Source organism: Brevibacillus soli, from assembly GCF_044759095.2.
Lineage (GTDB): Bacteria > Bacillota > Bacilli > Brevibacillales > Brevibacillaceae > JBIYSM02.
In genome coordinates this window covers 1-57,671 of sequence record NZ_JBIYSM020000010.1, presented here as the reverse complement: position 1 = coordinate 57,671, position 57,671 = coordinate 1, and the positions used below count along the sequence as shown (strand labels likewise).

Annotated in this window: 51 protein-coding genes and 1 pseudogene (1 of these 52 running past the window's edge); 14 read left to right on the top strand and 38 right to left on the bottom strand. The window is 51.8% G+C overall.

Features of this window, described 5'->3' with window-relative positions; translation table 11 throughout:
* The 3 genes from ACE99V_RS06190 to ACE99V_RS06180 form a co-directional block, all read right to left on the bottom strand.
* Positions 1–1,127, bottom strand: the 5' portion of a protein-coding gene (locus tag ACE99V_RS06190; protein WP_400490193.1) for a nucleotide sugar dehydrogenase. It extends 184 nt beyond the left edge of the window; 1,127 of the gene's 1,311 nt are visible here — the first part of the coding sequence; the start codon lies at positions 1,125–1,127; the stop codon falls past the left edge of the window.
* Positions 1,128–1,267: 140 nt separating this feature from the next.
* The gene (locus ACE99V_RS06185) at positions 1,268–2,188 is read right to left on the bottom strand and encodes a GT-D fold domain-containing glycosyltransferase (protein WP_400490192.1); all 921 of its coding nucleotides are present in this window, start codon (positions 2,186–2,188) and stop codon (positions 1,268–1,270) included.
* 19 nt (positions 2,189–2,207) lie between these two features.
* A complete protein-coding gene (locus ACE99V_RS06180) occupies positions 2,208–3,251 on the bottom strand; it encodes a glycosyltransferase family protein (RefSeq protein WP_400490191.1) in 1,044 nt (347 codons plus the stop codon).
* 589 nt (positions 3,252–3,840) lie between these two features.
* Here ACE99V_RS06180 and ACE99V_RS06175 point away from each other — a divergent pair.
* From ACE99V_RS06175 to ACE99V_RS06160, 4 genes are all read left to right on the top strand, one after another.
* Complete coding sequence (locus tag ACE99V_RS06175; protein WP_400490190.1) at positions 3,841–4,668, top strand: M55 family metallopeptidase; 828 nt, start codon at positions 3,841–3,843, stop codon at positions 4,666–4,668.
* Positions 4,669–4,809: 141 nt separating this feature from the next.
* Positions 4,810–6,045, top strand: a complete 1,236-nt coding sequence (locus ACE99V_RS06170) for a glycosyltransferase family 4 protein (protein WP_400490189.1) — start codon at positions 4,810–4,812, stop codon at positions 6,043–6,045.
* A gap of 189 nt (positions 6,046–6,234) precedes the next feature.
* Positions 6,235–7,233, top strand: a complete 999-nt coding sequence (locus tag ACE99V_RS06165; protein ID WP_400490188.1) for a glycosyltransferase family 2 protein — start codon at positions 6,235–6,237, stop codon at positions 7,231–7,233.
* 40 nt (positions 7,234–7,273) lie between these two features.
* Positions 7,274–8,179 (top strand): GT-D fold domain-containing glycosyltransferase, encoded by a 906-nt coding sequence (locus ACE99V_RS06160; RefSeq protein WP_400490187.1) that lies wholly within the window; start codon positions 7,274–7,276, stop codon positions 8,177–8,179.
* A 69-nt stretch (positions 8,180–8,248) separates the two neighbouring features.
* Here the strand turns inward: ACE99V_RS06160 and ACE99V_RS06155 are convergent, their stop codons facing one another.
* On the bottom strand, positions 8,249–9,307 hold the full coding sequence (locus ACE99V_RS06155) for a glycosyltransferase (protein WP_400490186.1): 1,059 nt from the start codon (positions 9,305–9,307) through the stop codon (positions 8,249–8,251).
* Between the two features lie 245 nt (positions 9,308–9,552).
* A complete protein-coding gene (locus tag ACE99V_RS06150; RefSeq protein ID WP_400490185.1) occupies positions 9,553–10,350 on the bottom strand; it encodes an FkbM family methyltransferase in 798 nt (265 codons plus the stop codon).
* 263 nt (positions 10,351–10,613) lie between these two features.
* Between ACE99V_RS06150 and ACE99V_RS06145 the strand changes: the two genes are divergently transcribed.
* Together ACE99V_RS06145 and ACE99V_RS06140 are read left to right on the top strand one after the other, a co-directional pair.
* Positions 10,614–11,819 (top strand): glycosyltransferase family 4 protein, encoded by a 1,206-nt coding sequence (locus ACE99V_RS06145; RefSeq protein ID WP_400490184.1) that lies wholly within the window; start codon positions 10,614–10,616, stop codon positions 11,817–11,819.
* Positions 11,820–11,988: 169 nt separating this feature from the next.
* On the top strand, positions 11,989–12,843 hold the full coding sequence (locus ACE99V_RS06140) for a hypothetical protein (RefSeq protein ID WP_400490183.1): 855 nt from the start codon (positions 11,989–11,991) through the stop codon (positions 12,841–12,843).
* A gap of 65 nt (positions 12,844–12,908) precedes the next feature.
* Here the strand turns inward: ACE99V_RS06140 and ACE99V_RS06135 are convergent, their stop codons facing one another.
* The 4 genes from ACE99V_RS06135 to ACE99V_RS06120 form a co-directional block, all read right to left on the bottom strand.
* Positions 12,909–14,207: a nucleotide sugar dehydrogenase gene (locus tag ACE99V_RS06135; RefSeq protein ID WP_400490182.1), complete on the bottom strand. Its 1,299-nt coding sequence runs from the start codon at positions 14,205–14,207 to the stop codon at positions 12,909–12,911.
* A 210-nt stretch (positions 14,208–14,417) separates the two neighbouring features.
* Entirely contained in the window at positions 14,418–14,723 is a 306-nt protein-coding gene (locus ACE99V_RS06130; RefSeq protein ID WP_400490181.1) for a 2Fe-2S iron-sulfur cluster-binding protein, read from the bottom strand.
* Between the two features lie 38 nt (positions 14,724–14,761).
* Positions 14,762–15,172, bottom strand: coding sequence for a DUF350 domain-containing protein (locus ACE99V_RS06125; protein ID WP_400490180.1), 411 nt, complete (start codon positions 15,170–15,172; stop codon positions 14,762–14,764).
* A gap of 34 nt (positions 15,173–15,206) precedes the next feature.
* On the bottom strand, positions 15,207–17,561 hold the full coding sequence (locus ACE99V_RS06120) for an endonuclease MutS2 (RefSeq protein ID WP_400490179.1): 2,355 nt from the start codon (positions 17,559–17,561) through the stop codon (positions 15,207–15,209).
* Positions 17,562–17,708: 147 nt separating this feature from the next.
* Between ACE99V_RS06120 and ACE99V_RS06115 the strand changes: the two genes are divergently transcribed.
* Positions 17,709–18,095, top strand: a complete 387-nt coding sequence (locus ACE99V_RS06115) for a phage holin family protein (RefSeq protein ID WP_400490178.1) — start codon at positions 17,709–17,711, stop codon at positions 18,093–18,095.
* A gap of 99 nt (positions 18,096–18,194) precedes the next feature.
* Here the strand turns inward: ACE99V_RS06115 and larB are convergent, their stop codons facing one another.
* From larB to pheS, 5 genes are all read right to left on the bottom strand, one after another.
* A complete protein-coding gene (gene larB / locus ACE99V_RS06110) occupies positions 18,195–18,944 on the bottom strand; it encodes a nickel pincer cofactor biosynthesis protein LarB (protein ID WP_400490177.1) in 750 nt (249 codons plus the stop codon).
* A complete protein-coding gene (gene larE / locus ACE99V_RS06105) occupies positions 18,937–19,806 on the bottom strand; it encodes an ATP-dependent sacrificial sulfur transferase LarE (RefSeq protein ID WP_400490176.1) in 870 nt (289 codons plus the stop codon). The genes larB and larE overlap by 8 nt, the downstream gene beginning before the upstream one ends.
* Positions 19,807–19,882: 76 nt before the next feature.
* Positions 19,883–20,152: a cell division protein ZapA gene (gene zapA, locus ACE99V_RS06100; protein WP_400490175.1), complete on the bottom strand. Its 270-nt coding sequence runs from the start codon at positions 20,150–20,152 to the stop codon at positions 19,883–19,885.
* Positions 20,153–20,259: 107 nt separating this feature from the next.
* On the bottom strand, positions 20,260–22,683 hold the full coding sequence (gene pheT / locus ACE99V_RS06095; RefSeq protein WP_400490174.1) for a phenylalanine--tRNA ligase subunit beta: 2,424 nt from the start codon (positions 22,681–22,683) through the stop codon (positions 20,260–20,262).
* Between the two features lie 15 nt (positions 22,684–22,698).
* Positions 22,699–23,733, bottom strand: a complete 1,035-nt coding sequence (gene pheS / locus ACE99V_RS06090; RefSeq protein WP_400490173.1) for a phenylalanine--tRNA ligase subunit alpha — start codon at positions 23,731–23,733, stop codon at positions 22,699–22,701.
* Between the two features lie 539 nt (positions 23,734–24,272).
* Here pheS and ACE99V_RS06085 point away from each other — a divergent pair.
* Positions 24,273–24,989 carry a DUF2225 domain-containing protein gene (locus ACE99V_RS06085; RefSeq protein ID WP_400490172.1) on the top strand — a complete coding sequence of 239 codons (717 nt, stop codon included), beginning with the start codon at positions 24,273–24,275 and terminating at the stop codon, positions 24,987–24,989.
* Positions 24,990–24,996: 7 nt separating this feature from the next.
* On the opposite strand, the gene ACE99V_RS06080 is transcribed toward ACE99V_RS06085, so the two are convergent.
* Entirely contained in the window at positions 24,997–25,806 is an 810-nt protein-coding gene (locus ACE99V_RS06080; RefSeq protein ID WP_400490171.1) for a TrmH family RNA methyltransferase, read from the bottom strand.
* A 2-nt stretch (positions 25,807–25,808) separates the two neighbouring features.
* Positions 25,809–26,462, bottom strand: coding sequence for a potassium channel family protein (locus ACE99V_RS06075; RefSeq protein WP_400490170.1), 654 nt, complete (start codon positions 26,460–26,462; stop codon positions 25,809–25,811).
* A gap of 144 nt (positions 26,463–26,606) precedes the next feature.
* Between ACE99V_RS06075 and sspI the strand changes: the two genes are divergently transcribed.
* Complete coding sequence (gene sspI / locus ACE99V_RS06070) at positions 26,607–26,843, top strand: small acid-soluble spore protein SspI (RefSeq protein ID WP_400490169.1); 237 nt, start codon at positions 26,607–26,609, stop codon at positions 26,841–26,843.
* Between the two features lie 266 nt (positions 26,844–27,109).
* Here the strand turns inward: sspI and ACE99V_RS06065 are convergent, their stop codons facing one another.
* The 4 genes from ACE99V_RS06065 to ACE99V_RS06050 form a co-directional block, all read right to left on the bottom strand.
* A complete protein-coding gene (locus tag ACE99V_RS06065) occupies positions 27,110–27,469 on the bottom strand; it encodes a DUF1294 domain-containing protein (protein ID WP_400490168.1) in 360 nt (119 codons plus the stop codon).
* A gap of 5 nt (positions 27,470–27,474) precedes the next feature.
* The gene (locus ACE99V_RS06060) at positions 27,475–28,092 is read right to left on the bottom strand and encodes a DedA family protein (RefSeq protein WP_400490167.1); all 618 of its coding nucleotides are present in this window, start codon (positions 28,090–28,092) and stop codon (positions 27,475–27,477) included.
* Between the two features lie 291 nt (positions 28,093–28,383).
* A complete protein-coding gene (locus ACE99V_RS06055) occupies positions 28,384–30,162 on the bottom strand; it encodes a B12-binding domain-containing radical SAM protein (RefSeq protein ID WP_400490166.1) in 1,779 nt (592 codons plus the stop codon).
* Positions 30,163–30,247: 85 nt separating this feature from the next.
* Entirely contained in the window at positions 30,248–30,754 is a 507-nt protein-coding gene (locus ACE99V_RS06050; RefSeq protein ID WP_400490165.1) for a MogA/MoaB family molybdenum cofactor biosynthesis protein, read from the bottom strand.
* 203 nt (positions 30,755–30,957) lie between these two features.
* Here ACE99V_RS06050 and ACE99V_RS06045 point away from each other — a divergent pair, with 203 nt between their 5' ends.
* Both ACE99V_RS06045 and ACE99V_RS06040 read left to right on the top strand, forming a co-directional pair.
* Positions 30,958–32,403, top strand: a complete 1,446-nt coding sequence (locus ACE99V_RS06045) for an aminotransferase-like domain-containing protein (RefSeq protein WP_400490164.1) — start codon at positions 30,958–30,960, stop codon at positions 32,401–32,403.
* Between the two features lie 154 nt (positions 32,404–32,557).
* Positions 32,558–33,904: a TrkH family potassium uptake protein gene (locus ACE99V_RS06040; protein ID WP_400490163.1), complete on the top strand. Its 1,347-nt coding sequence runs from the start codon at positions 32,558–32,560 to the stop codon at positions 33,902–33,904.
* 28 nt (positions 33,905–33,932) lie between these two features.
* Here the strand turns inward: ACE99V_RS06040 and ACE99V_RS06035 are convergent, their stop codons facing one another.
* From ACE99V_RS06035 to ACE99V_RS05985, 11 genes are all read right to left on the bottom strand, one after another.
* Entirely contained in the window at positions 33,933–35,324 is a 1,392-nt protein-coding gene (locus ACE99V_RS06035; RefSeq protein ID WP_400490162.1) for a sodium:solute symporter family protein, read from the bottom strand.
* Positions 35,325–35,393: 69 nt separating this feature from the next.
* On the bottom strand, positions 35,394–36,080 hold the full coding sequence (locus ACE99V_RS06030) for a YqjF family protein (protein WP_400490161.1): 687 nt from the start codon (positions 36,078–36,080) through the stop codon (positions 35,394–35,396).
* 46 nt (positions 36,081–36,126) lie between these two features.
* Positions 36,127–37,638: an FMN-binding glutamate synthase family protein gene (locus ACE99V_RS06025; RefSeq protein WP_400490159.1), complete on the bottom strand. Its 1,512-nt coding sequence runs from the start codon at positions 37,636–37,638 to the stop codon at positions 36,127–36,129.
* Positions 37,639–37,852: 214 nt separating this feature from the next.
* Positions 37,853–38,947 carry a 3-isopropylmalate dehydrogenase gene (gene leuB / locus ACE99V_RS06020; protein ID WP_400490224.1) on the bottom strand — a complete coding sequence of 365 codons (1,095 nt, stop codon included), beginning with the start codon at positions 38,945–38,947 and terminating at the stop codon, positions 37,853–37,855.
* An 82-nt stretch (positions 38,948–39,029) separates the two neighbouring features.
* Positions 39,030–40,565: a 2-isopropylmalate synthase gene (locus ACE99V_RS06015; RefSeq protein WP_400490158.1), complete on the bottom strand. Its 1,536-nt coding sequence runs from the start codon at positions 40,563–40,565 to the stop codon at positions 39,030–39,032.
* Positions 40,566–40,615: 50 nt separating this feature from the next.
* Positions 40,616–41,638 carry a ketol-acid reductoisomerase gene (gene ilvC / locus ACE99V_RS06010; protein WP_400490157.1) on the bottom strand — a complete coding sequence of 341 codons (1,023 nt, stop codon included), beginning with the start codon at positions 41,636–41,638 and terminating at the stop codon, positions 40,616–40,618.
* A 51-nt stretch (positions 41,639–41,689) separates the two neighbouring features.
* Positions 41,690–42,190: an acetolactate synthase small subunit gene (ilvN, locus tag ACE99V_RS06005; RefSeq protein WP_400490156.1), complete on the bottom strand. Its 501-nt coding sequence runs from the start codon at positions 42,188–42,190 to the stop codon at positions 41,690–41,692.
* Complete coding sequence (gene ilvB / locus ACE99V_RS06000; protein WP_400490155.1) at positions 42,191–43,927, bottom strand: biosynthetic-type acetolactate synthase large subunit; 1,737 nt, start codon at positions 43,925–43,927, stop codon at positions 42,191–42,193. It lies immediately after the preceding gene.
* Positions 43,928–44,540: 613 nt separating this feature from the next.
* A complete protein-coding gene (gene sat, locus ACE99V_RS05995) occupies positions 44,541–45,746 on the bottom strand; it encodes a sulfate adenylyltransferase (RefSeq protein ID WP_400490154.1) in 1,206 nt (401 codons plus the stop codon).
* A complete protein-coding gene (locus tag ACE99V_RS05990; protein ID WP_400490153.1) occupies positions 45,728–46,429 on the bottom strand; it encodes a phosphoadenylyl-sulfate reductase in 702 nt (233 codons plus the stop codon). Before ACE99V_RS05990 ends, sat begins: the two co-directional genes overlap by 19 nt.
* 368 nt (positions 46,430–46,797) lie before the next feature.
* A complete protein-coding gene (locus tag ACE99V_RS05985; protein WP_400490152.1) occupies positions 46,798–48,195 on the bottom strand; it encodes an MFS transporter in 1,398 nt (465 codons plus the stop codon).
* A 333-nt stretch (positions 48,196–48,528) separates the two neighbouring features.
* Here ACE99V_RS05985 and ACE99V_RS05980 point away from each other — a divergent pair.
* Positions 48,529–48,672: pseudogene (locus tag ACE99V_RS05980) on the top strand (ArsR/SmtB family transcription factor); the annotation flags it as partial.
* 99 nt (positions 48,673–48,771) lie between these two features.
* Here ACE99V_RS05980 and rplT read toward each other — a convergent pair.
* The 5 genes from rplT to ytxC all read right to left on the bottom strand — a co-directional run bounded on the left by rplT (position 48,772) and on the right by ytxC (position 53,662).
* A complete protein-coding gene (rplT, locus tag ACE99V_RS05975) occupies positions 48,772–49,131 on the bottom strand; it encodes a 50S ribosomal protein L20 (protein WP_400490151.1) in 360 nt (119 codons plus the stop codon).
* 94 nt (positions 49,132–49,225) lie between these two features.
* Entirely contained in the window at positions 49,226–49,423 is a 198-nt protein-coding gene (gene rpmI / locus ACE99V_RS05970; protein ID WP_400490150.1) for a 50S ribosomal protein L35, read from the bottom strand.
* 83 nt (positions 49,424–49,506) lie between these two features.
* Positions 49,507–50,010: a translation initiation factor IF-3 gene (infC, locus tag ACE99V_RS05965; RefSeq protein ID WP_400490149.1), complete on the bottom strand. Its 504-nt coding sequence runs from the start codon at positions 50,008–50,010 to the stop codon at positions 49,507–49,509.
* Between the two features lie 372 nt (positions 50,011–50,382).
* The gene (gene thrS / locus ACE99V_RS05960; protein WP_400490147.1) at positions 50,383–52,296 is read right to left on the bottom strand and encodes a threonine--tRNA ligase; all 1,914 of its coding nucleotides are present in this window, start codon (positions 52,294–52,296) and stop codon (positions 50,383–50,385) included.
* A gap of 442 nt (positions 52,297–52,738) precedes the next feature.
* Positions 52,739–53,662 (bottom strand): sporulation protein YtxC, encoded by a 924-nt coding sequence (ytxC, locus tag ACE99V_RS05955; protein WP_400490145.1) that lies wholly within the window; start codon positions 53,660–53,662, stop codon positions 52,739–52,741.
* Positions 53,663–53,790: 128 nt separating this feature from the next.
* Between ytxC and yunB the strand changes: the two genes are divergently transcribed.
* Positions 53,791–54,513 carry a sporulation protein YunB gene (yunB, locus tag ACE99V_RS05950; RefSeq protein ID WP_400490144.1) on the top strand — a complete coding sequence of 241 codons (723 nt, stop codon included), beginning with the start codon at positions 53,791–53,793 and terminating at the stop codon, positions 54,511–54,513.
* Between the two features lie 169 nt (positions 54,514–54,682).
* Here yunB and mqnC read toward each other — a convergent pair whose 3' ends face one another.
* Both mqnC and ACE99V_RS05940 read right to left on the bottom strand, forming a co-directional pair.
* On the bottom strand, positions 54,683–55,789 hold the full coding sequence (gene mqnC / locus ACE99V_RS05945) for a cyclic dehypoxanthinyl futalosine synthase (protein WP_400490143.1): 1,107 nt from the start codon (positions 55,787–55,789) through the stop codon (positions 54,683–54,685).
* Between the two features lie 87 nt (positions 55,790–55,876).
* Complete coding sequence (locus tag ACE99V_RS05940; protein WP_400490142.1) at positions 55,877–56,773, bottom strand: spore coat protein; 897 nt, start codon at positions 56,771–56,773, stop codon at positions 55,877–55,879.
* A gap of 194 nt (positions 56,774–56,967) precedes the next feature.
* Here ACE99V_RS05940 and ACE99V_RS05935 point away from each other — a divergent pair, with 194 nt between their 5' ends.
* On the top strand, positions 56,968–57,540 hold the full coding sequence (locus ACE99V_RS05935) for a YqaA family protein (RefSeq protein ID WP_400490141.1): 573 nt from the start codon (positions 56,968–56,970) through the stop codon (positions 57,538–57,540).
* Positions 57,541–57,671 lie beyond the last annotated feature (131 nt).

Below are 57,671 nucleotides of genomic sequence, written 5' to 3'. Positions count from 1 at the left end.
TTCAACGTGCGGCCGTCAACCTTGAATTCAGGCACAAACGGATCGTGATAGCAAACCTCCGCTCCTTTGTGCTGCAGCAAATGAATGATGCTCAGAGCGGCTGATTCCCTCGTGTCGTTGATGTTTTTCTTATAGGTGACACCGTATATCAATATCTTGCTTCCGAAGAGACTCCCATTCTCAGCCAAGTGTTCATTTATTTTATTCACAACGTAAATGGGCATCATTTGGTTCCGTTGATGACTCAATTGAATAAAATTGCTGCGATGTTGAAACTGTTTCGCCTTCCACTGCAAGTACAAAGGATCTACAGGTATGCAATGACCGCCGATGCCTGGTCCGGGATAAAACGGTTGAAAGCCATACGGTTTTGTTTTCGCTGCTTCAATCACTTCCCACAGGTCGATCTTCATGGTGTCACAGAGCAAAGCCAGTTCATTGATAAGTCCGATATTGACAAAACGATAAGTGTTCTCAAGCAGTTTTGAAAGTTCGGCAACCTCTGGGGAAGATACCTTCAAGACATTGTCAAACACTTGAGAATAAAGGTCATACACGCGTCTGAGGCACTCTTCTGTTACACCACCTACTACTTTTGTTATTTGTTCAATGGAAAAGTCCTTATTCCCGGGATCAATCCGTTCAGGAGAAAATGCCAGAAAAAAATCTTTCCCCACTGATAACCCGCTCTTTTCCAACAACGGCTGAAGAAGTTCTCTCGTTGTTCCCGGATACGTGGAACTCTCTACCACAACTAATTGATCCTTTCTCAGCGAAGTGATCAATGCATATGCAACAGTTTGCAGGTAGCTTAAATCAGGCGTATGGTATGGATTCAACGGCGTAGGAACGCATATGACAATGGCATCCAGGCTGGCAACTTCAGCGTGGTCTGTGGTTACATGAAACCGACCGGTGTCGTTCGCCTGTTTGATTTCTTCGTCACTTATGTCAGGTATATAACTGCTCGCTTCTCCACTTAGCCGCCTTACTTTGTCTTTATCTATCTCGATTCCCACAACTGAATAGCCTTTTTTCACAAACAGTAACGCTAAGGGCAACCCGACGTACCCTAGACCAATTACGCCGATTCTCGTCGATTCTTTCTCTTTACCGTCAGACGTCATGATTATGTCCCCTCTCGTTAGTTCTGTTTCCCATTTTATGAAAGGCTAATGCAACAGGTATGGACGAATATAGATGTGCAAAAGCGGAAAAGTTCCGCCATCCGTCCGCTGAAAAGAAAAAAGCGGAAATCGTCCGCTTTTTACATGCCCATCAGTTTATCCAGTCCGATTCTTTTTGTCATCCACTTGCATGCAAGCATTTCTCCTGTAGCCAGGCTGGATAAGCCGCCTCCCATATCGATGGCCACTTTCTGGTATGTTTGCGCAATAAAAGGGGCGAGAATCACGGCATTGATCCCTGCGGCAATTAAACAAAGATCAAAGTCATAATCCGCAACTTTCTCTTTCACCATGGGAATCTCCTCGAAGCTGTTTATACTGATCGAGCCTACAACATCAAATCCCAGTTTTGGTTTTAGGTTTTTATCCATGCTGTCCTTTACCTGGTCTGCGATCGAACTGATTAACAAGATTTTCCGACCACCGAGCATACTTTCAAATTTTTCTTTTTGTGAATACATCATCACTCTTCGCAGGAACGCTTCGAAAACGTATTTGGGTTTGATATTGTGAACCTCAAACACTTTTTCTGCCAGCGCTCCGGACGGGATGATTGTGTTATAACCGACGATGTCAGCCTGCCTAACAGCTTCGACCGCTTCAACTCTTGCCAGTTTGTTCGGTAATCGGATTCCGCGGTGCTGAAGTCCTGTAGTCACCCCTTCGTTTGCTTTTAACGTCTCAGGATCTCTCAATATTTCCCGATGGGAGTAGAGAGTGTATTGTGACATGATAAAAGACTCTGTCTGACCCACGGAAACAACCGAGAGTGGTTTCTTTTCTTCTAATGCTTCGATTATTTTATCCAATAGTTCGCTGCATGTTAGTTGTGCTGCATCCGGTCTATGGGTTTTTATTTTATCGCGTGTAAACTCATTGCTTTGAGGATACCTGTGTCTCGAAAAAAACCCTATTTTTTTTCGAAGTGTCCGTTTATTGAATTTCCTTGTTCTTCTTTTGACCATAGATTTTTTTCTTCGTAACGTTACCTTCGATTTCATGATGTTTACACCTCGACTCTCACCTTTTTTTTGGCTTCTTGTATTTCGACAGCTTCAGATTTCTGGTCAATCGAGCCCGCTTCATACTTGCTTTTCTTTTTTGGATAAGTTTTGGTGAATGTACGACTGTCGTTTTGTGGTTTTCCAGTATTTCCTTTATCATCTCCAGCAGTTGTCTGGCTCTTATGACCGAGGTGTGGTTCTCATGCACCAACCGATATCCTTGCTCTGTAATTTTGTTCCGCTCCCATTCATTTTTTAAAAAATATTCTGCTTTCTCTCGGAAGTCATGATCATTAATCGCCACAAAGTGCTGGCCTGGAACAAATCCCAAATCCAACAGTTCATTGACGGAAGGCGCCAACAGAAGTGATTTACAGGCAGGCACCTCATAGTATTTTGCCACCGGATAGTTGTATACCGAGTCACAGGTAAAAAACATCTTTGCCCGATTTATCTCTCTGGCATACTTTTCCCCGATAAAATACTTTTGTCTTTCGTGTGGTTTATAATTCCGATATCCCGGGTGCTTATGATAAACAAAGTTTGTTTGGTTACTCATCTCTTGTAAAATCCGATACCTTAGCGGATAAACGTTATCGACTGCACCCATTAACAGCCAATCGATCTCTTTTTCCAGTCCGTAATCCCTGTATACCTCGGAATTTACATGTAGGGGAAGCCACCTCATTTTATCCTTAAATTCCGGATACCACTGATAAAACGGATCCCGATATACAGAGAAGATATAGTTGACCTTGTTGCTGCGGAGTGCTTTCTTTCTGTCTTTGATCCGGTAATGCAGATCGTACATGTACACACCAAAGGGAATCGATAACGTAGACAGTCCTGTAATTGGCGGGGTTTTTGTCTCGCCGAATTCGTTAATAAAGATGAAGTCAGGTTTTTTGGAGATTTTTTTTATGATGTCATGGATATTTCCAGGCTGAGTCCACAGGGTTAATTCTGTCATTTTCGCCAGTTCCGTCATTAAATCGCAAACGTGTGCGCAGATAAAGTCTTTTATATCTCCTGTTATTAACAAAATTTTCAGTTTCTCCATCGCCACGTCTCCCCACCCTCTTTTAACCACTCTTGCTTAATTTTATGAAGCATTTTTTTTGGCGGTTTGTACTCCTATCACATGAGAAGGATGAAAAAGTCTTGTCGTTCGCCTGATTTTTTGGATCAATCCTATTTGTCCATACCAGCTCAGCAAAGATTCATATATATAATGAATGGACTAGAAATGGCAAGGAGGAAATACAGTTGAGGGTGAGGATACAGAAGCCTAGAGGCAGAAAAAGGCTGGTAACGAAAAGAAAAAAAAGGCGGCGCGTTATATCTTCCCGAATGGTCTCAAGTTCACGATACAATTCGCTGTTTTTTTATCGCGTCAAGGCCGGGAATGTATTGGTGAACCGAAAGATTTTGGATACCATACGAAAGCGGTTGCCGAGGCACTATTCCATTCCTGATTCAGTGTTCCGAAAATACCTTCAGTTACTGCGCCCCAGGCCAAAGGGAAAGAGGCGAAGATGACAAAAGCACTTATCCTATTGAAAGAGCAGATCGTCTCATGGAAGACAACTGCTTTTCGTTTTTTTATAGTACAATAACCATTAGAATTGATTTTGAAAGGAAGAATGCATATGAAACTTTTTCTCTCAGTGGATATGGAAGGGATTACCGGAATCGTCGATACGACCTATATCAACCCGGACAACGGGTTGAATTACGAGCGAGGAAGGCGACTGATGACCCAGGATACCAATGCAGTCATCGAAGCAGCGCTGGAGTGGGGAGCAAAGGAGATTCTTGTCTCCGACAGTCACAACACGATGAACAACATATTAATCGAGGCGTTACATCCCAACGCAAAGCTGCTCTCTGGCTCCCCCCGGGACTACTCGATGATGCAGGGATTGGACTCCAGCTTTGACGCCGCTTTTTTTATCGGTTACCACACACGTCAGGGTGCACCGGGAGTACTTAGCCACACGATGTCGAACGTTGTGCGTAACATGTACATTAACGGGCTGCTTGTCGGTGAATTTGGATTCAATGCGATCTATGCCGGTCTCTCTGGCGTTCCGGTCTGCTTCGTTTCTGGCGACGATCTGGTAGCGAAAGAAGCCAAGCAGCTGGTTCCTGAGATTTGTACCGCAATCGTCAAACGTACAGTCTCTCGAACCGCCGCAATCTGCCTCTCCAGAGATGAAGCTACCGCTGAGCTGAAGCAGCAAACCAAGCTCGCATTGGACAACCTGAAGCAGATACAACCTGTGCAAACGCAAACGCCGCTGGAGCTAAAAATCGAATTTTCTTTTGCCGGACAAGCCGAGATGGCTGCCATCGTGCCAGGCACCCTGTACCAAACGGGCAGTTCAACGGTAACCTACTGGGCGAAAGATCAATACGATCTGTACAAAACGATGCGAGCCATGATTAATCTGGCAGATACGGTTCCATTTTTTTGATGTGGGAATCGGCCGGAAAGTTGCCGTATGATATTTGCCTGTTTTTTTAAGTGAAATCAGAACTGTCCATACCATCTGAAAAAAGACGCATACATATGTGGAAAGGCATTCGTTCTATACCGATCAGAAAGGAAGGGCTATATGCGCATCTTACTAGCGGGATATATATCGATTCCAAACATCGGGGTAGGCGGTATCTCCACATATGTTTTCACGCTTCAAAGAGAATTGCAGCGCTTAGGGCACGAAGTGGACATCCTATTTCAAAATCCTCCAAGAAAGCAATATTACATGCTAAATAACGGACGTTATGTGTCGAAAGAAACAATAAGAAAGCTGATAAGAGCGAAGTTAAGGGCCATGTACACAAAAAGGAGATGGAAGATTCCTCCTGCAATCAGATTTTGGGAAGTAGAGAGGTATTCTTACGAAATGGCCGCTGCATACTTTGGATTGGACAAATACGACCTCATCCATGCTCAGGATGTAATCAGCGCACAAGCAATTTGGAGGGTAAAACCCAAGCATATTCCATTGGTATTGACCGTTCACGGTGACTTCCTCCCAGTTAAAGGAAAGTATTTTTCCATGTTGGAATCACGCGGTGCGGTTTCAAGCAACCTGACAATCGCCCCTTCCCAGTGGATGAAGAACAGACTAGTGAATATGTACCACGTGCCGGCAAATCATATCACGGTAATCCCCTATGGATTGGATATCACCAACTTCTTGGCTCGCACAGGCAAACCGGTAACAAAATCGGCCGGAGATAAAAAAATTATCCTTTGCGTAGCACGCTTGGCCCCCGTAAAAGGACATCGTTATCTGTTGGACGCTCTGGCAAAATTGAAGAGAGTCCGGAGAGATTGGGAATGTTGGATGGCTGGAGATGGAACATTGCGCAGAACGTTAGTAAGAAAGAGCAAACGTCTTCATTTACAACATCATGTTCGTTTTTTGGGAAAGCGGCGTGACGTTCCACAGTTGTTGAATCGTGCTGACATCTTTGCATTTTCCAGTGTTCAAGAGTGTCGACCTTTTGCAATTATTGAGGCGCAAATTGCCGGAAAACCGATCGTTTCCACCAATGCTGGCGGCATTCCCGAAATCGTGCAGCACGGCGCTTCAGGGTTGCTTTCGCCGATACGTAACAGTGAAGCGATGTATCGAAACTTGAAGCGTGCCTTGGAGGACGAAGCTCTTCGGGCATCAATGGCTGAGAATGGGCAAAAACGGGCTTTGGAGAATTGGTCAGTTGAAAACATGCTAAATCAAACCTTGGCCGTGTATGAACGAGTAATGAAACGCCGAATCATAAACTTGCCTGTGTATACGGAGACTTGTGAAAATCAGCTAATATGGACGCGTCCAACCTAAAAAATCCCTAAGGTTATAGGGATTTTCTCATTTTTTAACTTTCACACTCCTGGTTCTACCGATCCCAAACCGAAATTGTACTCCTCCAACCCAATCAAACGCACACCCGCCCCTTCATTTCTGTGAATAAGATACAAGGATAACTTTTATGTACAGAGAGATAATTTATTATCTGAAGGAGGCTGACAAGTGAGGATCGAAGAATCACCAGCGGTTTCGATCATCATCCCTTGTTACAACTATGGGAAATACCTGGAAGAAGCCATTGACTCATGTATACAATCTACTTTCACAGATTTTGAAATCATCGTCGTGAACGATGGCTCTACCGATCCAGAAACCATACAAGTACTGGAGCAGTTAAACAAGCCAAAAACACGGATTATTCATCAAGACAACAAAGGTTTATCCGCCGCTAGAAATGCAGGGATCAAACTTTCCAGAGGCAAATATATTTTGCCATTGGATGCCGACGATACCATCCATCCCACCTTGCTGCAAAAGGAAGTAGCCATACTGGAAGCAAGACCGGAAGTAGGATTTGTCAGCAGCTGGCTCCAGTGTTTTGGTGACACGAAAGCTCGATGGAAATTCCCTGCCTATAATTTTTACAAGCTGCTCTTCAACAATATCATGGTCGTAACTTCCCTTTTCAGAAAAGACGCCTGGGAACAGGTTGGCGGCTACAATGAAGAAATGACGGGCTATGCCGATTGGGATTTTTGGATTTCCTTGGGCGAAAAGGGATTCCTAGGACATATCATTCCTGAGGTCTTATTTCATTATCGAAGACATGGACACACCATGAGTATGAGATCAAAGGAGAGAAAGAAACAACTCATCAATCAAATCCGAAACAATCACCCTGCTTTATATACAAAGGAAAAACTGGCTGAGCTAAAACAGATCTGGGAACCTACACGTTCCGGCACGAAACAGAAGAAGAAATTCCCCTCACGACAGAATACGAACCCTAAAAAGCGTGTTCCTTCCACTTCGAAGAAGAAGCCCCAAAAAAATGGCACTTCTCCCCCAAAGACGAAACCCAAGAAGATTGTGACGAAACCTCTGAAAAGACCGACCAGGAAGTTAACTGCTTCGGTAAACAGGTTACGACTGCAAAACAAAATGAAGACACCACTCCCTTACTTGTCGAAGAAAGTGAGAATCTATCCCAAAATCCTCTGATCGACTTTAAGCATTAATATTGAAGAAAGGGGTTTTCCTATTGAAAATAAAGACGCCGAAGAAAAAGAAAACATCCATGAGAAGAAAGAAAACCCTCAAAAAAAGAAGGCCAAGTTTACATCTTTCTACAAAGAGACCTCAAACAGGTAAAATGTCACGGTCTAAATGGATCGCGATAAAACCTAGTGCTATCCGGTTATCAAGCGGAGAATTGATGAACAAAATCATAACGGCACTTGAAGAAAAAAAGCCATTGTCTGTTGTGAGTGTGGGTCATACAGAATCATTTGTCATGGCCCAATACAAGATCTTCCCTAAAAAGTATTTTATGAATCACGGGGAAGCGAAAGTCGCCAATAAGGGAATCACAACTACAGGTTTCGAACACCGAGGTATTCGGTTCCCAAATGTAAAGGCTCGGGATGAAGCAGTAGAGGCTGTACGAAAAGCTGATATTGTGGGGTACATTACCGTGTTACCTGATGGTGTTTTGGCAGAAAAAGTATTTGAGGTTTATGACATAAAGCTGAAATATACTTACGAGGCTTACTTGAGAAGAGTCATCATGTATTCTCAAAAAGAAAAATTTGAAGAAATGCTGCGCGGGCGGAAAATCTTATTAATCAGTTCGATTGCCGATGAAGTAAAGAATGCCCTGGATCTGAATTTAAAAAACAGACTGGGATTTGAAGTTGTTGGAACCATTAGCATCTATGGATATGATGAGATTCCTCGCGTGAAGCAGGAAATTGCTCATTATGAATTCGATCTTTGTTTGCTTGCGGCAGGGATTAATGCGGTGATTCTCGCTCCCTATATAGCTGAGACTTACGGAAAAGTCGCCTTTGATTTGGGGTTGGGCTTATGGAGCTTGTCTACCGGAAAGGTTAGCGAGAGTCCTTGGTTAACGAATCGTATCGGAATCAATACATTGATGAAAATGTAAAATCAACTTGTCAGGAAAAAATGGGTATCAGTTTGCGGCTGATACCCATTTTGGGTTTGTGGTGAACCCCTATTTGTATCTTCGTTTCCTAGAATTTACAGTTGCTCTCTTTGCGCGTAGATTCTTTCTCTTCCTTCCTACAGCGTGTATGTTTTCGCTATTTGCTCTCCGTCTATTTACATTCGATGATTGCGCTTCGGTAGGTTTATGATTTACCAGTAAATCCTGAATCATCTCTACCAACTGCCGGGCGCGTATTGCCGTTGTATGCTTTTCATGTACCATCCGGTAACCCTGCTCCGCGATGTTTCGTCGCTCTTCTTCGTGTCTCAGATAGTACTCTGCCTTTTGCTCAAAATCATGTTCATTGATGGCCACAAAGTGTACCCCGGGGATAAACCCCAAATCCTTTAGCTCTTGTGATGCAGGTGCCAACAAAAGGGTATTGCTTGCAAGTACTTCGTAATATTTTTTTACCGGATACTTATAGGACAAGTCACAGGTAAAAAACATCTTTGCTCGATTGATTTCTCTTGCATACTTTTCTCCAATAAAATAACGGTTCTTTTCATGCTCTTCATAGTCTCGATAACCGGGGTGAGGGTGATATACAAAGGTAGGCTTCTTTTTCATGGTCTTGAGGATTTTGCATCTCAACGGATACATCTGCTGATTAACAGCACCCATTAACAGGAAATCTATTTCCTTCTTTAATCCATAATCCCTGTATAGCTTGGGGTTTACATGGTGGGGTAGCCATTTCATCTTCTGTTTGAATGCTGGGTACCATCTGTAAAATGGATCCCTGTATATTGAAAATATATACTGAACCTTGTCTTTAACCATCTCTATTCTTCTTTGCTTGATGTTGTAATGCACGTCATGCACATATACGCCGTACGGTATCGTGAGGGTGGAAAGTCCTGTTATCTTCGGACAGTTTTTTTCCCCATGTTCATTGATGAGAATAAAATCAGGATTCTCAGGAATTTTTTTCAGGATGTCGTGGATATTTCCGGGTTCATACCACAATGTCAGGTCCGTAATGTGAGCCAATTCATCAAATAAATAGTGAATGTGAGGGTTTAACCGTTTGGACTTATCTCCGGTTATGATCAAGAGCTTCAACTTAATCGCTTGCCTCCTCCCTTTTTCCCCATTTTATGAAATGTTTCCTTTGCCTGTCTGTACGCAAAACCAGACAAACATATTATTTAACAGGTCAGGCGCGGCACGAGACATCACCCTCACCGTCTTTGACAAAACGAACACGAGCATAGGTTCAGACTCCGTCACGAACCTGCCAAATAACGGGTTCGCCAGCCTGACTGTTGCGCATGAGAAGAACAGCGAATGGGGTTTCCATTTTCAATTTAGGAAACGCGTATAAAATGAAACAAGTTGTGATTGATATTGTGCAATTGAAATCCCAGCTGCATGACTTGTTCGGCTAACGCATCTCTCGTGCAAAGGGCATATCGATGGTATTCGATAAATAACTCATCAATATGTTCCCAACAGCAGCTCGGGGTATTGAAAACGATTTGACATTCACTGCCCTCTGCATCAATTTTGACGATGACTCGTTTTTTTTCCTGTCGATTCAAAGAAATGATTTCATTTATGACGTTTTCCATGGATGTCATCTGCACCTTTATTTTTGAAACAAGTGTTTTGTCCTGTCTCTTCAATATAGAGTGGGACCACGATTGATCGTAAACATAGAAAGATTGTTTCTTCTCCTGGTCAATGACGCCTTTATTGAATATTTTCCAGATTCGTGTCTCGTTCTGTAAAAAATGCTGATTGACCTGCGATAAAACTTTGTAATTTTCATTCTCAGGTTCATATGAAACAACAGACGATGCGCCATTGAGAAAAGCATACATTCCGAAATAACCTTTGTGAGCACCAATGTCAACGACGCATGCATCAACAAAATTCGTAAGGTAATCGTTGCTTTGAAAAATGTCTAACGCAACTTTCAAATCGGTGATTAAGTCCATGGATGAAAGAATGATGGGACCAAGCTTGCTGTAAATAGTCACAACTTCTCCCTTCCTAGCAGAATTAACCAAATTTTTTTCATGATTTTCCGAGAAATGTTGCACCTTCACCAACATCCTCAGCATTGACTCACATTTCTTCCAATCCTCGCTGCTCTTGTTCATAAAATCACCCTTTTCTTAGATGCTTCCATTTAGGGTATGTACGAGTACTTCCTAATGCTTCACATCAAATGCCTTTTTTGGTCCAACCCATATCTGTTACTACCAAATTCGGTAAATTTTTTCATGAACTGTAAGAAGCGATATTCTTTACAAGCCTATTTTTTCAATTTATTCGTACAACTGTCCATACGCTTACATGGCTGAAACATAGATATAAAGTAATGCTTACAGACTTTGTTCATTTAGAAGGGAATGGACAAGAGATGAGAATCTTGCTGGCCGGATATACCAGTATGCCGTACATTGGAGGCGTGGCGACGTATATGAAAATTCTTTACCAGGAATTGAAGCGGCTGGGACATGAGGTAGACATCCTCGTCCACAAACCCGGATGGCGTCAGTATTACATGCCGACGAACGGACGGTACCTGATCAAGGCAAAGGTTCGAAACCCAATCAGGCGCAAATTGATGTCACTGTATGCGAAAAAAAGGTTGAAGGTTCATCGCATAATCAGGAAGTACGAACTGGAAAGATATTCGTACGAGATGGCGGCAGCTTACTTTGGATTGGAAAAATACGACGTGATTCACGCTCAGGACAATATTAGCGGAAGAGCACTCTGGAGAGTAAAACCCGCCCATGTTCCGTTGGTCGTAACGTTACACAGTTATTGGAGTGAGCGGATTCCGTATATCAATCTGCTTAAATCATGCGGTGCCAAATCCAGCAACCTCACAATCGCACCTTCGCAGTGGTTAAAGAACAAGCTTGTCAGTAACCATCGTGTTCCGGCCGATCATATCACAGTGATCCCTAACGGAATCGATGTATCCCGGTTCAGATTGGATACCACGGCACCCGTAACAAAATCCCCGGGAGAAAAAAAAATACTCATCTGCACAGCAAGGCTGTCCAGTGAAAAAGGACACAAGTATTTGCTGGACGCACTCGCGAAATTAAAGCGCGTACGATCCGATTGGGAATGCTGGTTGGTGGGCGATGGACCATTACGATACAAGTTGAAGCAACAATGCAAAAAGCTTCGCTTGTATCATCATGTCCGTTTTTTGGGATCACGGAAGGACGTCCCGCAATTGCTGCAGCGTGCAGATATATTTGTTCTGGCCAGTGTAAAAGACATTTTCCCCTATGCCGTAATCGAAGCTCAGGTGGCGGGTAAGCCGGTAGTTGTATCCTCTGCAGGTGGAATTCCCGAAATGGTGAAGCACGGCATTACTGGTCTTCTTTCACCTGTCGCACAGAGCAATGCAATGTATGAGAATCTAAAACAACTTTTGCAAAATACATCCCTACGCGCTTCTTTGGCTGAAAACGGCCAGAAAACGGCGATCGAACAATGGTCTGTGGAAAATATGGTGAAACGCCTGGAAGATGTCTATCACAACGTTACAAACGAAAGGGGGAATTCCTATTACCGCCCGAAACCACAAGGTACAGACGAGTAGAGTAAACCGGAAAAAAAGAGCACTTTTGCAAACCTTTACTCTCCCCGTTAATCCGAATATTTGGAACACCATCCGCAAACAATTGCCTCCCCACTACTCCATACCTGATCATGAATTTCAAACATTCATCGAAAAAAGACATCATTAAGCACAGAAGGGGAGTAATCCAATGATTTGCTTTGCGATTCTCGCCCACCAGAATGAAAAGATTCTCGCCAATCAAATCGCAAATATTAAGAAATGTAACCCCAACTGTATAGTTGTGCTATATAACGGTGGAAGAAACAAACATTTTGGCAAAACATTAGGGATTCCAATTTGTCCGTACAGCCGTCCGTTGCGATATGGACGGTTGGGGCGTTTCTTTTATGATATCATGCGTTGGTTGGAAGCCAGAGGAATCCATTATGATTATTTGGTAAATCTCGATTCCGATCTAATGTTTGTCAAGCCCGGATATGAGCAGTTTCTCGATCAGGTAATGAACGGATACGACTGTATGGGATTTCGCCTGAAAGCGTATCGCACACCTCTAGCATCCCGACACTGGCTTCCTGGCCGAAGCATGTGGAAAGAGTGGAAATCCTGGAAACCTTTTTTCCGCTCGAGCTATTTTTACGGTACACTGAACGCCATGCAGGTGTACCGCCAGGGTATTGTTCGAAAAATGCTGCGCAATCTGAACCGGATTAGATTGGAGCGACTGTTGAAATCAACGAAGGTATTTGCCCTGGAAGAAATCCTTTATGTGACACTGGCTGCTCGAAGAAAAGGCAGAATGCGCACCTATCCGCATCGCAGCAGAAGATACGTCCGTTTGAGCAGACCATTGACCCTACCAGAAGCCAGACGTGCAAAGAAGGATCCGTATGTTTATTTCGCTCATCCCATAAGACGGACGTTACACGATCCTGCCCGCCGTTTGATTACTCAGAGTTCATTCCCACGCCAGGATGTTTCAGCTTCTGTCCGGTCAACTCGGGATTCATCTGCCAGTCTTTTGAATACCTCGATCGCAGAATAAAATGCTTCAACAGCAGTGGCTTCCCGACAACAAAAGGCACCCTACAGGTGCCTTTTGTCGTTTGGTTATACGCGTATCACTTTCACTTTCGCATCCACATCGCGCGGAATGCGGTTTTTTGTATCGAACAGGATCGGCGATTTGCCCATCAGAGCGGCAACTTCCAGCCAATCCGTATCGGCAAATTCCTGCTGCACGGCGGTGAGGAAGAGCGCATCGGCTCCGCGAACCGCTTCTTCCAGCGTATCTGCCTTATGGTCGTACTCGCTCGGCACAGCCGGGTCGTACGAACGCACCTCCACGCCTTTCGAATGAAGAAGCTTAATCAGGTCGTGTACAGGGCTGACGCGGTCATCGTTGGAGAAGTCCTTCATCGCCAGTCCGAGAACAGCGACGCGGCTGCCTGCCAGGCTTTTGCCGTTCTCTTTGAGGGCCGCTTCCAGCATGCTGATGAGCACAGCCGGGACGTTGTCATTAATCCGGCGGGCCATCTGCAGCAGTTGAAGCGAGACACCCAGTTCGTTTGCTTTCGGCTGCAGGTAGTACAGGGCGTTCGGCAGGCAGAAGCCGCCGACACCCGGCCCCGGCGTAAGCAGGTTCACCCGCGTATGGGTATTGGCCACTTTGATCAGTTCAAACGTGTCGATTCCAAACGCCTCGGCGAAGCGGGCGAACTCCTGGACCATCGCGATGTTCACGTCGCGCTGGATGTTTTCAATCACTTTCGCCGTTTCGATCACACGGATGTCCGAGACGGTGATCTCGGTCTCGCTGATAAAGGATAGCAGTTCTTTCCCTTTGGCTGCGCTCTCGGGATTGATTCCGCCCAACACCAGCGGCATGTGAATGAACTCTTCAAAAGCGCGGCCTTCGGCAATGCGCTCGGAGCAGTAGGTCAGATAGAAGTCCTGACCTGCGACCAGACCGCTTGTTTCTTCCAGAATGGGCTGGATCACTTCCTGAGTGGTCCCCGGAACAACCGTACTGCGGATCATGACGGTGTCCCCTTTTTTCAGCACGCGCCCCAGGGTCTGCGCGCAGTTTTTCAGCGGCCGCAGATCCGGATCGCCGTTATGGACGGGCAATCCGACGGTTACGATCCAGTTGTCGACCACATTCGCGGCCTCCTCATAGGAGGTCGTTGCATGGAAACGGCCGGCTGCGATTTGCTCCCGCAAAATCTCGGGGAGCGTTTTTCCTTTATAAGACTCCAGGTGGTGGGAGTGTCCCGCGTTAATCTCTTCCACGACGCGAGGCAATGCGTCCACTCCGACTACCTTGGCTCCTTTCATGGCGTACGTCAGCGCCAACGGCAATCCCACAAACCCCAATCCCACAACAGCTACGCGTATAGGCTGAGTCATATTATCTCCTCTTTCACTTTCTCTTTAATACGTCAGGTAGATGATCCCTGCTGCGATAAACAATACGCAGAAAACGATGAGGACCTTGTACAGTGTCTCCAAGGAACTGCCTCCTCAGGTAAAATCGGCAACGGTCTGCCAAAGCCTAATTATACTCCCCAATCCCCAAAGCTTCAACGATGGATTCACTTGCCATACATCTCTTTGGCATCAACTTTCCGGCAAATAAACCGTGAGTGGTCCGGTCACGTACACCTGACAGCTTAACCTGAAGCCATCACCGATTGCCGTTTCTCCCAACCGGTAGCGCTCCGTCTCGCTCGCGGGTGCGGCTGAACCATCGGGTATCGTCATCTGCAAGCGGCAGGTCGCACATTTCCCTGTGGTGCAAAAAAACTCGATCGGCAGCCCTGCCTGCACCAAGGCCATCAGCAAGTTTTCACCGTGGCGCAAGGTCACCTGCTCCCGCTTCCCACCGCGAACCACGGTCACTTCAATGCCTACCGACTGTTCCATCCGATGTTCCTCCCATCCTGTGTGCCTGCTGCCGTCTGTCAGCGGGACAAACTGGCTCCGATCACGTAGGAAAAACCGACGGAAATCACCATTGCGGTAAAGCCGATGGCACGGTTGTCGCGGGCGATCTCCTCGTCGACCTTGTAACTCGGGGTCATAAACTCGAAGATGAAGTAGCTGACGAGCAGCAGAAGAAAGCCAAATGTTCCCCAGATCAGCGCCTGGCCGATTGAGTCATTCTGGCTGATGGAAAAGCGAAAGATGTTGGCAATGCCGAATATTTTTCCCCCGGTCGCCATTGCGACAGCGAGGTTTCCCCGCTTCAGCTCATGCCAGACGCGATAGCGCGTCACCAGTTCAAACAGGCTGAGGAACACGATCATGGCCAGACCCGTCACGGTAAAATAGGCAGCTGTTGAAAAGTACGGATTGCCAAGCAAGGTTTTCATTGGGCACGATCCCCCCGGTCTAGTACCGCCTTTTTTATTTCAATTCAACGATGGTGGCGCCGACACCGCCCTCTCCCTGGCCTCCCAGGCGAAAGGACTTTACATTGCGGTGATGGCGCAGGTACTCGTGAACGCCTTTGCGCAGCACGCCGGTACCGTGGCCGTGAATGATGGAGACGGAGTGGAGGCCGGCCAGCAGCGCTTCATCAAGGAACTGGTCAATCTCCCGAATCCCGTCTTCCACGTTGTACCCCCGCAGGTCGAGCTCCATTTTCACGGTATTCCGGCTTCGATTGACCGAAGTGTAGCTCACCTCAGGCTGTTTGTTCGCCTGTTTCAACACGTTCATGTCGTCCCGTTTTACTTTCATCTTCAGAATGCCGATTTGCACCAGGAACTCGTTGTCCGAAACCTTTTCCAGCACCGTTCCCTTTTGCCCGAAGCTGGTCACCAGCACTTCGTCGCCCACTTTTACCTGCGTGGCGCGGACTGCCTTGGCCGGCTTTTTCACCTTTTCCTTCTCCAGCTCCAGCACGGCGCTGTTGAGCCGCTTCTTCGCGTCGATCAGGCGGTGTTCCTTCATTTCCACACCCTCTGCCATCATCTCGCGCAGCTCGCGGATAATCGCATCAGCCTCTTCCTTGGCCAGCTGCACGGCGATACGCGCCTCTTCCTCCGCCTTTTCCAGCAGTCGGTTCTTTTCTTCCGCGAAACGGGCGCGTTCTTCCTCCAGCTGGCGGCGCAGTTCTTCCGCTTCTTTTCGCAGCGCTTCCGCTGTCTGCCGTTCCAGCTCCGCCGTCTTGCGATTTCTCTCCAGCGAGGCAATCATGCTCTCCACCTGATTGTCCTCCTCGCTGATGGAGCCGCGGGCAGTTTCAATGATAGCCGCCGGCAGTCCCAGACGCTTCGCGATGGCAAAGGCATTGGAACGCCCCGGTACGCCAATCAGCAGGCGATAGGTAGGCCGCAGCGTCTCCACGTCGAATTCGACGCTGGCGTTGATCACTTCCGGACGGTCGTACGCGTAGGCTTTCAATTCGCTGTAGTGAGTGGTGGCCACCAGTCGGGCCCCCCGCTGAACCACATGATCGATGATCGACATCGCCAGCGCCGCCCCTTCCGTAGGGTCGGTTCCCGCCCCCAGCTCGTCGAACAGCACGAGACTGCGCTCGTCCATTTCCTCCAAAATGTGAATGATGTTGGTCAGATGACTGGAAAAAGTTGACAAACTCTGCTCGATGGACTGCTCGTCGCCAATGTCGGCGAAAACGGAGGAGAACACGGTCATCTCGCTGTCCTCTTCCGCCGGAATCTGCAGCCCGGACATCGCCATCAGGGAAAGCAATCCAATCGTTTTCAACGAGACGGTCTTCCCGCCGGTGTTGGGACCGGTAACCACGATCGCCCGGTAGCTTCCGCCGAGTTCCACGTCTATCGGAACCACCACCTCATGTGCAATCAGCGGATGACGGGCTTTTTTCAGGCGAATGTACCCGCGATCATTCAGTTTGGGCGCAACTGCCTTCATGCTGTAGGCAAGCTGTGCCTTTGCAAATAGAAAGTCCAGCTCCGCCAGCGCGTCGATGTTTTCCTTCAGCTCGTCGACGTGAACCGAAACCTTCTCGGTCAAATCGTAGAGGATGCGTTCCACTTCCCTCTCCTCGCGCAGACGAAGCTCTCGAAGCTTGTTGTTCAGGGAGACGATTACTTCTGGCTCAATGAACAGCGTCGCCCCCGAGGCAGACTGGTCGTGTACGATTCCGCCAAACACGTGACGGTACTCTTGCTTCACGGGAATCACAAAGCGATCACCGCGGATCGTGACGATATTTTCCATCAGCATCTTTTGATACGAGGAAGAGCGAGTCATTTGATCCAGCTTTTCGCGAATGCGGGCTTCCAGCTGACGGATCTCCTGGCGAACCTGACGCAGCTCCATGCTGGCCCCGTCCAGTATGTCTCCGTTTTCGTCCACGCAGCGTTTGATTTCCGTCTCCAGATCGCGCAGTCCTTCGATCCGCTCCGCCTGAAAGCGAAGCAGCGGAAGTTCCTGATCTTCACACACGTCCAACAAAAACGTGCGCAGGCGACGACCGGCAAATACGGTACTGGCAATGTCCAACAGTTCCATGGGTGACAGCATCGATCCCAATCGGGCCCGCTGAATCGGACCGCGGATGTCGCGAATGCCGCCAAGCGGAACACTGCCTTTCAACCGCAGCACCGTCGCTCCTTCAAACGTCGCCTGCTGGGCAATGCGTACCTCGTCTATGTTTGTAAAGGGAAAAAGGTTCCCTGCCTTTTCTTTTCCGAATGTCGACGCGGCCTTCTCCACCAAAAGGGAGACGATTTTGTCATACTCCAAGGTCTTCAGCACCCGTTGTTCCACAATACCCTCCAGAATAAAACGTCATTCCTGTTATTATAACATGCCGCAACCGGTGAAGAATAATTTTACATGTCATCAATCAGCATACTTCCCGTGCGGATAAGACACACTGAAAATGAACACATTGATACCAAAAGGAGGATTTCCATGACAATATTACGCCATGTGATTCGATTTGTCGTCGCTGCCTTAGTCCTGATGTTTGTCGGCTTTTTGGTACCGGGCTTCAGTGTGAACGGCTTCTGGCCTGCCATTCTTGCAGCCGTGGTCATTGCCTTGCTGGGTTGGGTGATCGAATTGATGTTTGGTGATCGAATCTCTCCCTACAACCGCGGCATCGTCGGCTTTCTGGTCAGTGCTGTGGTCATTTGGCTCACGCAGTTCCTCGTTGCTGGCTTCCGAGCAACCATTCTGGGCGCGCTGCTCGCCGCGTTGGTAATCGGGATTATCGACCTGTTTATTCCCATCAAGGGTACGATGGCTTTTGGCGGCGGCGATGGCGGCAACAATCGCGGCAATGCCGACAACAAATAACGACTTAAGAAAACCCACCCGGCATTAGCTAACGCTTCGCCGGGCGGGGCCCCATAATTCTTATTGAGCCAACCCGATCCCAATGGTTGGCTCTTTTCATTATTCTCCGGCGATCTGCCGGTGGATCATGCCCGCCATATACCCTGCCCCGAAGCCGTTGTCGATATTCACCACGGCTACTCCGTTCGCACACGAGTTCAACATGGTCAATAGCGCCGAGACCCCGCCGAAGTTGGCGCCGTACCCGACACTGGTGGGAACCGCAATCACCGGCTTGTCAACCAGTCCTGCCACGACGCTGGCGAGCGCTCCCTCCATGCCTGCTATGCAGATGATGACCGCAGCCCCGCGTATTTCCTCAAGGCGGTGAAACAGCCGGTGAATGCCGGCTACCCCTACGTCTGCGATGACACGCGCTTCGCTTCCGAAACAGCGAACCGTCCAGGCGGCCTCCTGCGCCACCGCCCAGTCAGACGTGCCAGCAGCGACGACGGCGACGTACCCGTCACGCACGGGCACAAGCGGCCTTGCACTCCAGTACAGCAGATTGGCATCGGCAACGTAGCTGACACCTGGAAGGGTTTTCGTCACATGCTGAGCCTGCTCAGCGGATACTCGCGTCGCCAATACGATGTCCTGATGGGCCATCAATCTGGAAAAGATACCGGTCAGTTGTTCAGCAGTCTTTCCTGCCGCGTATACCACTTCGGGAAAACCGGTACGCAGCCTGCGGTCAAGGTCCAGCGTTGCGTACTCCAGCCGGCTGACCGACTGCAGCAGTTCTTCCGCTTCCTCCATGCTGATGGTTCCTTCCTGAACCATTCGCAGAACTTCCTTCACGTCAGCCATGGTTCGCCTTCACTTCCGCTCCGAGCACGGCGTTCATGCTGCCTGTCTGGTACCCGAACAGGTCAAGCGTTACGTACTTGAATCCGATCTCCTGCAGCGCAGCGTTGATCTCGGCATGATGCGCCACGACCCGGGCAAAATCTTCCGGGCTTACTTCAATGCGGGCGATGGTATCGTGGTGTCGCACGCGCACCTGGTGAAAGCCGAGATGCAAGAGGTAGCCCTCAGCGCGGTCGATTTGATCGATCTTTTGCAGGGTAATTTCCGACCCGTACGGGATTCTTGACGACAGGCAGGCAAACGACGGCTTGTTCCACGTGGACAATCCCATCTCTTTAGACAGCTGGCGGATCTCCTCTTTGTAGAAGCCGGCTTCCTGCAGGGGGCTGCGCACTCCGCGTTCTGCGGCAGCGATTCGGCCCGGTCGATAATCGCCCAAATCGTCCATATTGGCTCCGTCACAAATCACGGCATTCCATTCGTTTGCTTTCGCCAGCTGACCGAGGTGTTCATACAGTCCGTCTTTGCAGTAAAAGCAGCGGTTGACCGGATTGGCGACAAAATTGGGGTTTTCCATCTCGCGAATTTCCGTTGTGACAAACCGGGCCTTGAGCTGATTGGCCAGGTGTTTGGCCGCTTCAAACTCCCTCGTCGGAAACGTTTCAGAAGCAGCCGTAACGGCAATCGCTTGATCCCCCAGCTCCTGGACGGCCCGAGCAAGCAAAAAGGTGCTGTCCACCCCTCCTGAGAAGGCGATCAGTGCTGTTCCCATTTCACGCAAAATGCGGCCCAGCTTTTCGTTTTTTTCCTGTACGGACAGTCGACTCGCGTTTTCTGCAAGCTGCTCTTTGGTGAACGTCATCGTCGTGCTCCCCCTTTCCAAGTCACTCGTCAATGGGAAAAGAGAGGCGTAGAGCCCCTCTTTTTTTCACTGCGGTTTATTTTTTCTCCATTGCGTCGTCCTGGAGAATCTTCAGCAACTCTTCGTATTCCTGTCGCAGGCGGAAGTATTCGTCAGCGATGTTGACAGCGGTTAATACGGCGATTTTGGCGGTGTCCAACCGATGGTTGCCCTTTCCGATCTCACTCATCTTGTCGTCGACGTAACCGGCAACCATGCGCATGTGGTTAATGCTGGCCTTGCCGCTCAGCCGGTATTGTTGACCATAAATATCTACTGTCAGGCGATTTTTTCCGTCCCCTTGCACGAAGGCTTCCTCCTTCTGCGACTACCCTGCTTCAGATCGGTGTGTAAACATCCTATACTGTATCTTTTTTAGGTTACTGAAAATGTCAGATTCCGTCAAGATTCTCCCTACATTCGCAGTTCGGCGCCGGTCTGTTCCTTCAGCGCCTGGATCACCGCCTGGGTGACCTGCTGGATTTCTTCGTCCTGCAGCGTTCGCTCTGGATGGCGGTAGACGAGCGAGAAGGCCATGCTTTTCTTGTCGGCGGCGATGCGCTCGCCCGTATACACATCAAACAGCGTAAGGGATTCGAGCAGTTCACCTGCCGTCTGGCGAATCACGCTTTCCAAAGCTGCAGCCGGCACTGCGCGATCGACGACGAGCGCGAGGTCACGGGTAACAGCCGGGAACTTCGGCAGCGGATTGTAGAGGCCTCGTTCAGTTGCCTCCTCCACCAGTTCAGCCACGTCAAACTGGAAGACGTAGGTTTCGCTCAGGTCATACGCTTTTTCTGTCGCCGGGTGAATCTGTCCGAGGTAACCGAGACGCCGTCCGCCGGCCCAAACTTCTGCCGTACGGCCTGGATGCATGCCCGCCAAATCCGAAGCTGCCTTGTACTCGGTGCCCTCGATGCCCAGACGGTTCAACAGTGATTCGACCAATCCCTTCACGAGATAGAAATCAACCGGCTGGCGAGACCCCATCCAGTTCTGCGGCAGCCACTGGCCGGTGACCGCTCCGGCGACGTACAGCCGCTCTTCCGGCAGTTTCGTCAGTTTTTTCTCTCCGCTCAGGAAGACGTGACCCAGTTCGAAGATGGCGACGTCGTGGTTTTGACGGTTTTTATTGTAAGCCACTGTTTCCAGGAGACTCGGAATCAGGCTGGTTCTAAGGACGCTGTGCTCTTCACTCATCGGCATGGCCAGCGGGATTGGATGAGTCTCTTGCTGATGCAGACCGGCCACGTCATCCACGCGTTCCGGATGGACGAGTGCGTAGGAAATGGCTTCACAAAGGCCTGCTCCGATCAGGTGGTGACGAATGCTGCGGCGCAGCTGCTGCTCCCGGGTCAGCTTGCCTTGCGTGGTCGAACCGCTTGGCAGGGTGGTCGGGATGTTGTCGTAACCGTAGAGTCTGGCTACCTCTTCCACCAGATCCTCCGGCAGCGTTATGTCTCCGCGGCGAGTGGGCACGGTAACGGTCCAGGTCTCACCCTTCAATTCGTAGGGGAACTGCAGCCTGTCAAAAATCGCAGAGACGTCTGCAACGGTCAGGGAAGTCCCCAGATGATGATTGATTTTTTCCAGAGGGATCGTTACGACAGCAGGCTTCGCCTGTTGGACGATCGCGTTGGCGATCCCGCGGGAGACGGACGCGCCAGAGAGCTGTTGAATCAGTGCAGCGGCCCGTTCGGCGGCCAGCTTGACGCGGGATTGATCGACGCCTTTTTCCCAGCGGACGCAGCCTTCCGTTCTCATCCCGAGGGCGCGGGAGGAACGGCGAATGGATTGCGGTGTAAAATAGGCCGATTCCAGGATGATCTCGGTTGTATCCGAAGTGATTTCCGAATTGGCCCCGCCCATGATGCCGGCAATGGCCAGTCCTTTTTCACGGTCGGCGATCAGCATGGTCTGGTCATCCAGTTTGCGTTCCTGGTCGTCAAGCGTGACGATCGTCTCCCCGGGTTCAGCCAGACGGACGACGATGGAGCGGTCTTTCACCTGCGTGGCATCAAATGCGTGCAGCGGCTGTCCGTATTCCAGCAGAACGTAGTTGGTTACATCCACCACGTTGTTGATCGGACGAATCCCGGCTGCCATCAGGCGGTTTTTCATCCATTGCGGCGAGCTTCCAATCCGGGCGTTGGTGAAGTGCCGACCGACATACTGGTAGCAGTGATCACGCGCTTCAATTTCTACGGTCACGGGGTTGTCTCCGCCGTTTTCCACCACCTGCGCTTCCGGCAAAATCACTTCGCGGCCGAGGATAGCCGCTACTTCATAGGCTACACCCAGCATGCTGAGGCAGTCAGAACGGTTTGGGGTCAAGCCAAGCTCCAACACATAGTCGTCCAATCCCAGATACGAAACGGCATCCATCCCCACTTCCGCTTCTTCTGGCAGAACCATGATGCCTTCCTGCTGGTCCTTGGCCAGCAGCTTGTCGTTTAAGCCAAGTTCTTTTGCCGAGCAGATCATGCCCTGTGATTCTACTCCGCGCAATTTGGAGCGCTTGATGTGAAGATCACCGGGCAGCTTCGCTCCGATCAGCGCCACCGGAACCTTTTGCCCCGCAGCGACGTTGGGAGCGCCGCAGACGATCTGCAGGTCCTCACCCTGGCCGGCGTCCACGATGCACACGCTCAGACGATCCGCGTCCGGGTGCTTGCTGCGTTCTTTGACGTAGCCGACAACCACATTGGAAACTCCGTTGTTGCGCGGTTCCACCGCTTCTACTTCAATCCCGCTACGAGTGAGCCTTTCCGCCAGCTCCTGCGGGGTTATATCGGACAAATCAACGTATTCGGATAGCCATTGATACGATACTTTCATAAGTTTCTCTCCTCTCTAGCCTCGGTTGAACTGGCGCAGGAAGCGCACGTCGTTGGTATAGAAATGGCGAATGTCCTCCACGCCGTACTTGAGCATGGCGATACGCTCCACACCCATCCCGAAGGCGAACCCGCTCACTTCCTGCGGGTCGTAGCCGGCCATTTCCAGCACGCGCGGATGAACCATACCCGAGCCGAGAATTTCAATCCAGCCGGTGTGTTTGCAGACGCGGCAGCCGGAGCCGCCACAGTTGAAGCACTGGAGGTCCACCTCTGCGCTCGGCTCGGTGAACGGGAAAAAGCTCGGGCGCAGACGAATCTGCTGGTTTTCCCCGAACATCTGACGTGCGAACGACAACAAAGTGCCTTTCAAATCGCTCATGCCAATCCCTTTGTCCACCACCAGCCCTTCAATCTGAGTAAACTGATGGGAGTGTGTGGCATCGTCATCGTCGCGGCGGTATACTTTCCCCGGACAGATGATCTTAACCGGCGTTTTGCCTCCCTTTTTCAGCATCGTGCGAGCCTGAACCGGCGAGGTGTGGGTCCGCATCAGAATTTCGTCCGTGATGTAGAAGGAGTCCTGCATGTCGCGGGCCGGGTGGTCCTTCGGAAGGTTGAGCATCTCGAAGTTGAAGTGGTCCAGCTCCACCTCAGGTCCTTCTGCGATCTCAAAGCCGAGACCGATAAAAATGTCTTCCAATTCTTCGATAATACGGGAGAGCGGATGCATCGTTCCCGTCGGTATCGGACGTCCTGGCAGCGTCACGTCAATGCTTTGGGAAGCCAGTTTGGCCGACAGCAGGGCTTGCTCCAGCTCGTCTTGTTTCGCGGCAAAAGCCGCTTCCAGCGCTCCACGCACTTCGTTGACCAGCTGCCCGACAACCGGACGCTCCTCCGCGGACAGACTGCCCATGCCGCGCAGCAGTTCCGTCAGCTCCCCCTTTTTCCCCAGGTACTTGACCCGCAGGTCCTGCAGCTGCTGAGCGTCAGCGGCCTGCCTGATCTGCTCGATGGCTGTCTCTTTCATTTCCTGTAATCGAGTTTGCACGTCAATCGCTCCTTTATTAAAAAAAATAAAAAACTCGCCCCACAAAGGGACGAGTTGTTTCTCGCGGTACCACCCTACTTAGACATTCGGCCAAACATGACCGGCGCATCTTGTCGTCGAGTCGTCACTCCGTTGCTCACGTAGGTTACTACGTTCCGCTACTCGTGACTTCCTCTCCTAAAGCTGCTTGGTCCTGTTTGCCCTCGCAGAACAAGCCTGTAAAACAGACCAGTTCCTTAGCCTCACTTGATGATCGATAACGGGATGACCCGGTTTCCCCTACTGAGCCCCTTGGCGGGACAGGTTCAGAGAACTGCTCCAGAGTGAATTCGGCAGGTCTAGCGATAGAGATGCTTCCAGTCCATGACATCTCCTCCCTGAATGCTATGGGTCCTACTTACTAGTCTCTGTCATCGCAATGCTTTATAATAAAACTTGTAGGAAAATTATAGCGTAATCACTTTCGACTTGCAATTCCACAATCGCTGTATATTGCTGGGCATTGCCTCGACGAACACCCATGTCTGGGGGGACAAGCCATGATGGAAAGACTTTCAGCACTTTACGACAAAACATGTACCTGCCGCCACTGCCATCACTCCTTTACAACCAAGAGGGTGCGCGGAGGATCTCAGGCGATAATCCAGCGGGATGCCGACTTCTGCACGTATTACAAGGAGCAATCGCTCAATCCCATTCTGTACACGGTAAACGTGTGTCCGGCTTGCGGCTTTGCCTTTACCGACCAGTTTACCCAACAGCTTCTGCCGCCGGTGAAACGGCTGGTTCAGGAACAGATTTCTTCCAAGTGGACGCCGAAGGAATTCGGTTACGTCCGAAGTATATCTGAAGCCGTTGTCTGCTACAAACTGGCAATATACGCAGCCGAGCTGACAGGAGAAGCCCACAGCGTCAAAGCGGGTCTTTCTCTGCGGCTGGCCTGGCTGTTCCGCTTCCAGAACGACAAACAGCAGGAGAAGCGGTTCCTGCACATGGCCGTACACGAATACGAGCAGTCCTATGTCTTTTCCGACTATGATAAAGGCGACAAGGAAATGTCAGAAGTCCGCATCCTTTATCTGATTGGAGAATTGATGCGGCGCGTTGAGCGGTACGACGAGGCTGTCAACTACTTTTCCAAGGCGCTTGAACTCGGCAGACAGTCCATCGAAACCGGCATTCTGAGCATGGCCCGGGACCAATGGTCTCTGGCACGTGAGGAGTACAAGCAAAAGAACCAGGAGAAAATTGGATAACAAGGGATTATTTCCGCTTGCGTTTGGCCTCGTACACGAGGACGCCTGCCGCTACTGCGGCATTCAGGGACTCCGCTCTGCCGTAAAGGGGGATGTGTACGAGGCTGTCCGCTTTCGTTATCATTTCGGAAGAGACCCCGCGGCCCTCGTTTCCGATTACAATGGCTACTTTCCCCGAATAATCAGCCTCGTCGTATGCGAGGCTTCCTTCGTTTACGGAGGATACCAGTATGCGTGCACCCAGACGCTTCAATGTTTCAGCCGCTTCCACAAGCTGCTGCGAGAAGACAGGGAGGCGGAAGAGAGCGCCCATGGTGGCCCGCACAACCTTTCCGTTGAACAAGTCCACACTTCCCTTGCCCATGATCACGGCATCAACACCGGCTGCTTCGGCTGTGCGCAGAATGGTTCCCAGATTTCCGGGGTCCTGAATCTCATCCAGCATCAGCAAAAGAAACGCTCCTTCTCCTGCAGACGACAACCAGTCCTGCCAGTTTGGCCGGGGCTTCTTCACTTCCGCTACAATGCCCTGCGGCGACTTGGTTTCTGACAGCTTGGCCAGCACAGCCGGAGCAGCGGCGATTACCTGAACGGAAGAATCCCGGCGGTGCAAAGCCTGTTCACATACGGGATCCAGCCCCCGCTCGCTGTCGTAGACAACCGTGACGACTTCTGCGTCAGAGCGAAGCGCTTCCTCCACCAGGTGTACACCTTCAACGAGAAAGCTGCCCTGTTCTTCCCGGCCTTTTCGGTCCAGCAGCTGGTGCAGCCGCTTCACCAGAGGATTATGTACGGAGGTTATCACATCAAGCCGCATGGTTACGCCTCTTCTTCAAATTCTTTCAAATCCTTGTTGTTGCCGATGACAACCAAAACGTCGTTGGGCTGAATCGTTTCATCCGGACGTGGAGCGATGTTGAACTTCTCGCCGCTCTTGATCGCAATCACGTTGACGCCGTACTGGGCTCGCACGTCGAGCTGACGCAGGGTTTTTCCCACCATTTTGGACGAAACAACGACCTCTGCTACACTGTAGTCTTCCGCCAGCTCAATAAAGTCAAGCACGTTGGCGGAAATCAGGTTGTGGGCCACGCGAACCCCCATGTCCCGTTCAGGGAAGACGACGCGATCGGCTCCCACCTTGTACAGCACCTGACCGTGCCGCTCGTTTTGGGCTTTGGCCACGATCTTTTTCACACCCAGTTCCTTGAGGATCAGCACGGTCAAAATGCTTGCCTGAATGTCAGCACCGATCGCAACAACGACCACGTCAAAGTTGCGAATCCCGATCTCTTTCAGCGCCCGCTCGTCCGTAGAGTCCGCGGCTACGGCGTGAGTCACGAACTGAATGTTTTCGTTAATTCTCTCTTCGTCTTCGTCAATCCCCATCACTTCATAATCCATCTCATACAGGGTTCGGGCCACACTGGACCCAAACCGTCCCATGCCGATGATCGCAAACTGCTTCGACATTATGTTTCACTCCTTTAGACTGCTTCGATTGGCATTATATCACAACGATTCGGGCGACCACAAAACGAGTATGTTGACGCCCGAACGAACGAATACTAAGGAAGGAAGCAGCTCATTACCTAGCTGAGGGGAGTAGTGGCAAGCATGAACATCAATGCGCTCAATCTGCGCCAAGCAATCATGTACAAAATGCAAGGTTCAGATGCAAACGCCGTGGCAGAGACGATTACGGACGCCATTGCCTCCGGTCAAGAAAAGACCCTGCCGGGATTAGGGGTACTGTTTGAAGTCCTCTGGCAGCACAGTGATCAGGCCAGCCGCCAGCAGATGGTGTCAACCATCGCGGAACATCTGCCGAAACAAATGACCTCACCCGTGTAATGAAGTCGGCAGAGTGCGCCTGACGCGCAGTATGGGAGGAGAGACACACTGTCTCTCCTCAGTTTGTTGAGAAACCAATGGATTGTAGAGGGACCGATTCCTCCAGCTACCCGCGAGCTGTGACGACCTGCTAGCGTAGGGACGTGGGCGCGGGGATCAAGCAGCGCACCCCTGAGAAAACTTCGCAGTGACGCGGCTTTGGCGATGCCCCCGCGAATCGTCCCGGAGCGGACAGTGACACATCCCTGTGGGGAGGAGACGTTGTGTCAATATGTATGGAGAAGCCAGGCAGCCAGCACAACCTGCAAGAAACCCAACAGCGGCACTCCCAGGAGAAAGGCAGCATGCCTGGTCTTGTGACGAAACGAAAGCATGCCTGCCAATACTCCGAGGGCCCCTCCCCACGCTGCCAGTCCCAGCAGGCTCGATTCCGGAATGCGCATCGCTCCCCTTTTGGCAGCCTGTTTGTCCCAGGCCGTCAGATAGGCAGCATATCCGTTGACGACCAAAAGCCCGCTTCCAACAACATAAGGCATCTGTATAAACCATCCGTTGACAACCATTCCCCAGCTCAGCAGCAGAATTGAATTTCGTAAGCGTTTATGACGCTCCAACGCTTTTTTCATTGCCGTTACTCCCCTTTCGCGCGGGTAGCCCGGTTTGTCATGACCAGCCAGCGAATAATCCCCCCGGCACCAACCACCCCCAGCAGGATGAACAGGGCTTGAAAACCGTAGGAGCGGATGACCGGGATAATCGTTTCCACGTTGCGGCCAAAGACGTACCCAATGAGGTAGAATGCAGTCGTCCAAACCAACCCGATGGGATAGGAGAGGGCTGCATAGCGGCGGAACGTCATTCCTCCCATCGCCACAATGTACGGAACCAGGTGGCGAACTACCGGAAACAGGTAACTAAAGCACAGGGCAAATGTGCCGTACTTTTGCACAAGCGCCGTTGATCGCACGATGGAACGGTGCATTTTTTCCTTTTTGGACAACCACTGCAGAATGGGTTTTCCAAACCACTTGCCAAGCAGAAAGCCAATGGTAAGCCCCGAAGCCACACCCAAATATGCGACCACAAACGAATAAACCGGGTTCAAAAGAGCAATGGAAGCGAGAAAGCCCCCGGTCGCAACGACCAGCTCATCCGGAATGGGCAACCCCACAATCCCCAACCAGAGCAAAAAGAATATGGCTACATATCCGTATTGCTCAATGATTGCCATCAGCATGTTGATATCCATGTACGAAAATCCCCTATCTTCGCCATACAGCAGCGGTTTTCAGTGGGCACTTACCGGCCGCTCACTCGCAATCCAAATCCTATACCGATACGTACGTGATGTGAAAAAGTTACTTGTACTATTGTGCAATATGGACAAAGCTTTTATCAAGCTTGGAAATAAAAACGGGGATTTGCGGCGGCTGCGTGAATGAGTTGAGGGACCGATTTCCGGCTGGATCTGACGGACAATATCGCAAAGGAGACCACTTGTCAGCAGCCTGGCAGGAGGTCTCCTTTTGGTTTCGTACGATCAACCCACAACAGCATCCGCGCGTTTCACAACCACAAAGCTGTTGTCTCGATCGTATTGGTACGGATAATACATGACTAGAGCAAAGTTGCCCTCTGTCACTTCACCCGTGAGAAGCCATGTTTCCACGTCAAAAGAAACATGGGTTACGACAGTATGTTTGAAGTACTCCTTTTCGGAGGCAGTGTGCAGCGCAAAATCCTCGCGCAGATTTTCCTGCAGACGCTGCACTTCCTGGAAGATTTCCTGCATGTCCGGCTTGTCCAGCACATCTTTCCACCACAGCTTGCGCGGTCTGTGCTTCTGATTGTAGAGGAAGTCAAATTTCATCAGGCTGACCGCATGCTCCAGCTTGGGTACGTTTCTATTTCCGAGGAAATCATGCAACCGGGTAAACAGATCTTCCAGCTGATGACCGAATCTGCCCCATCCCTGCTCGTCCCAGTAATCGCCAAAGGTCTGGAAAAAGTCAAACGGGGTTTCAAAATACCGGGTAATGACCCACTCCAGTGTATGGTCCATCCGATGGGCGTTCCAGTATTTCTCCAGAATGTCTTCTGCGCGTTTGATTTTTTGCATGTCCTCGAACGACAGTACGTTGTTGCCGAGGATCTCATACGGCGCCTCGTCCATGTACACATAGCCGTGGTTGGCTGCCCGTGCTCGCACGCCGGTGCCTCGCAGCATTTTCAGAAAGCCAAGCTGCAGCTCTTCCGGACGGAGAGCGAACACGTCGTTGAACGTCTTTCGGAACGATTGGTAGTCTTCTTCCGGCAGTCCGGCGATCAAATCCAGGTGCTGCGCAATTTTGCCCGACTGCTTGATCGTGGTTACCGTATGCGCCAGCTTGTCAAATCGCTGAATGCGCTGAACCAGGCGGTTCGTTTCGTCATTGGTCGATTGCACGCCGATCTCGAAGCGGAAGATTCCCGGAGGCGCGTTTTCTGCCAAGAACTCCACCACGTCCGGTCTCAGGATGTCGGCCGTAATTTCAAACTGAAAGATCGTGCCGTTGTGGTTATCAATAAGGAACTGAAAAATTTCCATCGCATACTTCTTATGGATATTAAAGGTCCGGTCGACAAACTTGATGGTCTTCACGCCGTGGTCGATCAGCCGCTTCAAGTCCGCCTTCACCCGATCCAGCGGAAAATAGCGGACGCCGTCTTCAATGGACGACAGACAGTATTGGCACTTGAACGGACAGCCCCGTGACGCCTCAAAGTAGACGACACGGTTATCAAGCTCGTGAAGGTCATCCTCATAGGGAGAAGGAATCGTGTTCAAATCTTCAATTTGTGCGCGCGGCAGGGAAAAACGTACATACTCCCCTTCCCGATAGGCGATCCCCTCTACTTCCTTCAACCGGGGTGCCTCACCTGATTGCCTTGCCCGATCATAGGCTTTGCACAGCTCGAGAAACGTCTGCTCCCCTTCTCCGATAACAATCACGTCGAGATACGGATGCTTTTTCATCCATTCATCCGTATCGTACGACACCTCCGGACCGCCCAGCCAGACGGGCACATCCGGGCAGACCTTTTTCAGATTGCGAATGACGTCCAGGGTCTCGCGAATGTTCCAGATATAACAGGAAAACGCGACGACATCAGGCTTCCGCTTGTAGATGTCCGCTACGATGTTCAAGGTCAGGTCGTTAATCGTATATTCAACCAGCTCGATGTCCGGAAAGACAGGTTTGGCATAACTGCGCAAATACCGCAACGCCAGCGAGGAGTGAATGTACTTGGCGTTCAGCGTCGTCAGCAAAATCTTCATGTGCCCCGTTCCCTCCTTTTTCATTAGCATTCTATTATAGCATGGCAGAGAGGACTGGGGGCAAATGAAGAATATGGGCTGATCATCACTTGTTCAGCTCCCGGACGACGTGTCCCAGCTCGGGAATGATCAGTTTCGACATGGCAAGCCGAACGGCGCCTGTCGATCCCGGTGTGGAAAAGACCGCTTTCCCCCGATAGGTTCCGGCAATTGCGCGGCTCAGCATCGCTGCAGCGCCGATGTCTTCGGTGTAGCTGAGCATGCGAAACAGCTCGCCAAAACCTGGCATTTCCTTTTCCAGCAGTCCCTGGACCGCCTCGTAGGTCGTGTCCCGCCTGGAGATACCCGTCCCTCCATTCAGCAATATCACCTGCACATCGGGATGCGTTACTCCCGATTCGATGGCGGCGATGATCTCCCTCGGCTCGTCCTTGACGATCCGGTACAGGATAACTGACTGATTCGCCTCCGCCAGCAACTCTCTCATCAGTTGGCCGCTTTTGTCCGTCTCTTCGCTTCGCGTGTCTGATACTGTGATCACCATGCAGCCGACACTGCGCGGCGCTTCTTTCTTGTGTTCCGCTGTACTCATCGTCTCTCCTCCTGTTTTCTCGACTCATAAATGATGGGGGCAGTTGCCGGAATCAACTGTACAAATGATAACATTCTCCCGGGAAATCCATCCAGTTGCCTATCCCTCTCAAATTGACAGGGAGTTATACCAGATATCCCATCTTTCCCCTATAATCATGGGTAACAACCCGTTCGTGACGGGATCGTAACGGAGGCTTTTTTATGACACGTCCTTTTTTTGCCTTTCACTTTCACAAACAGAAGGAGAAGCCTCTCGCTGTTCAACTGGCCGAACAACTGCAGGTAGCCATCAGCAGGGGCGCATTCGTGCAAGCAGGCAATCAACTGGTCTCCCTTCGAGAGATGAAAGAGATCAGCGGGTGCTCACTGGAAACAGTAAAAAAAGCGTACGATCAGCTGGTAGCCGCAGGCTGGCTGGAGGCTGCGCACGGGAAAGGTTACTTCCTCACTGCCCACAGCAAGCAGGCACGCGACCGGATGTACCTGCAATCGCTGGAACTCCCCATGTCCTCGCTGGCAGATTCTACTCCTGCGCCGACCGAGGAGCTCCTTCGCCGATTACGGCAGGTACTGACTCACAGTCTGGACAGCCTGGGAGAACATCTGGAAGAGAAAAAAGCGAGGCGCTTGCAAGGCTCCATCGTCTTCCTCGAGCATCTGGCGAGCCGCGGCATTCCTCTACAGCCAGATCAACTGCTGATCTTTAACCGCAGCTCCAGCGGATTTCACTTTCTGGTGCAAAACGTCATGCAGCCAAACGACGTCGTATTCGTAGAGGAATACAGCTATCCATTTTTTCTGCGAATTCTAAGGCATCACGGCATGACCATTCGCCCTGTCCGTTTGGATGAAGAGGGCCTGTCCATCGCTTCACTGGAAGAAGAGCACCGGTTGTATCAGGGAAAATGGCTGCTGATCAACCCGCATTTTCATTTTCCCACAGGCATTTCGTACTCACACAAACGCAAACGGGCGCTGCTGGAATGGGCGGCCCGTTATGGTGTACCGATCGTGGAGAACGACCACCACGCAGATTTGTGGTTCCGTCAACCCAGCCGTACCCTCTTTCAGTTGGCTGCGGAGATGGACGAGGCAACACCGGTCTACTATTTGACCTCTCTCTCGAAAACCTTGACAAAAGAATTTCAGGTGGGGCTTTTGGTTCTTCCCGGAGATTTGCAGGAGCAGCTGCGGGAGGGGATAAAGGAAGCCTTCTCCCTCATCACGCAGGAGCCGTCCCTTCTCCTATTGGACGCAGCGGCCCGCCTGTTGCAAGACCCCTGGTTCCGCGACGTATACCTGCTCGAGCGACGAGCCCACTTTGCTTCCCGCTGGCAGCTGGTCCAGCAAGAGGTGCGACAAGCCCTGCCTGTTCACGCCAGCATTTTCCCCATCAAAGGAGGACTGAACACCTGGATTCAATGGGGAACTCCTTCTTTTCACGCCACCAGCCAGGAAAAACGAGTCGTTGCCACGCTTCGCGAGGAAGGGCTGGTGCTGACTCCCGGTTACGCTTTTCGCCTGCCCGAAGAACAGGAGGATGGAGTCGTCGTCCGACAGCCTGCTGTCCGTTTCCCCCTCTCTCCTCTTGACGAGCGGGAGCTTCGGCACTGGCTGCACCGTTTGGGAGCGGCACTGATACGCTAAAACCACATGATAATTAACCTGTTTTCTTTTCCAAAATGGTCTATTATACTTACTTGAGTTGGCATCCAAAGTACGATTGGTAATGTTCCTGTTTCAGGAAATACTAAGACAAACTCGGTGACTAGTAACAGAAGAAAACGAGGTACATTCGAACATGCTGAGAAAAATTCTGGATACGTTTCATTTGGATCCTCCCAAGACGCTGGTCCTCGGTTTTGCCATGATCATTCTGGCCGGAACCATCCTGCTTACGCTGCCTGCCGCCACCGTGGACGGTCAAGGGCTGCCCTGGCTCGACGCGATGTTTACAGCCACTTCGGCTACTTGCGTTACCGGGTTGGTCGTGGTGGACACAGGAACCACCTTTACCCTGTACGGCCAACTGGTCATCCTCTCCATGATTCAGGTGGGGGGGTTGGGCTTCATGACATTCGCTACGTTTTTCGCCCTGATCATGCGGAAAAAGATTTCTCTTCGGGAGCGACTGTTGCTTCAGGAATCGCTTAATCAGGTCTCCATCGAGGGGGTCGTTCGCCTGGCCAAGATGGTTCTCATCTTTTCGGCGATCACCGAGCTGCTCGGAGGGTTGCTGCTTGCGATTCGTTTCTCGTTCGACATGCCGCTGGGAAAGGCGATCTATTTCGGATTGTTCCACGCCATTTCGAACTTCAACAACGCCGGGTTTGACCTGATGGGCGAATTCTCCAGCCTGACGAAATATGTCGAAGACCCGACTGTCAATCTGGTCGTCTGCCTGATGATCACTCTCGGCGGGATCGGCTTTATGGTCGTAAACGAGTTGTACGAATATCGCCACACCCGGCGCCTATCCCTGCACACCAAGGTGGTCCTTGTGACCAGTGCCATTCTGGTAGCGGCGGGAGCACTGCTAATATTCTTGCTGGAGTATACCAATCCGAAAACACTGCAGCCTCTTTCGCCAATGGGTAAAGTTCTCGCTTCCCTGTTCCAGTCCATCACGCCGCGGACGGCAGGATCCAATACATTGAACGTCCCTGATTTGCAACAGTCCACGCTGTTTTTGATCATTATCCTGATGTTCATTGGGGCATCTCCGGGATCTACCGGGGGCGGAATCAAGACCACGACGTTTGCCACGCTGGTCGGAGCGGTGCTTGCACAGGTGAAAGGGAAAGAAGACGTGATCTTCTTCCGTCAGCGAATCTTGCCTCACATGATTTACAAATCCCTGACGGTTACCATGAGCGGCTTGTTCCTGGTGATGCTTGTCACGATGATCCTCTCCATTACCGAAGTGGGAGCAGACTTCCTGATGATCCTGTTTGAGGCCACATCGGCATTCGGTACCGTCGGCCTCTCCATGGGGTTGACGCCGTCGCTTTCCCCAATCGGCAAGACGATCATTGCCTTTACGATGTTTGCCGGCAGGGTGGGACCGCTGACGATTGCCTTTGCCCTGGCCCAGCGCAAACAAAAAGAATACTACCGATACCCAAAAGGAAAGATCATGATTGGGTAAATTACCCACCCGGCAAAAAACCCCGTCATCAGCCCAACGGCCGAAGAGACGGGGTTTTTTTCGTCCATTTTCCCAAACACAGGGCGAAGAGACTCCAGATGCCGCTGACGTACAGCGGATCGATCCCGGTATGGGGCATACCCAGCCACGTCCAAGCCAGTGCAGCCATCGGGGCGCCCCAGACAGCCCACACTGCCCAGCGAGGGTCAATGGGCCCGAAGCGAAGCAAGTAAAACAATAACGGCAGGAAAATCGTAACGCCACGCAGCGTCATGGCCAGGAATGCCCACCTTAGAATGAGTGCGTCGGAATCTAGGCACACCATGACGTACCCGATTGCAATGACGGCAAGTATCAAGGCTCGGGACAAGGCCAGCTTGCTTTTCTCCGTATCGAACCGGGACGTATACCGCAAAATCACGTCCCGGTTGAGGATCGTGGCGATGCTCAGCGTCAACGCCGCTCCCGTCATGACTACCGACAACAGTATGACAGCGTAGGCCGCTCCGGAAAACCAGAGTGGCGCATGACTGAGAAAAAACTGCGGAATCGCTTCCCGCGGGGACAAATTCGGATGAACGTCATGCATGTACAATCCAATCCACGCGCTCACAATCCCGATCAGGATGATCACGATCCCCGCAGCGATGGATCCTTTCCTTGCTTCCCTGGCATTGAGACTGGCAAAGATCGGCTGCAGGTACGCTTGCGTGGAAAAAATTCCAACCACCATCGCGCCCCCCTGTGCCCAGCCCAAATTGGCTTCCGGCGCGAGCAGGGAGAACCGCCCTTCTGTCCACCAGCGCAGATACGTTTCACCGCTTCCGTGTCTCCACAGCCACACGCCGGTACATGCCAGGAGCAGTACCAGCATGACGGTCTTCAAGGTGCCGACCAAACTCGCTCCCATGAAACCGCCGGCAAGCACGTAGGCAAAAATCAGCAGCGCAGGCACTACGGCCAGCCAATGGAGTTCGGCCTGCCAAAAGACGGAGACGAACGGCAAGGCCGCAAGCAGTTGGGCAATGACTTGAATGAACATTCCCAATGATAAGAATATACTGGCGCCAAGCTGTGCGCGCTCGCCGTACTGTGTACCGATCAACTCGGGCAGCGTCTCCACGTGCAATTGAAGAAGCCGACTGGCAAACAACCCCAGCAAAATGACAGCCAGACCTCCCCCCAACGTAAACCAAAGCGCAGAAAGTCCATATTGAAAGGCAAGTTCTCCCGTCCCCACTATGGAGGTGCCCCCTACAAAACCGCCGACGAGCGCTCCCGCCACCATGCTGGAAGGAAGCCTTCCGCTGGCGTTGGTAAAATCGCTCGTTTTGCGCACAGACCGTTTCGCCGCCACTCCGGCAACCACCGTGCTGGCCAACACGGCGAAAAAGCTGATGACAAACTCGGCAGATGTCATGCCGATTCCCTCCACAAAATAAAGACTGATACGATCAATGACTTCAGTATATCATAAGAATCGTTCTTCTTAGATTATTTTTCGACAACACCAAATGAATGCCTGCGTCCCTGGAGAGAAATGCGAGAGCACCGGGACTTTTGAGAGAGGCAATCGAAAAGGTTCCGTCATGGTGTTCCGTTGAATGACCGCTTCTGCTTCCTGCAGCTGCCAGGGATCATGGTAAATGTCGCCCATGTATACCCTCTGCCCGTTGCGGCTTTTGCAACAAAACATGTATCGTTCTGTCAGCCAGTGCTCGAGGGTTCCTTCTTTTGGCGTGAATAACGGGGATACGGGACGATAGCTCCCCTGAAACATGGCAGCGGATTCAGTCGTGCCGACACGATCCGTATGGAAATGGACGTGGCGGTCCTTGATCTCCATGGACATCTTTGCCCGATAGTACGGGAGGTGGTACCACGCCCTGGCAGCATGGATGATGAACGGGTTGGAGGCATCCAGAGTCATAAAGAAAACGCCCGGTTTTTTGTTGACTTGAATGTATGTTCTCACGTTCATTTCCGGAAAAGGCACGGTATAGGGGATTATTGGAAAAAATTTCAACCGGATCAGACTCATTTCAAAAGCGATAATCCCGATCCACGCCTGCCCGTCAAATGTGTCCAATTCCAATATTTCAGGGACGAACGGCCGCAACGAATCAACAGAAACCGGCCAGTGGGCAAACAAAAGGTTATCCCACTTTTGCGTCATGATCCATGTATTCTTGATGGCAGTTCCCTCCAATCAAGACGGAAAATCAATATTTTTGAAACATGCTTAGGGCAGATCGTTTTTTTGTTGGTTTCCGAGGCAGGTCAGTCAAATCAGGAGGGACAGACGGCGGCGGATCGCTCTGTTTTGCGTTTTCAAACGGCAGATGAGCCAGACGAACCTTTGTCACCTTGCTCGTCCATTCGTCAAGGGCAATCAAATCATCCGCGTTCACTTCGCTAATGGACGTTTTGCCCAACGCTCGAATGGCTACTTTCATTTCTTCTGTAAAAGAAGTAAAAAATCTCTCCAGATAGAAGGCAGCTTCTTCCTGGTTGAATTCATTTTTTAGTCTGCCTGGATAAAAGGCGAGCTCGGTAGGGGGTTCCCACGGAATTGCCTTGGTTACCTGGTCGTGAGTCATAGCCCAAAGCAGAGCTGTTCCCATAAATACACCATCCGCTCCCAGCGCGATCGCTTTCAAACAATCGCCCGGAACAGAATAGCCTCCGCCGCTCAACAGAGTAATTCGCTCTTTTACTCCTCGCTTCTTGAGATACTCGACGGCACGACAAAGCGCGAAAATGGTAGGCATGCCAAAATCGTCTTCAAGTATGGGGGCGCCACCCTTCGTACCCGCTTGTCCCCCGTCAATACTGATAAAATCGACTCCTGCCTGAATCGCTGCTTCCAGATCGGCTTCCAGCTGCCCGCTCGCACAGATTTTCACTCCGATCGGCACGCCCCCCGTCATTTCACGCAATCTGTCAACCAGGCTTCGAAGGTCCTCTGGCTTGTTAATTTCGCTGTGGCGCGAAGGTATTACGAGGAAATCTTTGTCGGGCGCCTGCAGAAGCTCACGTGCCCTCCCCTGCAGAAACTCGGACGGAATAAAACTCGCGGCACCCGCAGTAGCACCTTGGCCGATATGAATTTCGATTGCATCCGCTTGGCGGAGAATCTTCGGCTCTTTTGCCCAATGGCCTGAGCTGTACTGCAAGATGTAATACTTGGCGTTTTCTCGCTCTTCAGGTAAAAAAGGACCTTCACCAGAATTCGTTGAGGTTCCTACGGCAGCCGTTCCTTTGGCTATGGCTATTTTGATTTGCTCAGACACTCCGATCCCATACCCCATCGCTCCTGCCATGAGGGGAATGTCCATCCTTAACGGTTTTTTCGCCTGCGGCCCGATTGTCAGGCTCATGTCAACGGGATGGGTTTCTGCTGCCGGCAACGTCGCCAATTGGGCCGGCGAAAAAATCAAGCCGTCAAAATGGAGAAACTTGCGCGGACTGCCAAACGGTCTTTCTATCACCCCGCCCGTCGTAGCGCGCAAGCTGTTTTCAATGACAATTCTGGGGCTTATTTTGGTCATCGCCGTTACCATTTCCCAGATATTTTCCGCGTAGCGATCCGACATCAACCGTTTTGTGAAACGTCCAACCATCCATTTTATGAAGGGTCTGGCAAACAGCAGCATAAGAATGAATGTACAAACCATTGCCAACAAAGCCCCGGCAAAGGATCCGACGAGAAAAGAAAACCACTTGATTTTCATGTCATTCCCCTCCTCGCTTCACTCACCTAAATTATGCGCCAAAATTTGGTTCTTATACGTACACAAGAAAACCCAGCCGACTTAAGCTAACGCTTCGCCGGCCGGGGCCCCGAACACTTTTCTAGCGGCTGTATGGGATGTCCAAATTTATAAATTCTTATACACGAAAGAAAGCCCCGCCTCATCCATTCAGGATGACAAGCAGGGCTTCTTTCTATTGGTGAATAGGTTGTTTCGACAACTCGGCGAGAACCAGTTGGCCCATCTCCTCGGTGCCAATCGCTTTGCTGCGGTCTGACGCGATATCACCCGTACGGTGACCGGCCTCCAGAACAGCCCAGACGGCACGCTCCACTGCATCTGCGGCGGCGTCCATGCCAAGTGAATGGCGAAGCAGCATGGCTGCGGAGAGGATGGTTGCCAACGGATTGGCGATTCCCTGACCGGCGATGTCCGGGGCAGAGCCGTGAACCGGTTCGTACAGGCCGAAACTGCCCTCGGCCAGACTAGCCGATGCCAGCATCCCGATGGAACCGGTCAGCATGGCTGCCTGATCGCTCAAAATGTCGCCAAACATGTTTTCCGTGACGATCACGTCAAACTGCTTGGGAGCACGAACCAGCTGCATGGCGCACGAGTCGACCAGCATGTGGGTAAGTTCTACATCGGGGTAGTCGACAGCCACCCGCTCTGCCACCTTGCGCCAGAGACGGGAGCTCTCCAGCACGTTTGCCTTGTCAACGGAGACAAGTCGTTTCTGTCGTTTGCGGGCGATCTCAAAGGAAACCCGAATGATGCGCTCAATCTCCGTTTCGTGGTAGATGCATTGATCCAATGCAACTTCGCCATGTTCCGTCGAGTAGCGTTTCTTTTCTCCGAAGTAGATGCCGCCGGTCAATTCGCGAACGACAATCAGGTCGACGCCGGAGACCACCTCGGGTTTCAGCGAAGACGCTTCTACCAGCACCGGGTGCATCGTCGCCGGACGGATGTTGGCGAACAGTCCAAGCGCTTTGCGGATGCCTAAGAGACCCGCTTCCGGCCGCAGATGGCCCGGATTTTGATCCCATTTGGGACCACCGACGGCCCCAAGCAAGACTGCGTCCGCCTTCTTGGAAAGGGTCAATGTCTCTTCCGGCAGCGGCGTCCCGTCCGTGTCGATCGCGATTCCGCCGATGCGTCCGTAGGAAAATTCAAAAGTGACTCCTGCCTGTTCAGCTACCAGGTTCAGCACCTTGACCGCTTCCGCCACAATCTCCGGTCCGATGCCGTCCCCGGGCAGAACGGCGATACGATACGTTTGCTTCATTTGCTCATCCCGCTCTTCTTTCATCATATTTTTCTCTTTATCCGTTCTCTTCCTGGTTTCTCACTCACTATCCCGATAACTCCTAGTTCACGGCAAGCGGCATCGATTCCCCGCGTCGTTCCACGATTTTATTGATGGCTCTCACGTAAGCGATCGCGCTTGCCTCCAGTACGTCCGTGCTTACGCCACGGCCGGTCACGGTAATCTCTCCCTGCTGCAGACGGACGAACACTTCCCCTAAAGCGTCCTGTCCCTGTGTCACGGAAATGATCTTGTAGTCGGCCAGCGTAACGTCTTCTCCTGTCGCCCGATCGATTGCCTTGTAGATGGAATCGACGGAACCATTGCCACATGCCGCTTCTTCGCAAATCGTTCCGTCCGCGCGAACCAACCTCACGCTGGCGGTCGGCATGGACAGGTTGCCGTAGGACAGCTGAACCGATTCCAGGCGATAGGACTCGGCCGCCGGAACAATCTTGGCGTCAACCAGCGCGAGGATATCGTCGTCGCTGATCTCTTTTTTCTTGTCGCACAGCACCTTGAACGCGGTGAAAGCCGTGTCGATCTCCTGCTGTTCCAGATGATAACCGAGCTCCACCAGCTTTTCCTTGAACGCATGGCGTCCGGAGTGCTTGCCGAGCACCAGTTTGTTGGACTTGAATCCGACTGTTTCCGGGCGGATGATCTCGTAGGTCGACGCTTCTTTCAGCACGCCGTCCTGGTGAATGCCGGATTCATGGGCGAATGCGTTGGCACCTACCACTGCCTTGTTGCCCGGCACGATCATACCGGTCAGACGGCTTACCAGCTGACTTGTACGGGCGATTTCCTTGAGATTGAGCGCGGTGGTCGCCTGGTAATAATCCTTGCGGGTCTCCAGTGCCAGCGCCACTTCTTCCAAAGCGGCGTTTCCGGCCCGCTCGCCGATGCCGTTGATCGTGCCTTCCACCTGGGTCGCTCCCGCTTCGATCGCCGCCAGACTGTTGGCTACTGCCATTCCCAGGTCGTCGTGACAGTGACAGCTGAGGCGTACCTTTTCAATCCCCGGCACGCGCAACATCATCTCGCGGAAAAGGTTGCCGTACTCTTTCGGCGTCATATAGCCGACCGTATCCGGCAAGTTGATGGTCGTAGCTCCCGCCTTGATCACCGCTTCCACCACTTCGGCGAGAAACGGGATCTCCGTGCGTCCCGCATCTTCCGCCGAAAACTGCACTTCCGCAAAGTATTTCTTGGCGTACTTCACCGCTTCCACCGCGCGTTCCAGCACCTGTTCCTTGGTCATGCGCAGTTTGTACTGGCGATGGATCGGCGATGTGGCGATAAAGACGTGCAGGCAGGCGTTTTGCGCGTGGCGCAGAGCTTCATACGCCTTATCCATGTCGTCTTTGGTGGAGCGTGCCAGAGTGACGATCGTGGAATTTTTTACGCGCCGTGCTATTTCTGCAACGGATTTTTGGTCGCCGGGAGAGGCGGCGGCAAACCCCGCCTCAATCCGCGTCACACCAAGCTTTTCCAGCTGAAGGGCAATTTCCACCTTTTCGTTCATGCTGATGTTCACACCCGGCGACTGTTCCCCGTCCCGCAAGGTCGTATCAAAAATCTCGATGGTACGCATGTACTCTCCACCTCCTGCTTTTTTCCCCTATCCCTTTTCTGCCTGAAATCTTACTGGCCTACGGTTGCTTCCGCTTTTTTGTTCTCTTTGTTTAGCCAGGACATCATGGCACGCAGTTTTTGGCCAACCTGTTCGATGCCGTGTTCACTTTCCAGGCGGCGGCGGGCGTTAAACCCTGGGCGATTTGCCTGGTTCTCCAGGATCCAGTTGCGGGCAAACGTGCCGTCCTGGATTTCCGCCAACACCTTTTTCATCTCCTTGCGAGTCTCGTCCGTGATGATGCGGCGTCCAGTGCTGTAGTCACCGTATTCCGCCGTGTCACTGATGGAGTAACGCATCCGCGCCAGACCGCCTTCGTACATCAGATCGACGATCAGCTTCAGCTCGTGGAGACATTCAAAGTAGGCGATTTCCGGTTCGTAGCCTGCTTCCACCAGCGTGTCAAAGCCGGCCTTGACCAACTCGGAAACACCGCCGCAAAGAACTGCCTGCTCACCGAACAGATCCGTTTCCGTCTCTTCGCGGAAGGTGGTTTCAATCACGCCTGCCTTGGTGCAGCCGATGCCGCTTGCATAGGCGAGGGCAACCTCTTTTGCCTTGCCGGTCGCATCCTGGTACACGGCGATCAGGCCTGGTACGCCGAAGCCCTCCTGATAGACGCGGCGAACGAGATGTCCCGGGCTTTTCGGCGCGACCATGATCACGTCGACGTCTGCCGGCGGCACGATTTGACCGTAATGGATGTTGAAGCCGTGCGAGAAGCAGAGTGCGGAGCCGGATTTCAGGTTTGGTGCGATCTCATCGCGGTATACCTGTGCCTGGCGCTCATCCGGCAAGAGAATTTGCACGACGTCTGCGCGGCTCGCAGCTTCTGCCGGGGTATATACCTGGAAGCCGTCTTTTACTGCAACATCCCAGGATTTGCCCTGACGAAGACCGATGATGACGTGGTAGCCGCTGTCACGCAGATTTTGCGCTTGCGCATGTCCCTGGCTGCCGTATCCGATTACGGCAATGGTTTTTCCTTTCAATGCCTCTTTGTTTGCGTCTGCCTCGTAGTACATTTTTACCATGATTGTTTCCTCCTTGGATTGTTTGAAATGGGTCTATCAAAATGTTCTGGATTAAACGGTTGCCGGTGCTGGTACAACACTGCGCGCCATGGCGATTGAGCCGGTTCTCGTCAGCTCGATGATCCCGTAGCTCTGGAGCAGAATGAGCAAGGCGTCAATTTTTTCGGTATCACCGGTGACCTGAATGATCAACGAACTTGGTCCGACATCCACAATGGCGGCACGGAAGGGTTCCACAATGGCGTTCAGTTCAGCCAGTTGGCTTGGCGCTGCGTTGACCTTGATGAGCGCCAGTTCCCGGGAGACAAACGGGTTTTTGCTCAGATGGGTCACGGAGATGACGTCAATCAGCTTGTTCAGCTGCTTCATCAACTGATGAATTTGGTGATCGTCTCCCCCGGTGGTGATGATCATCCGGGACAGCCCCGGTTCTTCGCTGCCCCCGACCGTAATGCTGTCGATGTTGAACCCGCGCTGCCCGAACAGATTGGCGACGCGCGTCAGAACCCCGGGGTAGTCGTTGACGAGTACGGCAATGGTATGTCGATCCATCTATTCGTCCCCCAATACCATTTGATCTAAGGTGTTGCCGGCGGCTACCATCGGATAGACGTTTTCTTCCGGTGTGACGCGGAAATCGACGACTACCGGCCCGTCGTGTTGGAGCGCCTCGGCCCAGACGGCTTCCGCTTCATCAGGCGTGGAAGCTCGAAGACCTTTTACCCCGTAAGCTTCCGCCAGCTTGACGAAATCCGGACTGCAGGTGAGATCGATCTCGCTGTAGCGGTTGTCGTAGAACAGCTCCTGCCACTGGCGGACCATGCCGAGACACTGGTTGTTGATGATTGCCACTTTAACCGGCACCTTGTACTGGGCAACGATCGCCAACTCTTGATTGGTCATCTGGAAACCTCCGTCTCCCACCACCGCAATCACGGTTCGACCCGGATTGGCGATCTGTGCTCCGATGGCCGCCGGAAAGCCAAATCCCATCGTTCCCAGTCCGCCAGAGGAGATAAAGGAACGGGCGTGCTTGAACTTGTAGTACTGTGCCGTCCACATCTGATGCTGGCCGACGTCCGTCGTCACGATGGCTTCCCCGTCCGTGGACCGGTACAAAAGCTCGATAACCGCCTGCGGCTTCAACTGGTCACCGTCCTTGCGGTAGCGGTATGGATATTGCTCCTGCCAGGTTTTCAGCTGCGCAATCCACTCTTCACTGTCGCAGGCCTTAGCCAGCGGCAGCGCCTTTTGCAGGGTGCTTTTCACGTCTCCGGCTACGGTGACGGCGGTCGCCACGTTCTTGCCCAGCTCTGCGGGGTCAATATCGACGTGGACGATGCGCGCTTTCGGGGCAAACTCCTTCGTCCGTCCCATCGTGATCCGATCGTCGAAGCGGGCTCCCAGACCGATGACGCAGTCGGCGTTCAAGAGCGCCTGGTTGGCTGTATAGCTGCCGTGCATACCTGGCATTCCCAGTGCCAGCTCGTGAACACCTGGGAAGCCGCCCAGTCCCATGAACGTGTTGATCACCGGGATCCGGGTCTTCTCGGCAAAAGCCAGCAGTTCTTTGTCCGCTCCTGCGGCGATGATGCCGCCCCCTGCGAGAATGACCGGCCTTTTCGCCGCCTGGATCACGGCGAGGAAGGTGTTCACCTCTTCATCGGACGGTACCAGCGTATCCATGTAGCCGCGAACCTCTACCGTCTCCGGATAGGTAAACGGCGCTTTGGCGTTGCATACGTCTTTCGGGATGTCGATCAGCACCGGCCCCGGTCTGCCTGTTGTAGCGATGTAAAACGCTTCTTTGACGACTCGCGGCAGATCCCGGATGTCGCGGACAAAGTAATTATGCTTGGTAATCGGGATGGTGATTCCCGTGATGTTGGCTTCCTGGAATGCGTCCGTCCCGATCAGATGCTGCGGGACGTTCCCCGTGATACAAACCAACGGCACCGAGTCCATCTGCGCGGTGGCGATGCCCGTCACCAGGTTGGTGGCGCCGGGGCCAGAGGTGGCAATAACGACGCCGGGCTTTCCTGTCGCCCGCGCATAACCGTCAGCCGCGTGAATGGCTCCCTGTTCATGTCGCGTCAGGATGTGCTTGAAGTAGCCGCCGTACAGGGAATCGTAAATCGGCAGAACAGCTCCTCCCGGATAACCGAAGATGTACTCCACCTGCTCCAGAACAAGGCAGCGGAGCAGCATTTCCGCCCCGGTCACCTCCTCACCGAACGGGATATTCGGTACTTTTTTCCTGTCCTCTAACTCGGCGATTTGAACACTCATCTTCTCTCCTCCTCCCACATGACTCTCTGAAGTTTCTTTCATAAAATAAAGAAAACCCTTCCACCCCGACACGTTTTCCATGTCTGTTTGGGGCGAAAGGGTTCGCGGTACCACCCAAATTCATCGGCGCCTCACGGTCAGCCGATCTCAACCAGTCGTAGCACAATCACTCATACGTAGACTGAAAACACCGTAACGCGGGTTAGACGGCCTTACCTACTACCGACGGGATATCGGGTTCAGCAGGCGGCTCAGAGGTGAGCAATGTCACGCATTCTTACCCAGTTCTCATCCCCCTGGGCTCTCTGTAAAGAAGAGGCGTGCCAAAATCCTCATCATCGCCTGTATATTATTGGAATATTTCCAATTGTGTACTCTTGTCAGAAAATAAAGTGTTACGATTGATTATAGCTAGGCACATGAGGGGTGTCAATGAGATCAAGATTATTTTTTCAGACTTTTGTCCGAGCGATTGATCACTCAAAAACCGTACAACGGCGCGGATTATGGGTGTAAGCGTATACATAAAAACCGCTCCTCCCTCTACCCAAGAGGAGCATCCCTGCAAACGCAAAACAGACCGTCGTCCCCGATGGGGCGGCGGTCTCTTCTGTTACGTTTCGATGATCAATCTCTCCTGCAGCCCGTTGATTAGCACACGGGCCACTTCCGGGCGTGTAAACTCCGGAGGCGGCGTCTGTCCGCTGCGCAGCATCTGGCGGACTTTCGTCCCGGAAAGCGTGAGATGCAAGCTGTTGTCGTGCGGACAGGTTTTGGTCGTGGCCATGCCCTGGCATTCGGTACAGTAGAAGCTGTGCTCGAAAAACAACAGCTGAATCCCCAGCTCGTCGGGTGCAAACTCGGAAAAGATGTACTGTGCATCGTAAGTGCCGTAGTAGTCGCCTACCCCTGCGTGATCGCGGCCGACGATGAAATGGGTGCAGCCGTAGTTTTTGCGGATGATGGCGTGAAACACGGCTTCTCTCGGGCCAGCGTAGCGCATCGCGGCGGGAAACGCACCGAGAAACACGCGATTAGCCGGATAGTAATGCTGTAACAGGACAAGATAGCTCTCCATCCGGACTGAAACGGGAACGTCATCCGCTTTCGTCTCCCCGACCAAGGGATTGAGAAACAGACCATCCACAATCTCCAACGCCGCTTTTTGGATGTATTCGTGCGCTCGGTGTACCGGGTTGCGGGTTTGAAAGCCTACTACCTTTTTCCATCCCTTTTCCTTGAACAGGGCCCGGGTCTGTGCAGGAGTGTAATAGTACTCGGGAAACAGCGACGGCGTCGGGCGCTGCCACACGTCAATCGGTCCGCCCACATAGAGATTGGGCTTTTGGTACAGCTTTTTCACGCCGGGGTGAGCGTCATCCGTCGTTTGATAGACGTAGAGCGCCTCCCGTTTTTTATCGGGCGAGTAGCAGCTCTCTACGGTGAGCACTGCGTAGCTTTTCCCGTCATCACCCCGCAGCAGCAGGCGTTCGCCCGGCTTTACGTCGCCGTACACGGTTTCGTCGACGGCCAGAGTGATCGGCAGCGACCAAACCGTTCCGTCAGCCAGTCGCATCGACTCTACCACATGATAATAGTCCGCTTCGTTCATGAAGCCGGTAAGCGGCGAAAAAGCCCCGATGGCCAGACATTCGATATCAGACAGCGTCCAACGGTCAACGGTAACGGACCGGAGCGACTCCGCATCCGGTAACGTACGCCGCTTTTCCACGATGCGGTTTACCAGCGTACCGCCATGCGGCAGGATTGTATGTGACATGGTATCTCCTCCTGGCTCGATTATTTGTGCAGGCCGCATTCCGTTTTGTCGAATCCCGACCACCGTCCCGCCCGCGGGTCTTCGCCGGGCTTGACCGGACGGGTACAGACGCTGCATCCGATGCTTGGAAAATGTTGATCATGCAGGGGATTGTACGGAAGCTCATTCTCGCGGATGTAGCTCCATACCTGCTCGTGGGTCCACGCAGCAAGCGGATTGCACTTGACCAAATGGAACTTCTCGTCCCACTCCAGCTTTTTCGCTTGGGCCCGGGTTGGCGCCTGTTCGCGGCGGATCCCGGTGATCCACGCATCGAAGTGGGAGAGGATGCCTGCAAGAGGTTCCACCTTGCGAATCTGGCAGCACAAGTTGGGATTTTTCTCCCACAGGTTTTCTCCGTGGAGCTCGGCCTGTTCGGCAAGCGTCAGCTTGGGCAGTACCTGAATAAAAGATACGCCGTACCGCTCCTGCAGGCGGTCGCGTGTTTCGTAGGTTTCAGGGAAATACTTGTTGGTGTCCAAATAGAAGATGGGCGTCTGCGGAGCCAGTTTTTGCAGCATGTCAATCAAGACAACGTCTTCTGCACCAAAACTGGAAGCCAGCGTAATGTCGGGGCCAAAGCGCTGAACTGCCCACTGCAGCACCTCTTGCGGACTTTTGCTCTCGAGGCGATACGCCCATAGGTTTATTTCCTCATTTGGTAAAGCGCGACGTTCGGACATGAAATACGTTCCCTCCTTGCTAGGCTTCGCTCTTCATCATATGAAGAGGGGAAAAAAGTGGATACCCTCCATGTATCAGAACCTGAAAAGATTTTCACGCTTCTTCGCATGGGAACGTTTCTGCAACAGGAAACAACCACCGTCAAGGTCGACGGTGGTTGTTTGATTACTTTTTACTATCCTCTTTTTCAACCGGCGCCACCGGGAAAGAGGTATGGGGCAGCACAGGCTTCGGTTGCACGGTATAGCCCTGTAACTGGAAGACGGAAGGTGCCACATAGGCTCCCATGCCACAAGGACAACCCCGCCGGGCGCACAACCAAAAAGCATACCGCTTGTAAGCGATATGCCTTCCCATCAACTGTTTTTTACCTGGTCAAGAGCGGGCTCGTTTGCCTTCTTCTGCCGAAGGTGTTGAGGTAAATGAGGCCGCTGACAGTGACAATGACAGCGAAGATCAGCAGCAGGTTGCTGTACAGATGCGCCTGTGGCCGGCCAACAAACGGCAGCAATGGGACGTCGAGGATACGGCTGTCAAGCAGACTGGCTACTCCTGCAGTACCTACAGCCCCGGAGATGAAAACAGCAAGACCATAAAAACCCATGCCGACGCCAATCTGATGAACCGGTAACGACTGTGTAATGGTTTCTGCCATCGATGTCTGGACAAAGGAAAAACCGATGTACATGATGACGAGAACGGCGCTCGTCAGCCAAACGGGTTTGTCGGTAAGTCCGGCCAATACCAGCAATGCCGCACTGATCAGCACAAATCCGATGCTGAAGGCGAAATGGCTGCCTCTCTTGGCTGTAATATGGCCGGAAACGGTACCGAAAATAACGGCGCTGAACGCACCGGGAAACATGACCAGACCGATATCGTCGGTGGATAAACCGTGCATCGCATGCAGCATGAGCGGAACGACAAAGACGATGCCCATGACAGACCCGAACAACAGAAAGCCAATGATCACGCCTGCGCGATAGCGGGCCCCTTTAAACAGCTCCGGATCCACGAAAGGATGCGGCACGCGCCTGACATGCAGAACGAACCAGACCGCTGCCAGCAGGCTGACGAGCAGGTACGGCCATTGCGGATTGGTGCAAAAGATGACCAAGGCGGAAATCGCTGCACCGAGCAAGACGGCGCCGAGAACATCGACTTTCCCTTTGCCATCCGTCTTCTCCTCTTTCGGCAAAAACCGGAGAAACGCCGGAAGCGCAGCAAGCGTAAACAGCGGAATCAGAAACAAAAGCGACCAGTGGAAGTAGGCGGAGACGTAGCCGCCGATCACCGGCCCGACGCCTACGGCAAACGAGGCGGTTGACGTAAACAGACCAAACAGCTTTCCTCTCTGCTCCGGCGTAAAATAGCGGCTGACGATAATCATCGTCAGCGCCGGAAGTGCCGAAGCTCCTGCTCCTTGCACCGCGCGGCTGACAATCACGAGCGGATACCATGCCTGGAGCAGCATGCCCACCAGCGAGGCGGCAGCATACATCGAAAAGCCAATCACAATCAAGCGGCGAAGATCGTAGATGTCGGCCAGTTTGCCGAATATTACCTGCCCCAGGCCAAAGGTAATAATGAATGTCGTTACCACCCAGCTTACTTCGGACGGCTGCAGGTGGAACTGTTCCGCAATCTTCGGTGTGGATACGTTGAATACTGTCTCGTTCAACACTGCGAAGAAAATCACATACACCACTAAACACGAGAATTTCCGCAGATCAAATGTTTTCTGTGAAGCTGAATCGGAATGCATGCATCTGTCCTCCTTGTACCTTTTGTCGTCTCAAAAAAATTGACTGAAACCATTTGAATCAGCCCCTTCCCTGATCAAGAAGAAAAGGCATACTGCTCGTAAGCAATATGCCTTTTGCTATATAAACAATAGAAAAAGCGTACGTTACGATGAAAGCAACCTACGCCATTTGGTGAAGAATCACACGCAGTTTCCGCAGGAATTACGCGAACACAAATGGATGGTACCATCATGTATGAAGTTAAATTGTAGAGTTCGAACCCTGTTCATGATAATGCACCACCTTCCTAAAATCACTCTTATTTGGAAAACTTTGCATGATGAACTTTATCATTGGTTTGCCTGTTTTGTCAACGTCTGTTTCCAGAACTCCTGCTCGGCGGCCCATTGACCGTAGGGGATATCGCTGATCGGCTTCAAATCCGCCAGCCTCAAGCCTCGAAGCATCTGCGTGTCCTGTTGGAGGCCGGGTTAGTCGTTAACCTCTTCATTCCAAAGTCAGTCAGGCACAGAGTAGGTAAAACGCTTAGTTGCAAAAAGGCACCCGATTCGGGTGCCTTTTCAGATGAGCCTATCTTACGCGTTCAGTTTGCTTTTTGCCACAGCTGCCAGCTCGTTGAACGCTGCCTTGTCGTTTACAGCGAGGTCTGCCAGCATTTTGCGGTTCACTTCAACGCCAGCCACTTTCAGGCCGTGCATGAGACGGCTGTAGGACAGGCCGTTCAGGCGAGCTTGTGCGTTGATACGAGTGATCCACAGTTTGCGGAAATCGCGCTTTTTCTGACGACGGTCGCGATATGCGTACAGCAGGGATTTCATTACCTGCGCGTTTGCGGATTTAAACAGGCGGTGTTTGGAACCGAAGTAGCCTTTCGCTAACTTCAGGATTTTCTTATGACGACGGCGTGTTACAATGCCACCTTTTACTCTTGGCATACTAAATTCCTCCTGGTCTGTCGGGCATGGCGGCTTCTACGTGAGCAGCACTTAGGGAGCCATACCGTGTATTATAGTGAGTCAGATGAAAATCTTACAAATACGTGATCAGTTGCTCGATGCGTTTTTGGTCACCTTTTGCAACGATTGCGCCTTTACGCAGGTGGCGCTTCGCTTTGGTGGACTTGTTGGCAAACAAGTGGCTGGTATAAGCGTGGTCACGCTTCAATTTTCCGCTACCGGTTTTTTTGAAGCGCTTCGCCGCGCCTTTATGGGTTTTCATTTTAGGCATGATAAAAATCCTCCTGTCTTAACTACCTGTTTACTGGATGTTCAAAAAGTCCGGGAAACATTGCCGGTTTTTTGAACTCCATCTTACTTGTCCGATTTCGGTGTCAGAATCATGATCATGCTGCGACCTTCAATCTTCGGCTTGCGCTCAACTACGGCAATGTCCTCACAAAGGGTTGCGACACGCTCAAGCACTTGCTGACCGATTTCGGCATGTGTGATCTCCCGACCGCGGAAGCGAATCGAGCATTTCACCTTATCTTCGTCCTCAATAAATTTGCGGACGTTGCGAAGCTTGGTTTGAAAATCGTGTTCCTCAATGTTGGAAGAAAAGCGGACCTCTTTCAGTTCGATAATCTTCTGGTTACGTCGCGCTTCCTTTTCCTTCTTCGCCTGCTCGTACTTGAACTTACCATAGTCCATGATGCGGCAGACGGGAGGCTTGGCTGTAGGAGCGACATTCACCAAATCCAGATCAGCTTCCTGCGCGATGCGCAGAGCTTCTCTGAGAGGCACAACTCCCAGTTGTGCGCCGTCCGGTCCGATCAAACGAACTTCGCGGGCACGAATCGCTTCGTTCACTAACATCTGATCCTTGCTAATAACTTGCCACCTCCGTCAGCTTTCGAGAAGTAACAAAAGCTCTCATTGAAGCCCATTCGCAGAAGCTGGTTCTTCTGCTTGGGAAGCTTTTGATGTCCTACAGAAAGTTTTCTTGCTTGCTGCCAGTAAACTTTCTTTCGTAGTAACAAAAATGTGCGAACGCTGATGCGCCCGCACATATCTCACCTAGCAAAATCAACACATTCGCACGAATGCTTTGCATAAGAGTGACCCGTCAACAGTCAGAGCAACTGACGTCGAACCAGGTGAGAAGCTGGGCGCTTCTGCTTGTTTCTCGAAGTATGAAGTGATTACACTTTCATAATCATACTGTCTGGATGGTGTCTTGTCAAGGCTTTACTTTACTTCTTCCACTTCAGCCGTAATTTTGGCGATGAACTCATCAACGGAGAGCGTGCCTTCGTCCCCTACGCCGCGCTTGCGAACAGACAGGGTGCCGTCCTGCATTTCCTTCTCCCCGATCACCAGCATGTACGGGATCTTGGCCATTTGCGCTTCGCGTATTTTGTACCCGATCTTCTCGTTGCGCGCGTCCAGTTCGACACGGATGCCGGCTTGCTCCATTTTTTCCCTGACTTGCTCGGCATAGGACACATGCGCTTCGTTGATCGTCATCAGACGAGCTTGCACCGGTGCCAGCCAGGTCGGGAACGCACCTGCATAATGCTCGACCAGAATGCCGATAAAGCGCTCCATGGAGCCGTACATCGCGCGGTGCAGGACGACCGGGCGGTGCTTCTCGTTATCCTGCCCCACATAGGAGAGGTCAAACTTCTCCGGCAGCTGGAAGTCAAGCTGGATGGTACCGCACTGGTGGCGGCGTTTCAGCGCATCGGTGATTTGGAAGTCGATCTTCGGACCGTAGAAGGCTCCGTCGCCCTCTTTGAGTTCGTACGGTTTACCCGACTCGTCGAGCACCTTGCGCAGGGAGCTTTCCGCGATTTCCCACAGCTCGTCGGAACCCATGGAGTCCTCCGGACGAGTGGAGAGCGCCACAGAGTAGTCGAAACCAAACACTTTGTAGATGCGGTCGATCAGTCCCATCATGTTCTTGATCTCGCTCTCGATCTGGTCAGGACGGACAAACACGTGCGCGTCGTCCTGACAGAAGGTGCGTACCCGCAGCATGCCGTTCAGGGCACCGGAGTACTCGTGGCGGTGAACCTGGCCAAACTCGGAATAGCGGATGGGCAGGTCGCGGTAAGAGTGAATCTTGTTTTTGTAGATCAGCATGTGGCCCGGGCAGTTCATCGGCTTGAGCGCGTATGTCGTGTTGTCCACCTCGGAGAAGTACATGTTTTCATGATAGTGCTCCCAGTGACCGGACTGCTGCCAGAGGCGCTGGTTCATGATGAACGGCGTGCGCACCTCGGTGTAGTGGGCCAACTGCTGCAGACGGCGGGAGAACTGCTCCAGCTCGTTGCGGACCGTAAACCCTTTTGGCAGGTAGAACGGCATGCCAGGCGCTTCTTCGGAGAACATGTAGAGCTCCAGCTCTTTGCCCAGTTTTCGGTGGTCGCGCTTCTTCGCTTCCTCGATAAAGTGCAGGTATTCTTCCAGTTCCGCTTTTTTCGGCCAAGCCGTACCGTATACGCGCTGCAGCACCTGATTGTCGGAGTTGCCGCGCCAGTATGCGCCGGCGACACTCATCAGCTTGAACGCCTTGATGTGGCCGGTCGACGGGAGGTGCGGCCCGCGGCAGAGGTCAAAGAATTCGCCTTGCTCGTACAGGGTGATCACGGCATCTTCCGGCAGGTCGCGGATCAGCTCCAGCTTGAGATGATCGTTAATGCCCTCAAAAATGCGGATCGCTTCCTCGCGGCTCACGACCTTGCGGCGGATCGGCAGGTCTTCCTTGATGATCTTCTCCATCTCGGCTTCGATTTTGCCCAAATCGTCCGGCGTGAGGGAAACCGGGATATCCATGTCGTAGTAGAAGCCGTCTTCGATAACCGGACCGATGCCCAGTTTTACGTCTTTGCCATAGATCCGTTTCACCGCCTGTGCCAGCAGGTGAGCCGTACTGTGGCGGTATACTTCAAGCCCTTCCGGCGAATCCAGCGTCACGATTTCAATTTCCGCGTCCTCATTTACAGGCGTGTAGAGGTCGACCACTTTGCCGTTGATTTTGCCGGCAATCGCTTTTTTCTTCAGGCTGGAGCTGATGGAGCCGGCGATCTCCTCAATCGAGATGCCCGACTCGTACTGGCGCACCGCTCCATCCGGGAACGTAATGTTGATCTGTGCCACGGTTGATACTTCCTTTCTTTTTCATGTGTAGTGGGGAGAAAAATAAAAAAACACTCATCCCAAAAAGGGACGAGTGTAGTTCTCGCGGTACCACCCTACTTCAAGCCGTAGGCCAAACATTGGCGGCACATTTCTTCGTCACGTCGCCTCTCCGTTGCTCACGTAGGTTACTACGCTCCGCTACTCACGGCTTCCGTTCCTCGAACTGCTTGCCACTGTTTGCCCTCCACAAAAATGGATTTGGCTTCTTCATTCCATAACGGTTGACCCGGCTGGCCGATACTAAAGGCGGATGCCCTGTTCCCGGCAGCTACTCAAAGGGGGTAGATCAGTACGTGTACACCGGCAGGCTCTCAGCCCAAGACCCGCCTCTCTGAAGGTGACATCCGTAATGTCCGTGTCCTTCTCATCGTATTTGACTTTATCCATTTGTTTCTCAACATTATAGTTGAGTCGGTTTGGTCACGTCAAGGGTGCGTCGGCTGATCAGGCAAAACGTACAGGAAGTGCAGAGCCGCAGCCGGTTGTCAAAAATGTTGTTGATTGTCTGTGCCAGCGCCTGCTTTTCCTCGGCGTGGTGCAATACAATCTGCTTCGGAGCCAGTGTGACCAAAGCGCTTACCAGATAGTCCTCTTCGCGGCACGATTGCTCCCCCACGCTGAGAATCGCATCCAGTTGGTCCAGCTGAATCTCCTCGCCCCGTTCGTCGTACAGGAGAAACTGTTTGCCGAGATCCGGAACCACGTGCACCAGCGGGTATTTCGTCTCCTGAACGGAAATGAAATAGCGGAGCAGGTCGACGAACTCCTGATACTGCTTGTCTTCCAGATACTCGTCCAATCCTGCCTCCACCCGTTCAAACAGGTCGTTCCAGTGTTCATGCAGGCGAAAGCGGACAAACCCCAGGAGGTTGATTTGGCGTTCCTCTTCCAGATAGTCAAACAGTTTGCGGTATACCTTTGCCTTGCGCGTCGCCATGTGGATCAGCGATGCTTCCTGGTCTCCCGTTTCCTCACACATCCGCAGGACGTACGGCAGGATTTCCGGCCACTCTTCCTCGGCTTCCTCCGCCTCCAGAAGAGTTGCAGCCATCTCCTCGATGATTTCAGGCTCCTTTATTTGAAAGATCCACTCCGTCAGTACGAGCGAAACAAAAGCTCGGGCAAAATCAATCGTGTCCGCATCGTACTCCGCCGCCGACCAGCTTTGAAACTGGAACAGGGTGAAGCGGGGGTGCACGACATCCTTGTATGTAATTTGTACCGGATCGGTTTTCACGCGCTCCGTTAACGTCTGTACGATTGAGCGAAATGCGGGACTGTACGTAGGGTTGTCTGTTTCCAGGTAAACATGAAAGGTCTGCATATCCATCCCCCCAATCGCAATGTACTTTAAGTATATGTCCGCCCCATGACGATATACTTTTAAACGGTTGGAAATTAGGACAAGGTTGCCTGGCATAAGCTTTTACAAAGGATGGGGGGGACGAAGTTTTGGGTCGTTTTCGATACAGGCGCACCATTCGCTGGCCGATTGCAAGAATGTCAAAACCTAAAATATATTTTTGGACGCTTATTGTCTTTATTGTGCTGACGGTTCAGTCGGTGTATCTGATTGAACAAAGATTGGAGCCCACCCTGTTGATTCTGGCAAAACAAAAATCGGAGCAGTTGGCAAAAGAAGCGATGAACGATGCGTTAACCAAAAAAATCTCTCAGATGAATTTGAATTTCGATGAAATTGTAAAAATGCAAAAGGATGCGGAAGGGAAAATACGCGGGGTTAATTTGGAATTTAAAGAATACTCGAGAATCGTGGGGGAAAGCACGCAGCGGATTAAGAGCAGACTGAAAGAATTGGAAGAAGAGAACATCAAAAGTTACATCCCCCTCGGCCTGGCTACGGGAAACAGCTTTCTTTCAGATATCGGTCCGAAAATCCCGATCACTTTTGTGCCGATCGGGTCGGTGAAAACCAGACTGGATACAAAACTGGTTGAGGCCGGAATCAACATGGTAATGGTAACCGTCTTTATTTACGTAGAGGTAAACCTGCGAATCGTTATTCCGTTTGCGACTGATCAGACGACGGTGACTACTGAGATTCCCATCACCCATTCCCTGGTCATCGGGGACGTTCCGTCGTACTGGTACAATAACCCGGAAGGAAAACCTGATGTGCCCCTTATCAAAGGACCAGGGTCAGTCACACCGTGAGTAATATCTTCGAAAGCAAATAAGAAAACCCAGCCGACTTTAGCTAACGCTGGTGTCGGCTGGGGCCCCGAACACTTTTCTAGCAGATGTATGGGATGTCCCAATTTATAAATTCTTATACACCCAAGAAAAAGACAGAGCCGATCAAGCGGCTCTGTCCCTTTTTTGGTCAATTCTGCATAACAAAGTCGGTTTCCGCCCACTCGCCCTCGCGGAACACGCGCAAGATTTCGTATCGGGTGTTGCGCTGTGCCGGAATTTTGCCCGCCTCCCGGATCAGCTGCAGGATCAGGTTGGTGTTCACCTTGTACGTACAGGCGGCTGCAGAAACGACGTTTTCCTCCATCATCGTGGAGCCAAAGTCGTTTGCCCCGTAAGAAAGGGACAATTTGCCAATTTCCGGTCCAACCGTTACCCACGAAGACTGGAAATTCGGAATGTTATCCAGCATCAATCGGCTGATTGCCAGGGTCTTCAAGTATTCCTCCGGTGTGTTGTTCACCGCTTTCATGTTGGTGTTCTCAGGCTGGAAGGTCCAGGTAATAAAAGCCGTAAAGCCGTTCGTTTCGTCCTGGGCTTCACGAATCCGCATCAGCGAGAGAACGCGCTCCTCCATCTCCTCGCCGAAACCGATCACCATCGTGGCCGTTCCCGGCAGACCTGCGCGGTGAGCGGCTTTTTGTGTCTCAATCCACTCCGTCCAGGAGCCTTTCAGTCGGGAAATTTTTTTGCGTGTGCGGTCGTCCAGTATCTCTCCCCCTGCTCCAGGCAGTGAATCGAGTCCTGCCGCCTTCAGCTGCTTCAGCACTTCCTCGATCGGAAGCCCGGACACCTGGGCCATCTTCTGAACTTCAGCCGTGGAGAACGAGTGCATCGTAATCTGGGGGAAACGCTGTTTGATACCCCGAAGCAATTCGAGATAGTATTCAAACGGCAGGTCAGGGTTTGTTCCCCCCTGCATCAGAATCTCCGTGCCGCCTACATCCACGGTTTCCTGAATCTTTTGGTAGATGGTTTCATTGGGCAGTACGTACCCTTCCTTCGAACCAGGGGGACGGTAAAACGCACAGAACCGGCAGTACGTATCACATACGTTGGTATAGTTGATGTTTCGTCCGATCACAAAAGTGGTAATCGGCTCAGGATGCCACTTTTGCATGACGAGATTGGCGGCATGGCCAATTTTTTCAATCTGGTCGCTCTCAAACAGCGCCAGTCCGTCTTCCAGGCCAAGGCGCTCTCCAGCAACAGCACGCTCTAAAATTTTATCGATCAAAAGGATCACTCCTCTCTCTTCATACCACGTCCATTCCCCATCCTACCACAAAAAAAGAACCCTGCCTATTGGCAGAGTTTAATCCGCTTAGCCGGTGATAGGGTCGTCGCTGCCTGCGCCTTTTTTTCGCGTGCCGCGAGTCGTCCGAATATCTGTCTGGCTGGTCAAAGCGGCAAGAGGATCCCCCATCTGGGGGGAAGGCCCCTCGTGCACCATCGCTGTCTGATCCGTTTCTGTCGCGTAGTGCTCCTGGCGATAGGTGGGCGAAGAGAAAATATGGCTGGCATTGACTGATGACTTGGGAGTCGGCAGCGGTTGATCGCCGGCAATTGTTCCCGTCTGCTGCGGGGGAAGCGACGATGGTTCCACTGCACTGCGCAGCCCTGTTCCGATACCGGAATGATCCATGGGTGCGGCGTGCATCTGTGCAGCCGGTTGATCCGGATGGATGGGCTGATAGCCCCGCAGGAGCTGGGCATTGTCCGCCTCGTGCAGCGTGGCCAGTGGGTAGTAGCCTCTGCGCTGCATGAATCCCCAGACTTCATACGCCTGATTGGCACAGTTGATCGCGCTTTGCAGAAGCACGTTGCGGATTTGCGGGTTGGCCGCCTCCAGCGCTGCGCTCATTTTTAGCTTCGCACCGGATTTGTGCAACCCAAGCATCACAGAAGCGACGTCCCGGTCGTCCATTTGTCCGGCATTTGAATGGGGTTGAGTCTGCAGCGGTTTGGCAACCGCCGAAGGCGTCAGCTGCACATTCGCCCGGTACGGTACGGCAGCGCCGATCCCTACTCCCTGAACAAGATGTACCATGCTGTTGTATTCGTTCTGCATGAACTGCAGTTGGGCAGTCAGCATCTGCTTCAGTTCCAGATCATGTACGTACGAACCAAACAGTTGAAGCGTGTTGCACGCGTCGATCGCTGCGTTTAACACTTCGTGCAGCTCAAGAACTTCATGGGCTCCATACGGGTATGTTTGCATTCAAATCCCTCCTGTTTCAGACAATCGCTAACAGTATGTCCGAAACAGTACCGCTGTAAAAGGATGATGACGCAACTTTGCAATCCATGAATGCAATGAGGGTGCCTGTCATATAGATAAAACTACAGAAACCTGTTCGTTTCCTGTATAATGAAATGGCGATATTTGATCATCGTCGATTGAAGGAGAAGCACATGTTTGAACAAATTACGCAAATGTTTATGCAATATGGAATCTGGGGATTGTTCGGGTTAGCCTTTCTCGACTCGTTCATCATTCCCGTCCCACCGTTTTTCCTGCAAATCGGCATGAGTTTGATAGAACCGGGAGCCGCTTTGAGGTACGCGACGGTCGCCTTCACCGGCTCCATCCTCGGTGCGCCCATCGGCTATTTTATGGGAAAATGGCTGGGCAAACCGATCCTGAACAAGCTTCTCCCTGAGAAATGGACAGCGCTTGCGACCGAGCAGTTCTCCAAAAACGGCGATGCCGCGGTCCTGATCGGGTCCTTTACGCCGATCCCTTTCAAAGTGTTTACGATCCTGACAGGCGTATTCAACTACTCGCTCACCAAGCTGATGCTGTTTGCCATCCTTGGGAGGGGAATAAAGTTCTATCTGATCGGAATTTTGTTCTACCTGTATGGAAAGCACGCCAAGGTATTGCTGGATGAGTATCTGGAGGTCACCATCCTGGGTGTGGGGGCAATCGTTGCCATCATCTGGTTTATCTGGCAAAAGCGGCGGAAAAACCATCTGGATAAATAAGCACGACAAAGCCCTGCGAGCGAGCGCAGGGCTTTCTTAGTGTATAAGAATTAATAAATTTGGACATCCCATACAGCCGCTAGAAAAGTGTTCGGGGCCCCGCCCGGCGAAAAAAGGGACCCCACTCGGCT

What these genes read in the sequence shown, in the direction of transcription:
- ACE99V_RS05985 (WP_400490152.1), bottom strand. Translation starts at nt 48,195, where the DNA reads ATGCATTCCGATTCAGCTTCACAGAAAACATTTGATCTGCGGAAATTC.
- larB (WP_400490177.1), bottom strand. Translation starts at nt 18,944, where the DNA reads ATGGCTGACGTGAAGGAAGTTCTGCGAATGGTTCAGGAAGGAACCATC.
- ilvN (WP_400490156.1), bottom strand. Translation starts at nt 42,190, where the DNA reads ATGGATCGACATACCATTGCCGTACTCGTCAACGACTACCCCGGGGTT.
- ACE99V_RS06150 (WP_400490185.1), bottom strand. Translation starts at nt 10,350, where the DNA reads ATGAACAAGAGCAGCGAGGATTGGAAGAAATGTGAGTCAATGCTGAGG.
- ilvB (WP_400490155.1), bottom strand. Translation starts at nt 43,927, where the DNA reads ATGAGTGTTCAAATCGCCGAGTTAGAGGACAGGAAAAAAGTACCGAAT.
- sat (WP_400490154.1), bottom strand. Translation starts at nt 45,746, where the DNA reads ATGCGGCCTGCACAAATAATCGAGCCAGGAGGAGATACCATGTCACAT.
- infC (WP_400490149.1), bottom strand. Translation starts at nt 50,010, where the DNA reads ATGTTAGTGAACGAAGCGATTCGTGCCCGCGAAGTTCGTTTGATCGGA.
- leuB (WP_400490224.1), bottom strand. Translation starts at nt 38,947, where the DNA reads ATGAAGCAAACGTATCGTATCGCCGTTCTGCCCGGGGACGGCATCGGA.
- ACE99V_RS06115 (WP_400490178.1), top strand. Translation starts at nt 17,709, where the DNA reads ATGACAATATTACGCCATGTGATTCGATTTGTCGTCGCTGCCTTAGTC.
- ytxC (WP_400490145.1), bottom strand. Translation starts at nt 53,662, where the DNA reads ATGCAGACCTTTCATGTTTACCTGGAAACAGACAACCCTACGTACAGT.
- ACE99V_RS06175 (WP_400490190.1), top strand. Translation starts at nt 3,841, where the DNA reads ATGAAACTTTTTCTCTCAGTGGATATGGAAGGGATTACCGGAATCGTC.
- rpmI (WP_400490150.1), bottom strand. Translation starts at nt 49,423, where the DNA reads ATGCCTAAAATGAAAACCCATAAAGGCGCGGCGAAGCGCTTCAAAAAA.
- ACE99V_RS06135 (WP_400490182.1), bottom strand. Translation starts at nt 14,207, where the DNA reads ATGACTCAGCCTATACGCGTAGCTGTTGTGGGATTGGGGTTTGTGGGA.
- ACE99V_RS06145 (WP_400490184.1), top strand. Translation starts at nt 10,614, where the DNA reads ATGAGAATCTTGCTGGCCGGATATACCAGTATGCCGTACATTGGAGGC.
- ACE99V_RS06030 (WP_400490161.1), bottom strand. Translation starts at nt 36,080, where the DNA reads ATGACGCAAAAGTGGGATAACCTTTTGTTTGCCCACTGGCCGGTTTCT.
- ACE99V_RS06015 (WP_400490158.1), bottom strand. Translation starts at nt 40,565, where the DNA reads ATGCGTACCATCGAGATTTTTGATACGACCTTGCGGGACGGGGAACAG.
- ACE99V_RS06185 (WP_400490192.1), bottom strand. Translation starts at nt 2,188, where the DNA reads ATGAAATCGAAGGTAACGTTACGAAGAAAAAAATCTATGGTCAAAAGA.
- larE (WP_400490176.1), bottom strand. Translation starts at nt 19,806, where the DNA reads ATGACGTTCACCAAAGAGCAGCTTGCAGAAAACGCGAGTCGACTGTCC.
- ACE99V_RS06125 (WP_400490180.1), bottom strand. Translation starts at nt 15,172, where the DNA reads ATGAAAACCTTGCTTGGCAATCCGTACTTTTCAACAGCTGCCTATTTT.
- ACE99V_RS06065 (WP_400490168.1), bottom strand. Translation starts at nt 27,469, where the DNA reads ATGAAAAAAGCGTTGGAGCGTCATAAACGCTTACGAAATTCAATTCTG.
- ACE99V_RS06040 (WP_400490163.1), top strand. Translation starts at nt 32,558, where the DNA reads ATGCTGAGAAAAATTCTGGATACGTTTCATTTGGATCCTCCCAAGACG.
- ACE99V_RS06045 (WP_400490164.1), top strand. Translation starts at nt 30,958, where the DNA reads ATGACACGTCCTTTTTTTGCCTTTCACTTTCACAAACAGAAGGAGAAG.
- ACE99V_RS05990 (WP_400490153.1), bottom strand. Translation starts at nt 46,429, where the DNA reads ATGTCCGAACGTCGCGCTTTACCAAATGAGGAAATAAACCTATGGGCG.
- ACE99V_RS06075 (WP_400490170.1), bottom strand. Translation starts at nt 26,462, where the DNA reads ATGTCGAAGCAGTTTGCGATCATCGGCATGGGACGGTTTGGGTCCAGT.
- ACE99V_RS06180 (WP_400490191.1), bottom strand. Translation starts at nt 3,251, where the DNA reads ATGGAGAAACTGAAAATTTTGTTAATAACAGGAGATATAAAAGACTTT.
- ACE99V_RS06050 (WP_400490165.1), bottom strand. Translation starts at nt 30,754, where the DNA reads ATGAGTACAGCGGAACACAAGAAAGAAGCGCCGCGCAGTGTCGGCTGC.
- rplT (WP_400490151.1), bottom strand. Translation starts at nt 49,131, where the DNA reads ATGCCAAGAGTAAAAGGTGGCATTGTAACACGCCGTCGTCATAAGAAA.
- ACE99V_RS06025 (WP_400490159.1), bottom strand. Translation starts at nt 37,638, where the DNA reads ATGAAAATCAAGTGGTTTTCTTTTCTCGTCGGATCCTTTGCCGGGGCT.
- ACE99V_RS06060 (WP_400490167.1), bottom strand. Translation starts at nt 28,092, where the DNA reads ATGGATATCAACATGCTGATGGCAATCATTGAGCAATACGGATATGTA.
- ACE99V_RS06035 (WP_400490162.1), bottom strand. Translation starts at nt 35,324, where the DNA reads ATGACATCTGCCGAGTTTGTCATCAGCTTTTTCGCCGTGTTGGCCAGC.
- ACE99V_RS06085 (WP_400490172.1), top strand. Translation starts at nt 24,273, where the DNA reads ATGATGGAAAGACTTTCAGCACTTTACGACAAAACATGTACCTGCCGC.
- ACE99V_RS06055 (WP_400490166.1), bottom strand. Translation starts at nt 30,162, where the DNA reads ATGAAGATTTTGCTGACGACGCTGAACGCCAAGTACATTCACTCCTCG.
- pheT (WP_400490174.1), bottom strand. Translation starts at nt 22,683, where the DNA reads ATGAAAGTATCGTATCAATGGCTATCCGAATACGTTGATTTGTCCGAT.
- ACE99V_RS06140 (WP_400490183.1), top strand. Translation starts at nt 11,989, where the DNA reads ATGATTTGCTTTGCGATTCTCGCCCACCAGAATGAAAAGATTCTCGCC.
- ACE99V_RS06130 (WP_400490181.1), bottom strand. Translation starts at nt 14,723, where the DNA reads ATGGAACAGTCGGTAGGCATTGAAGTGACCGTGGTTCGCGGTGGGAAG.
- sspI (WP_400490169.1), top strand. Translation starts at nt 26,607, where the DNA reads ATGAACATCAATGCGCTCAATCTGCGCCAAGCAATCATGTACAAAATG.
- ACE99V_RS05940 (WP_400490142.1), bottom strand. Translation starts at nt 56,773, where the DNA reads ATGCAAACATACCCGTATGGAGCCCATGAAGTTCTTGAGCTGCACGAA.
- ACE99V_RS06170 (WP_400490189.1), top strand. Translation starts at nt 4,810, where the DNA reads ATGCGCATCTTACTAGCGGGATATATATCGATTCCAAACATCGGGGTA.
- ACE99V_RS06080 (WP_400490171.1), bottom strand. Translation starts at nt 25,806, where the DNA reads ATGCGGCTTGATGTGATAACCTCCGTACATAATCCTCTGGTGAAGCGG.
- ACE99V_RS05935 (WP_400490141.1), top strand. Translation starts at nt 56,968, where the DNA reads ATGTTTGAACAAATTACGCAAATGTTTATGCAATATGGAATCTGGGGA.
- ilvC (WP_400490157.1), bottom strand. Translation starts at nt 41,638, where the DNA reads ATGGTAAAAATGTACTACGAGGCAGACGCAAACAAAGAGGCATTGAAA.